Source organism: Mycobacterium lehmannii, from assembly GCF_001499925.1.
GTDB lineage: Bacteria > Actinomycetota > Actinomycetes > Mycobacteriales > Mycobacteriaceae > Mycobacterium > Mycobacterium lehmannii.
The window spans coordinates 228,567-285,903 of record NZ_LQIR01000034.1 but is presented as its reverse complement, the minus strand read 5'-3'; the positions used below and the strand labels follow the sequence as shown (position 1 = coordinate 285,903).

At 67.5% G+C, this 57,337-nt stretch carries 53 protein-coding genes, 2 tRNA genes and 1 pseudogene (2 of these 56 only partly in view); 15 read left to right on the top strand and 41 right to left on the bottom strand.

Annotation, left to right across the window (positions count from 1 at the left end; all coding sequences use genetic code 11):
• The 3 genes from AU192_RS18285 to AU192_RS18275 form a co-directional block, all read right to left on the bottom strand.
• Positions 1–78, bottom strand: the beginning of a protein-coding gene (locus AU192_RS18285) for an RNA-binding protein (RefSeq protein ID WP_003881089.1). The gene continues 165 nt to the left of window position 1, outside the view; 78 of the gene's 243 nt are visible here — the first part of the coding sequence; the start codon lies at positions 76–78; the stop codon falls past the left edge of the window.
• 8 nt (positions 79–86) lie between these two features.
• A complete protein-coding gene (gene rpsP / locus AU192_RS18280; RefSeq protein ID WP_064398659.1) occupies positions 87–629 on the bottom strand; it encodes a 30S ribosomal protein S16 in 543 nt (180 codons plus the stop codon).
• A 256-nt stretch (positions 630–885) separates the two neighbouring features.
• Positions 886–1,302 (bottom strand): nuclear transport factor 2 family protein, encoded by a 417-nt coding sequence (locus AU192_RS18275; RefSeq protein WP_064398657.1) that lies wholly within the window; start codon positions 1,300–1,302, stop codon positions 886–888.
• A 32-nt stretch (positions 1,303–1,334) separates the two neighbouring features.
• Between AU192_RS18275 and AU192_RS18270 the strand changes: the two genes are divergently transcribed.
• Both AU192_RS18270 and AU192_RS18265 read left to right on the top strand, forming a co-directional pair.
• Complete coding sequence (locus tag AU192_RS18270) at positions 1,335–2,213, top strand: D-alanyl-D-alanine carboxypeptidase family protein (protein ID WP_064398655.1); 879 nt, start codon at positions 1,335–1,337, stop codon at positions 2,211–2,213.
• Positions 2,214–2,286: 73 nt separating this feature from the next.
• Positions 2,287–3,120: a D-alanyl-D-alanine carboxypeptidase family protein gene (locus tag AU192_RS18265; RefSeq protein WP_064398653.1), complete on the top strand. Its 834-nt coding sequence runs from the start codon at positions 2,287–2,289 to the stop codon at positions 3,118–3,120.
• Positions 3,121–3,293: 173 nt separating this feature from the next.
• On the opposite strand, the gene AU192_RS18260 is transcribed toward AU192_RS18265, so the two are convergent.
• The 20 genes from AU192_RS18260 to AU192_RS18165 all read right to left on the bottom strand — a co-directional run bounded on the left by AU192_RS18260 (position 3,294) and on the right by AU192_RS18165 (position 27,267).
• A complete protein-coding gene (locus AU192_RS18260) occupies positions 3,294–4,376 on the bottom strand; it encodes a metal-dependent hydrolase family protein (RefSeq protein WP_064398651.1) in 1,083 nt (360 codons plus the stop codon).
• 1 nt (position 4,377) lies between these two features.
• A complete protein-coding gene (ffh, locus tag AU192_RS18255) occupies positions 4,378–5,946 on the bottom strand; it encodes a signal recognition particle protein (RefSeq protein ID WP_064398649.1) in 1,569 nt (522 codons plus the stop codon).
• 69 nt (positions 5,947–6,015) lie between these two features.
• Positions 6,016–8,514, bottom strand: coding sequence for a [protein-PII] uridylyltransferase (locus AU192_RS18250; protein WP_423202711.1), 2,499 nt, complete (start codon positions 8,512–8,514; stop codon positions 6,016–6,018).
• A gap of 74 nt (positions 8,515–8,588) precedes the next feature.
• Complete coding sequence (locus tag AU192_RS18245) at positions 8,589–8,927, bottom strand: P-II family nitrogen regulator (protein ID WP_018600748.1); 339 nt, start codon at positions 8,925–8,927, stop codon at positions 8,589–8,591.
• Between the two features lie 33 nt (positions 8,928–8,960).
• Positions 8,961–10,325: an ammonium transporter gene (locus tag AU192_RS18240; protein ID WP_064398645.1), complete on the bottom strand. Its 1,365-nt coding sequence runs from the start codon at positions 10,323–10,325 to the stop codon at positions 8,961–8,963.
• A gap of 181 nt (positions 10,326–10,506) precedes the next feature.
• Positions 10,507–11,850: a signal recognition particle-docking protein FtsY gene (gene ftsY / locus AU192_RS18235; RefSeq protein WP_165593320.1), complete on the bottom strand. Its 1,344-nt coding sequence runs from the start codon at positions 11,848–11,850 to the stop codon at positions 10,507–10,509.
• 128 nt (positions 11,851–11,978) lie between these two features.
• Entirely contained in the window at positions 11,979–15,566 is a 3,588-nt protein-coding gene (smc, locus tag AU192_RS18230; protein ID WP_165593319.1) for a chromosome segregation protein SMC, read from the bottom strand.
• Positions 15,567–15,592: 26 nt separating this feature from the next.
• On the bottom strand, positions 15,593–15,877 hold the full coding sequence (locus AU192_RS18225; RefSeq protein WP_064398870.1) for an acylphosphatase: 285 nt from the start codon (positions 15,875–15,877) through the stop codon (positions 15,593–15,595).
• Complete coding sequence (locus AU192_RS18220) at positions 15,861–16,277, bottom strand: OsmC family protein (protein ID WP_064398640.1); 417 nt, start codon at positions 16,275–16,277, stop codon at positions 15,861–15,863. The genes AU192_RS18225 and AU192_RS18220 overlap by 17 nt, the downstream gene beginning before the upstream one ends.
• Before the next feature lie 57 nt (positions 16,278–16,334).
• Positions 16,335–17,207, bottom strand: a complete 873-nt coding sequence (gene mutM / locus AU192_RS18215; protein WP_064398638.1) for a bifunctional DNA-formamidopyrimidine glycosylase/DNA-(apurinic or apyrimidinic site) lyase — start codon at positions 17,205–17,207, stop codon at positions 16,335–16,337.
• Entirely contained in the window at positions 17,200–17,898 is a 699-nt protein-coding gene (rnc, locus tag AU192_RS18210) for a ribonuclease III (protein ID WP_064398636.1), read from the bottom strand. Before rnc ends, mutM begins: the two co-directional genes overlap by 8 nt.
• A complete protein-coding gene (locus AU192_RS18205; RefSeq protein ID WP_064398633.1) occupies positions 17,891–18,493 on the bottom strand; it encodes a YceD family protein in 603 nt (200 codons plus the stop codon). Before AU192_RS18205 ends, rnc begins: the two co-directional genes overlap by 8 nt.
• A gap of 43 nt (positions 18,494–18,536) precedes the next feature.
• On the bottom strand, positions 18,537–19,274 hold the full coding sequence (sepIVA, locus tag AU192_RS18200) for a cell division protein SepIVA (RefSeq protein ID WP_064398631.1): 738 nt from the start codon (positions 19,272–19,274) through the stop codon (positions 18,537–18,539).
• Between the two features lie 326 nt (positions 19,275–19,600).
• Positions 19,601–20,167, bottom strand: coding sequence for a hemerythrin domain-containing protein (locus tag AU192_RS18195; protein WP_064398628.1), 567 nt, complete (start codon positions 20,165–20,167; stop codon positions 19,601–19,603).
• Positions 20,168–20,249: 82 nt separating this feature from the next.
• Entirely contained in the window at positions 20,250–20,729 is a 480-nt protein-coding gene (gene coaD / locus AU192_RS18190) for a pantetheine-phosphate adenylyltransferase (protein WP_064398624.1), read from the bottom strand.
• A gap of 11 nt (positions 20,730–20,740) precedes the next feature.
• A complete protein-coding gene (rsmD, locus tag AU192_RS18185) occupies positions 20,741–21,319 on the bottom strand; it encodes a 16S rRNA (guanine(966)-N(2))-methyltransferase RsmD (protein ID WP_064398622.1) in 579 nt (192 codons plus the stop codon).
• Complete coding sequence (locus tag AU192_RS18180) at positions 21,316–24,702, bottom strand: pyruvate carboxylase (RefSeq protein WP_064398620.1); 3,387 nt, start codon at positions 24,700–24,702, stop codon at positions 21,316–21,318. Before AU192_RS18180 ends, rsmD begins: the two co-directional genes overlap by 4 nt.
• Before the next feature lie 35 nt (positions 24,703–24,737).
• Positions 24,738–25,370, bottom strand: coding sequence for a vitamin K epoxide reductase family protein (locus AU192_RS18175; protein ID WP_064398619.1), 633 nt, complete (start codon positions 25,368–25,370; stop codon positions 24,738–24,740).
• The gene (locus AU192_RS18170; protein ID WP_064398617.1) at positions 25,367–26,143 is read right to left on the bottom strand and encodes a DsbA family protein; all 777 of its coding nucleotides are present in this window, start codon (positions 26,141–26,143) and stop codon (positions 25,367–25,369) included. The genes AU192_RS18175 and AU192_RS18170 overlap by 4 nt, the downstream gene beginning before the upstream one ends.
• 35 nt (positions 26,144–26,178) lie before the next feature.
• The gene (locus tag AU192_RS18165; protein WP_064398613.1) at positions 26,179–27,267 is read right to left on the bottom strand and encodes an alpha/beta hydrolase; all 1,089 of its coding nucleotides are present in this window, start codon (positions 27,265–27,267) and stop codon (positions 26,179–26,181) included.
• On the opposite strand from AU192_RS18165, the gene AU192_RS18160 reads away from it, so the two are divergent.
• Together AU192_RS18160 and AU192_RS18155 are read left to right on the top strand one after the other, a co-directional pair.
• Positions 27,266–28,096: an aldo/keto reductase gene (locus AU192_RS18160; RefSeq protein ID WP_064398611.1), complete on the top strand. Its 831-nt coding sequence runs from the start codon at positions 27,266–27,268 to the stop codon at positions 28,094–28,096. The two genes, AU192_RS18165 and AU192_RS18160, sit on opposite strands and share 2 nt — an antisense overlap.
• A gap of 5 nt (positions 28,097–28,101) precedes the next feature.
• Positions 28,102–28,953: an aldo/keto reductase gene (locus AU192_RS18155; RefSeq protein ID WP_064398610.1), complete on the top strand. Its 852-nt coding sequence runs from the start codon at positions 28,102–28,104 to the stop codon at positions 28,951–28,953.
• 13 nt (positions 28,954–28,966) lie between these two features.
• Here AU192_RS18155 and AU192_RS18150 read toward each other — a convergent pair whose 3' ends face one another.
• The 3 genes from AU192_RS18150 to AU192_RS18140 are packed head-to-tail and all read right to left on the bottom strand — an operon-like array spanning position 28,967 to position 33,524.
• Positions 28,967–29,674 (bottom strand): HNH endonuclease family protein, encoded by a 708-nt coding sequence (locus AU192_RS18150; RefSeq protein WP_064398608.1) that lies wholly within the window; start codon positions 29,672–29,674, stop codon positions 28,967–28,969.
• A complete protein-coding gene (gene recG / locus AU192_RS18145) occupies positions 29,671–31,881 on the bottom strand; it encodes an ATP-dependent DNA helicase RecG (protein ID WP_064398606.1) in 2,211 nt (736 codons plus the stop codon). The genes AU192_RS18150 and recG overlap by 4 nt, the downstream gene beginning before the upstream one ends.
• Before the next feature lie 2 nt (positions 31,882–31,883).
• Positions 31,884–33,524: a DAK2 domain-containing protein gene (locus AU192_RS18140; protein ID WP_064398604.1), complete on the bottom strand. Its 1,641-nt coding sequence runs from the start codon at positions 33,522–33,524 to the stop codon at positions 31,884–31,886.
• 247 nt (positions 33,525–33,771) lie between these two features.
• On the opposite strand from AU192_RS18140, the gene rpmB reads away from it, so the two are divergent.
• Positions 33,772–33,963 carry a 50S ribosomal protein L28 gene (gene rpmB, locus AU192_RS18135; RefSeq protein ID WP_064398602.1) on the top strand — a complete coding sequence of 64 codons (192 nt, stop codon included), beginning with the start codon at positions 33,772–33,774 and terminating at the stop codon, positions 33,961–33,963.
• A 43-nt stretch (positions 33,964–34,006) separates the two neighbouring features.
• On the top strand, positions 34,007–34,333 hold the full coding sequence (locus AU192_RS25585; protein ID WP_133147104.1) for a hypothetical protein: 327 nt from the start codon (positions 34,007–34,009) through the stop codon (positions 34,331–34,333).
• Between the two features lie 2 nt (positions 34,334–34,335).
• Here the strand turns inward: AU192_RS25585 and AU192_RS18125 are convergent, their stop codons facing one another.
• The 3 genes from AU192_RS18125 to AU192_RS18115 are packed head-to-tail and all read right to left on the bottom strand — an operon-like array spanning position 34,336 to position 36,275.
• Positions 34,336–35,019 (bottom strand): uracil-DNA glycosylase, encoded by a 684-nt coding sequence (locus AU192_RS18125; RefSeq protein ID WP_064398599.1) that lies wholly within the window; start codon positions 35,017–35,019, stop codon positions 34,336–34,338.
• On the bottom strand, positions 35,016–35,306 hold the full coding sequence (locus tag AU192_RS18120) for a DUF1330 domain-containing protein (protein WP_064398597.1): 291 nt from the start codon (positions 35,304–35,306) through the stop codon (positions 35,016–35,018). Before AU192_RS18120 ends, AU192_RS18125 begins: the two co-directional genes overlap by 4 nt.
• A 15-nt stretch (positions 35,307–35,321) precedes the next feature.
• Positions 35,322–36,275: a thiamine-phosphate kinase gene (locus tag AU192_RS18115; protein ID WP_064398596.1), complete on the bottom strand. Its 954-nt coding sequence runs from the start codon at positions 36,273–36,275 to the stop codon at positions 35,322–35,324.
• A 119-nt stretch (positions 36,276–36,394) separates the two neighbouring features.
• Here AU192_RS18115 and AU192_RS18110 point away from each other — a divergent pair, with 119 nt between their 5' ends.
• Both AU192_RS18110 and AU192_RS18105 read left to right on the top strand, forming a co-directional pair.
• Positions 36,395–36,637 carry an Lrp/AsnC family transcriptional regulator gene (locus tag AU192_RS18110; RefSeq protein WP_064398868.1) on the top strand — a complete coding sequence of 81 codons (243 nt, stop codon included), beginning with the start codon at positions 36,395–36,397 and terminating at the stop codon, positions 36,635–36,637.
• Positions 36,638–36,646: 9 nt separating this feature from the next.
• Entirely contained in the window at positions 36,647–37,213 is a 567-nt protein-coding gene (locus AU192_RS18105; protein ID WP_064398594.1) for a DUF3515 domain-containing protein, read from the top strand.
• 29 nt (positions 37,214–37,242) lie between these two features.
• Here the strand turns inward: AU192_RS18105 and AU192_RS18100 are convergent, their stop codons facing one another.
• From AU192_RS18100 to AU192_RS18090, 3 genes and pseudogenes are all read right to left on the bottom strand, one after another.
• Complete coding sequence (locus AU192_RS18100; RefSeq protein ID WP_064398592.1) at positions 37,243–38,397, bottom strand: D-alanine--D-alanine ligase family protein; 1,155 nt, start codon at positions 38,395–38,397, stop codon at positions 37,243–37,245.
• Between the two features lie 62 nt (positions 38,398–38,459).
• Positions 38,460–39,564 (bottom strand): annotated as a pseudogene (locus AU192_RS18095) (cystathionine gamma-lyase).
• Between the two features lie 3 nt (positions 39,565–39,567).
• A complete protein-coding gene (locus AU192_RS18090) occupies positions 39,568–40,548 on the bottom strand; it encodes an NAD(P)H-dependent glycerol-3-phosphate dehydrogenase (protein ID WP_120275701.1) in 981 nt (326 codons plus the stop codon).
• A gap of 62 nt (positions 40,549–40,610) precedes the next feature.
• Between AU192_RS18090 and cofC the strand changes: the two genes are divergently transcribed.
• From cofC to mutT1, 3 genes are all read left to right on the top strand, one after another.
• Positions 40,611–41,255: a 2-phospho-L-lactate guanylyltransferase gene (cofC, locus tag AU192_RS18085; protein WP_064398867.1), complete on the top strand. Its 645-nt coding sequence runs from the start codon at positions 40,611–40,613 to the stop codon at positions 41,253–41,255.
• A gap of 54 nt (positions 41,256–41,309) precedes the next feature.
• A complete protein-coding gene (locus AU192_RS18080; protein ID WP_064398588.1) occupies positions 41,310–43,499 on the top strand; it encodes an RNA degradosome polyphosphate kinase in 2,190 nt (729 codons plus the stop codon).
• Positions 43,500–43,577: 78 nt separating this feature from the next.
• Complete coding sequence (mutT1, locus tag AU192_RS18075) at positions 43,578–44,501, top strand: 8-oxo-(d)GTP phosphatase MutT1 (RefSeq protein WP_064398586.1); 924 nt, start codon at positions 43,578–43,580, stop codon at positions 44,499–44,501.
• 126 nt (positions 44,502–44,627) lie between these two features.
• Here mutT1 and AU192_RS18070 read toward each other — a convergent pair whose 3' ends face one another.
• The 3 genes from AU192_RS18070 to leuC form a co-directional block, all read right to left on the bottom strand.
• Positions 44,628–45,260 (bottom strand): HU family DNA-binding protein, encoded by a 633-nt coding sequence (locus AU192_RS18070; protein ID WP_064398584.1) that lies wholly within the window; start codon positions 45,258–45,260, stop codon positions 44,628–44,630.
• Positions 45,261–45,449: 189 nt separating this feature from the next.
• Complete coding sequence (leuD, locus tag AU192_RS18065) at positions 45,450–46,046, bottom strand: 3-isopropylmalate dehydratase small subunit (protein ID WP_064398581.1); 597 nt, start codon at positions 46,044–46,046, stop codon at positions 45,450–45,452.
• 14 nt (positions 46,047–46,060) lie between these two features.
• Positions 46,061–47,521, bottom strand: coding sequence for a 3-isopropylmalate dehydratase large subunit (gene leuC / locus AU192_RS18060; protein ID WP_064398580.1), 1,461 nt, complete (start codon positions 47,519–47,521; stop codon positions 46,061–46,063).
• Between the two features lie 38 nt (positions 47,522–47,559).
• On the opposite strand from leuC, the gene AU192_RS18055 reads away from it, so the two are divergent.
• A complete protein-coding gene (locus tag AU192_RS18055; protein ID WP_064398577.1) occupies positions 47,560–48,261 on the top strand; it encodes an IclR family transcriptional regulator in 702 nt (233 codons plus the stop codon).
• A 32-nt stretch (positions 48,262–48,293) separates the two neighbouring features.
• Here AU192_RS18055 and AU192_RS18050 read toward each other — a convergent pair.
• From AU192_RS18050 to AU192_RS18035, 4 genes are all read right to left on the bottom strand, one after another.
• A tRNA-Glu gene (locus AU192_RS18050) sits at positions 48,294–48,366 on the bottom strand.
• Positions 48,367–48,428: 62 nt separating this feature from the next.
• A tRNA-Gln gene (locus AU192_RS18045) sits at positions 48,429–48,503 on the bottom strand.
• Positions 48,504–48,621: 118 nt separating this feature from the next.
• Positions 48,622–50,097 (bottom strand): glutamate--tRNA ligase, encoded by a 1,476-nt coding sequence (gltX, locus tag AU192_RS18040; RefSeq protein ID WP_064398576.1) that lies wholly within the window; start codon positions 50,095–50,097, stop codon positions 48,622–48,624.
• Positions 50,097–50,906, bottom strand: a complete 810-nt coding sequence (locus tag AU192_RS18035) for a fumarylacetoacetate hydrolase family protein (protein WP_064398573.1) — start codon at positions 50,904–50,906, stop codon at positions 50,097–50,099. The genes gltX and AU192_RS18035 overlap by 1 nt, the downstream gene beginning before the upstream one ends.
• A 116-nt stretch (positions 50,907–51,022) precedes the next feature.
• On the opposite strand from AU192_RS18035, the gene AU192_RS18030 reads away from it, so the two are divergent.
• Positions 51,023–52,228: an MFS transporter gene (locus AU192_RS18030; protein ID WP_064398571.1), complete on the top strand. Its 1,206-nt coding sequence runs from the start codon at positions 51,023–51,025 to the stop codon at positions 52,226–52,228.
• 218 nt (positions 52,229–52,446) lie between these two features.
• On the opposite strand, the gene AU192_RS18025 is transcribed toward AU192_RS18030, so the two are convergent.
• Positions 52,447–53,457 carry a 3-isopropylmalate dehydrogenase gene (locus AU192_RS18025; protein ID WP_064398569.1) on the bottom strand — a complete coding sequence of 337 codons (1,011 nt, stop codon included), beginning with the start codon at positions 53,455–53,457 and terminating at the stop codon, positions 52,447–52,449.
• An 8-nt stretch (positions 53,458–53,465) separates the two neighbouring features.
• Positions 53,466–55,052 (bottom strand): phosphoglycerate dehydrogenase, encoded by a 1,587-nt coding sequence (serA, locus tag AU192_RS18020; RefSeq protein WP_064398567.1) that lies wholly within the window; start codon positions 55,050–55,052, stop codon positions 53,466–53,468.
• Between the two features lie 78 nt (positions 55,053–55,130).
• On the opposite strand from serA, the gene AU192_RS18015 reads away from it, so the two are divergent.
• Entirely contained in the window at positions 55,131–56,561 is a 1,431-nt protein-coding gene (locus AU192_RS18015; protein ID WP_064398565.1) for a phytoene desaturase family protein, read from the top strand.
• Positions 56,562–56,755: 194 nt separating this feature from the next.
• On the top strand, positions 56,756–57,337 hold the 5' portion of the coding sequence (locus tag AU192_RS18010) for a polyprenyl synthetase family protein (RefSeq protein ID WP_064398865.1). 483 nt of this gene lie beyond the right edge of the window; only the first 582 of its 1,065 coding nucleotides appear in the window; its start codon is at positions 56,756–56,758; the stop codon falls past the right edge of the window.

Genomic DNA, 57,337 nt, shown 5'->3' with positions numbered 1-57,337 from the left:
GTCGACGCGGACGTCGTCGGGGTTGTCGACGATTCCGCGTACCAGGTGTTCGACCGCGTCGACGACGACAGAACTCACGGTCTGACTCAGCTTTCGGTGGCGCCGGCGACGGTGGCGTCCTCGCCTTCAGCCGAAGGCTCGGACTGGTCCTTGGCGGGCGCCGGATCGGCCTGGGCCTCGGCCTCGACCGCCTTCTGGTCCGACTCGTCTGAGGCCTTGTCGGCTGCCTTTTTGGCTGCGGGTGCCTTCTTCTTCTTGGGCTGCGTGGCCTCGGTACTCGGACCGCCCTCGGCCTCCGCGAGCGCCGCGTTGAACAGATCCAGCTTGCTGGGCTTGGGCTCCTTGACCTTCAGCGTGCCTTCCGCACCGGGCAGACCCTTGTACTTCTGCCAGTCACCGGTGATCTTCAGCAGCGCGAGCACCGGTTCGGTCGGCTGCGCGCCGACGCTGAGCCAGTACTGGGCCCGCTCCGAGTTGATCTCGATGAGGCTGGGGTCTTCCTTCGGGTGGTAGCGGCCGATCACCTCGATGGAGCGACCCTGACGGCGGGTCCGCGCGTCGGCGACGGTGATGCGGTACTGGGGGTTGCGGATCTTGCCGAGCCGCGCGAGCTTGATCTTTACAGCCATGGTGGGACGTCTTCTCCTGTGATTGCCACGCTGGCAATTCAGCGATCGAGGCGGGTTGCCTCGGCCCGGTTTTGCCTTGCATGTGTGACCGCCGCAGGAGCGCCCGGCGAGATCGCTCGAAACGGGTCCCGCGGCAGACAGCCGCCCATTGTGCCAGAACAGCCGCGACCGGTAAAAATCCGCGCCGCCACCGCGTTGACGGGTTGATCCCACGCACCAGGTGAGGGCGATCAGCCCGTTAAGGGCGTTTACGCGCTCAGACGAGTTTGTCGAAGCACTTCTCCTCGACCCGCTTGCTCATGCGCCAGCCGTCGGCGGTGCGCACGAACTCGTCGACGTACCAGATTCCCACGAAGTAGATCTGACCCTCGCCGCCCATCACCATCGGGTTGAAGCAGATCGCACGCGATGAGCCGGTGTCGCCGGTGATGCGGATATCGACGTTGCCCAGCATGTGGTAGTACGCCGGGAAGTTCGGCAGCACGTCCTTGAGCCACGTCTTGACCTCAGGAAAGCGGCCGTCGATGCCGCCGGTGACGCGGTAGTCGATGTAGGCGTCCTGGGTGAAAACCCGGTCGAGGTCGTCGAATCGCTTCTGGTCGATGGCCGTCGAGTAGTCGATCAACAGCTGCTGTATTTCGAAGCGGTCGGAAATCTCCTCGAGGCTCAACATGCGTCGATTGAACACGACTAGGCTGCCTGCCCATGCGGAAGCTCTTGATCTGCTTGACCACTGTGTTGTGCCTGGTGGCCTTCGGGACCTCCGTCGCGACCGCGGCGCCCGTCGGCGTGAGCCAACCGTCGGGTTCGGTACCGATACCCGAGGGCCCGGCCCGGGCATGGGTGCTCGCCGATATGGACACCGGTGCGGTGCTGGCCGGGCGTGACGAGTACGGCCAGTACGCGCCGGCCAGCACGATCAAGGTGCTGCTGGCGCTGACGGTGCTCGACGAACTGCCACTCGATGCCACCGTGGTCGCCAACGAGGCCGACACCCGCGTGGAGTGCAACTGTGCGGGCGTGACGCCCGGCATGGTCTACACAACACGGCAACTGCTTGAGGCGATTCTGCTGGTCTCAGGCAACGACGCGGCCAACACACTGGCCACCATGCTCGGTGGTTATGACGTCGCCGTGACGAAGATGAACGCCAAGGCCGCCCTGCTCGGTGCCCACGGCACCAACGCGGCGTCGCCGTCGGGGCTCGACGGCCCCGGCATCGACATGTGGTCGTCGCCGCACGATCTGGCGGTCATCTTCCGCGCCGCGATGGCGAACCCGGTGTTCGCCTCGATCACTGCTCAGCCGACGGCCGTATTCCCGACCAAGGACGGTGACAAGGTCCTGGTCAACCAGGACGTACTGCTCGAGCGCTATCCGGGCATGCTCGGAGGGAAGACGGGGTTCACCGACCGCGCCCAGAAGACCTTCGTCGGCGCTGCGCAACGCAACGGTCGCCGGTTGGTCGTCGCATTGATGTATGGCATGGACAAGCCCGGTCAGCCGACCTACTGGGATCAGGCCTCCAGCCTGTTCGACTGGGGTTTCGCGCTGAGTCCGGGCGCCACTATCGGCGCGCTGTGATCGCCGGATGAGTTGCTGAATCGCAACACATCCGAGACCGGGACGGGGAACCCCGCCGATACGCTCGGCGACCATGCGAAGCATGTTGGCTGCGTTGGCCATTGCGCTGACACTGGCCATCGGCGTCGCCGCGCCCGCATCATCCCAGCCGGGAGGCGAACCGTCGGGCGCCGTCGCGCTGCCCGACGGGCCGGCGCAGGCCTGGGTGCTCGCTGACGTCGACTCCGGCCGAATCCTGGCCTCGCGCAATCCCTATGAGCCGCATGCGCCCGCAAGCACCATCAAGGCGCTGCTTGCGATGGTGGTACTCGACCACCTTCCGCTCAACGCGGTGATCGCGGCCAGGCCGGCGGCCGCCGACGTCGAATGCTCTTGCGCCGGAGTCAAAGCCGGGCGCGCCTACACGGTGCGCCAACTGCTCGACGGGCTGATGTTGGTTTCGGGTAACGAGGCCGCCAACGTTCTCGCCGACGGCCTCGGTGGTTACCGCGTCGCGGTGGCGAAGATGAACGCCAAGGCGCAGTCGCTGGGCGCGCCCAGCACGCGTGCATCATCGCCGTCAGGGCTGGACGGTCCGGGCATGGAGTCGTTCACCACCGCCAGCGACCTCGCGCAGATCTATCGCCATGCGCTGCGGTATCCGGTGTTCGCCGCGATCGTGCGCCAGCCGTCGTCGTTGTTCCCGACCGACAACGGGCCTAAGACGATCACCAACCAGAACCAGCTGCTCAAGCGGTATCCGGGCACGCTCGTCGGCAAGACCGGCTACACCAACCTTGCTCGTAACACCTTCGCCGCCGCCGCCCAACGCGGCAACCGCCGGTTGGTGGTCGCGCAGTTGTACGGCACCGGCGACCTCTACGGTCAGGCGATCAAACTGTTCGACTGGGGCTTCGCCCAGCCCTGAACCCCACGCGAGCGACGACCGTGTTCGCGCACGACACGCCGCGATTCTTGAGCGCTACACGGACTTTCGTGGGCCACGAGCGTCCGCAAATGTACCGATTACCCCGGTGTGTCGTGTACAGACACGGTCGCCCGCGGGGACGGTGCCGCTCGCTGGGACGGTCGCTCGCGGGCTCACGGGAAGGTGCGGCCGCGCAGGATCACCAGATCCGGGCGGTTGACGACGGCCGCGCCCTTGCGCGGATCGTCGGCGTAACACACCAGGTCGGCGGGCGCGCCGTGCTCCATGCCGGGCCTGCCGAGCCACTCGCGGGCGGACCAGCACGCCGCGCCCAATGCTTCGGTCGGCGTCATCCCGATACCGGTGAGCGCGTCGATCTCGTCGGCGATGCGGCCGTGGGCGACCATGCTGCCTGCGTCGGTGCCCGCATAGATCGGCACCCCGGCCTCCCTGGCGGCGGCGATGCGCGGATAGCACTTCTCGTGCAGGTCCCGCATGTGCTTCGCGTACGACGGGTATTTCGCGGCACCGTCGGCGATACCGGGGAAGTTCGCGACGTTGATCAGCGTCGGCACCAGCGCGGTGCCGTACTCGACCATCAGGTCGACGGTGTCGTCGGTCAGGCCCGTCCCGTGCTCGATGCAGTCGATCCCCGCCTTGATCAACCCCGGCAGCGCGTCCTCGCTGAACACGTGCGCGGTGACGCGCGCGCCGTTGGCGTGCGCGGCATCGATCGCGGCCTTGAGCACGTCGTCGGACCACAACGGCGCCAGGTCGCCCACCTCGCGGTCGATCCAGTCGCCAACGAGCTTGACCCATCCGTCACCGAACCGCGCCTGTTCGGCCACCGCCGCGGGCAGCGCGGATTCGTCGTCCAATTCGATGGCGAACCCGCGCTGATAACGCTTGGGCCTGGCGAGGTGGCGGCCCGCCCGAATGATCTCCGGCAGATCGTCGTGGTCGGCGAGGCTGCGGGTGTCGATCGGCGAACCCGCGTCGCGCAGCAGCAGCGCACCGACATCGCGTTCGACCTCCGCCTGCGCAATGCAGTCGTCGAGATTGTCGAGCGGGCCGTGATCGCCGAGACCCACATGGCAGTGGGCGTCGACGAGACCCGGCAGAATCCACCCGCCGTCGAACACCGTCTCCGCGCCGCTGACCGGTTCGGCGCTGAGCACACCCCCGTCGATCCACCACTCCACCGGTTGCTCATCGGGCAGTCCGGCGCCGCGGACATGAAGAACGGGGCGCTTCACGCTACTTCTGGCCCGGAAACTTCAGCTTGGACAGATCGATGTCGGCCAGTCCGGGCGGGAGCTCGTCGAGACCCTTGGGCATATCGGACAGGTCCGGGAAGCCGGCGGGCATGCCCGGCATCGCGGCGCCCAGGGGGTTGCGCACCTTGGGCGGAGTCGGGCCCCTGCCTGACTTCTTGTTCTTTCCGCTCTTCTTCTTGTTCTTCGTGTTCTTACGAGAGTTCTTGCGGCCGAACGGCATTCCCATCTGGCCTGCCATCTGCGACATCATCTTGCGGGCCTCGAAGAATCGCTCGACGAGCTGATTGACCTCGCCGACCGTCACACCCGACCCGTTGGCGATGCGCAGCCGGCGCGACCCATTGATGATCTTCGGATCGGCGCGCTCCTCGGGCGTCATACCGCGGATGATCGCCTGCAGCCGGTCGAGCTGCTTGTCGTCGACGGAGGCCAGCGCGTCCTTCATCTGACCCGCGCCGGGCAGCATGCCGAGCAGGTTGCCGATCGGGCCCATCTTGCGGATCGCCAGCATCTGCTCGAGAAAGTCCTCCAGCGTCAGTTCGCCACTGCCGATCTTGGCCGCGGCCTCTTCGGCCTTCTGGGCGTCGAAGACCTGCTCGGCCTGCTCGATCAGCGACAGCACATCGCCCATACCGAGGATGCGGCTGGCCATCCGGTCGGGATGGAAGACGTCGAAGTCCTCGAGCTTCTCACCGCTGGAGGCGAACAGGATCGGCACGCCGGTGATCTCCCGGACCGAGAGCGCAGCACCGCCGCGTGCGTCACCGTCGAGCTTGGTCAACACCACGCCGGTGAAGCCGACGCCCTCGCGGAACGCCTCGGCGGTGGTCACCGCGTCCTGGCCGATCATCGCGTCCAGCACGAAGATCACTTCGTCCGGATCGACGGCCTGCCTGATGGCGGCGGCCTGGCTCATCAGCTCATCATCGATGCCGAGGCGGCCCGCGGTGTCGACGATGACCACGTCGAAGTGTTTGGCCTTGGCCTCGGCCAGGCCCGCGGCCGCTACCGCGACCGGATCACCGGGCGCCGCATCTGCCGAGCCGTCCGCCGACACACCGGGGTGGGGTGCGAACACCGCGACGTCGGCGCGCTGGCCGACGATCTGCAGCTGGTTCACCGCACCGGGGCGCTGCAGGTCGCACGCCACCAAAAGCGGTGTATGCCCTTGAACGCGAAGCCATCTCGCCAGCTTGCCGGCCAGGGTGGTCTTGCCGGAACCCTGTAGGCCGGCCAGCATGATCACCGTCGGCGGCGTCTTGGCGAATGCCAGCGGGCGGGTCTCACCGCCGAGGATGCCGATCAGTTCCTCGTTGACGATCTTGACGACCTGCTGGGCCGGGTTGAGCGCGCCGGACACCTCGGCGCCCCGGGCGCGCTCCTTGATGCGGTTGACGAAGGCGCGCACGACGGGCAGCGACACGTCGGCTTCCAGCAACGCCAGCCGGATCTCGCGGGTGGTCGCGTCGATATCGGCGTCGGTCAGCCGCCCTTTGCCGCGCAGGCCCTGCAGGGCCCCGGTCAACCGGTCGGACAGGGATTCAAACACGACGTCCAGCCTAATGGGAGCCGACAGCGGCGCGCCCGAGCAGGGCGTGCGCGGCGCGAACGGCCGTGATCAGCTCGCTTCGGACACCGGTTTGGGGGCCGGCGGGGCAGGCAGCACCGCGTACAGGTCGCGTTCGATCTCGTCGCGCACGTCCTCATCAGCGGTGATGCCGAACAGGTCGACCACCGAGGAGCCCATCGTCGTCACCTTCGCCCACGCGATGTCGATGCCGTCGCGCTCGAACACGGCGGTCAGCCGGGCCAGCAGGCCCGCGCGGTCGGTGCTGCGGATCTGCACGACCAGTTCGCCCGACCGGGCGCCCTGGGACCACAGGATGCGTGGTGGGGCGGTGACGTGGTTGATGGGGACGGCGGCAGGGACCTCCCCCGCGCGCGACGTGCCGTGCTGCGCCGCCTCACGTTCGCGGCGATCCAGTGCCTCTTGCACGTCGAGTTCACCGTCGAGCGCGAGGATGAACTGCTGGCGCAGCACCTCGGCCGCCGGGGGCGAGCCGAAATGCGGGGAGACGACGAACGTGTTGATCGCCGAGCCCTCGTGACCGTTCACCGAGGCCGAATGGACGCGCAACGAGTTCAGCGCGAGCACGCCCGCCGCCTTCGACAGCAGGCCGCGCCGGTCGGGCGCGATGACCGTCACGTTGAAGATCTGCGGGCCGTCCCCCGGTGTCAGCTCCAGATGAACACCCACCTGTCCAGCGAGCGAAAGATACCGCGGATCAATGGGATCCGGTTGCGGTAGTGGTTCTCCGGCCATCACCATCCGGCAGCGGTGCACGAGATCGCCGAGGAGCGAGGCCTTCCAGTCGCCCCAGACGCCCGGTCCGGTCGCCAGCGAGTCGGCCTCCGCGAGGACGTGAAGCAACTCCAGCAGGACGGGATCGCCGTCGAGAGCGTCGACCACCGACCCAATCGTGTTGGGATCCTGGAGGTCGCGCCGTGTCGCGGTGTGCGGAAGCAGCAGATGGTGGCGGACGACCTTCGACAGGATCTCGACATCCGACGGCCACATCCCCAGCCGGGTGCCGATCTGGGTGGCCAGCTCCGCACCGATGACGCTGTGGTCGCCGCCGCGTCCCTTGCCGATGTCATGGCACAGCGCACCGAGCATCAGAAGGTCCGGACGAGCCACTCGCGTGGTGAAAGCGCTTGCCCGCGCGACGGTTTCGACAAGATGACGATCAACTGTCCAAATGTGCACCACATCGCGCGGAGGAAGGTCACGAACCGCACCCCACTCGGGAAACAGGCGCCCCCACAGGCCGGTGCGGTCCAGCGCCTCGATCGTGTCGACCGCCGACGGCCCCGCGGCCAGCATGACGAGCAGATCCTTGAGCGCCTGATGCGGCCAGGGTGTGCGGAGTTCGGGGGCCGCTGCGGCCAGCCGGGACAGCGTCGAGGCCGCCATTGGCAGCCCCGTCGTCGCCGACGCTGCGGCCACCCGCAGGATCAGGCCGGGATCGCGTTCGGGACGCGCGTCGCGCGCGAGGATGACCTCACCTGCGAACTCGATGACCCCCTCGTCGAGAGGGCGACGAGGGGGACGGCGCAATGCCGCGAATCCACGGCGGGGAAGCGCGTTACCTGCGGTGCGGATACCGGCGTCGACGTAGAAGCTGATGGTGCGCGCGGCATCGGACAGCATCCGGGCCAGATCGAAGCGGTCACCGATGTGCAGAGCCGCGCCGATCTCGTCGGCGTGTTGGGCCAACAACAGGTCGCGGCCGCGGCCGGCCACCCTGTGCAGTTCGGTCCGTACGTTGAGCAACGCCAGATGAGCCTGCCCCAACGACCCGAGCGGGGACGCCAACGTGTGGTTGGGATACCCGTCGGCCAGTTGCGCGATCGCCAGCGCGTTGAGCAGCTGCACGTCACGCAGCCCGCCACGACCACATTTGAGGTCCGGCTCGGCGCGGTGCGCGATCTCTCCGCTGCGCTGCCAGCGCGCCCGGGTGTGCTCGACGAGTTCGTCGAAGCGCGAAGCGATTCCGGTACGCCACTGCCGACGGGCTCCCCCGATCAGCAGCGCGGACAGGTCCGCGTCACCGGCGATATGACGCGCTTCCAGCATCGCCAACCCCGCCGAGATGTCCTCACCGGCCACCTTCAACGCCTCGGGTACGGTGCGCACACTGTGGTCGAGGCGAATGTTGGCGTCCCACAACGGATACCACAGCAGTTCGGCCACCTGGCCGACCACGTCGTCCGGCATGTTGTCGTGCAACAGCATCAGATCCAGGTCGGAGTGCGGCACGAACTCGCCCCGGCCCAGGCCACCGGTCGCGACGATGGCGAAGCCGCTGGTGGGCGTGATGCCGATCTCGGTGGCCTTGGTGGTCAGCCAGAACTCGTGCAGATCTTGCAATGCATGTCGCAGGGCGGCCGAATCCAGTTGGCGCGCACCGTCTGTCAACAGCTGCTTGATCGCGGCGCAGAGGTCCGTCGCCGGACGAGACGAGCCCGCCGCCGGCGCCACCCATTGAGGTGCACCGGCGGCGGTTCGCTGCTCCATGCGCTCGTCGGCAGCTGGTTCGGGATTCAACTCACTCATCTCGTCCTCTCCCCCTGTAAGACTGCGCACGGTGTGTGATCGGACGGAGACGAACTCTCAGTTCTACAAGCGGCTCAAAGGGCGTCGGCTCCCCGTTCCCCGGTGCGTACCCGGACCACGGTGTCGACGGGACTTACCCACACCTTGCCGTCGCCGATCTTTCCGGTCCGAGCGGCCTGGACGATCACATCGACCACCTTGTCGACGGCGGAGTCCTCGACGACAACCTCGACGCGAACCTTCGGCACGAAATCCACGGAGTACTCAGCGCCGCGGTAGACCTCGGTGTGCCCCTTCTGGCGGCCGTAGCCCTGAACCTCGCTGACGGTCATCCCGAGGATACCCGTCTGCTCCAGCCCGGTTTTGACATCCTCGAGTGTGAATGGCTTGACGATCGCTGTAATCAGCTTCATTTAGTGGATCCCTTCCGAGGAAATTGTTGCCGATCAGACGAGCTCGTAAGCGGTTTCAGCATGTTCGGTCGCATCAATGCCGGTGTCCTCGTCCTCCGCGGTAACGCGCCAACCCAACGGCTTAACGATAAAGGCAATGATCGCGGTCATGATGCCGGTGAAGATAACCGCCACCAAGGCGATGACGACCTGCACGACGAGCTGCTGGAATCCACCGCCGTAGAACAGGCCCGTCTCCAGCGCCAGGAAGCCGATGCCTACCGTTCCCCACAGGCCCGCTACCAGGTGCACGCCGACCACGTCGAGCGAATCGTCGTAGCCGAACTTGTACTTCAGTCCGACCGCCAGCGCCGAAAGCGCGCCCGCGATGACGCCCAGGATCAACGAGCCGATGGGCGACAGCGAACCGCAGGCCGGTGTGATGGCCACGAGGCCGGCCACGACGCCCGAGGCGGCACCGACGCTGGTTGCGTGGCCGTCGCGGAGCCGCTCCACCAGCAGCCAGCCCAGCATCGCGGCGGCGGTCGCAGCAGTGGTGTTGACCCAGACCTGGCCGGCGAGCATGTCGGCCGCGCCCTCGGACCCGACGTTGAAGCCGAACCAGCCGAACCACAGGATGGCCGCGCCCAGCATCACGAACGGAATGTTGTGCGGCCGATAGGCGACCTTGCCGAAGCCGGTCCGCTTACCGAGCAGCAGCGCAAGCACCAGTGCGGCCATGCCGGCGTTGATGTGCACGACCGTGCCGCCGGCGAAGTCGATCGGGGATACGTTCGCGGTGCCCTCCTCACTGACGCCGAAAAGCTTGGCCGCAATACCGTTCTCGGCTCCGGACAACAAGCCGCCACCCCAAACCATATGGGCCAGTGGGAAATACACCAACGTCACCCAGATCCCGCCGAACACCAGCCACGTGCCGAACTTCATGCGCTCGGCCACCGCGCCGCTGATCAGGGCGACGGTGATGACCGCGAAGGTCAGCTGGAAGCCCGCCCAGACGATCGCGGGCACCGAACCGAATCCGCCGAGAACGTACAGCGATATTCCGTCCACTTCCTTGGTCTCCAGCAGCGGGCTCAGCCCGAACAGCGAGAACGGGTTGTCGAAGATGCCCGCGATGTCGCTGTTTCCGGTGTGCGCCGACGCGAACGACATCGAGTAGCCCCACAGCACGTAGATGACGCTCACGACGCCCATGGTCCCGAACGACATCATCATCATGTTCAGAACCGACTTCTGGCGTGACAGCCCACCGTAGAAGAACGCGAGACCGGGCGTCATGAGCAGAACCAGCGCCGCGGCGGTGAGCACCCATGCGGTGTCGCCGGAGCTCAACCCGTCGGGGCCGAACGGCGCGAACGCATCATCGGGTAGGGCAAGGGGTAAGGCTGAAACCACTTTGTGTGAACCTCCTTGGGAAGTGCGCCGATCGGATCGGCCTCCCGAAGAGACTCTTTTGTCCGCGTTTCACCGGTGATTCTGTTCCGTTTCCACGAAGTGAACGGACACGCCAGAAGCGTTACGCTCGTGTTTCCACGCCGGTTCCGCCGCGACGCGCGGCTCTGCCTGGCGCATCGGACTATCCGAGAAGCGCGTCGACGAATGCGCCGGGCTCGAACGGGGCGAGATCGTCGGCCCCCTCGCCGAGTCCGACGAGCTTGACCGGAACGCCCAATTCCTGCTGGACACGAAAGACGATTCCGCCCTTGGCCGTGCCGTCGAGCTTCGTCAGCACCACGCCGGTGATGTCGACGACCTCGGCGAAGACCCTGGCTTGCGGCAGACCGTTCTGGCCGATCGTGGCATCGAGCACCAGAAGGACCTCGTCGACCTCGGCGCGCTTGCTGACCACCCGCTTGACCTTGCCGAGTTCATCCATCAGCCCGGTCTTGGTGTGCAGGCGCCCGGCGGTGTCGATGACGATGACGTCGGCGCCCTCCTTGATGCCCTCGTCGACGGCGTCAAAGGCCACCGAGGCGGGGTCGGCGCCCTCCGGGCCGCGCACCACTTGCGCCCCCACGCGCGACGCCCACGACTGCAACTGATCGGCCGCGGCGGCGCGGAAGGTGTCGGCCGCACCGAGCACGACGCGGCGACCGTCGGCGACCAGGACGCGGGCCAGCTTGCCGACGGTGGTCGTCTTACCGGTTCCGTTCACCCCGACGACCAGCAGCACCGAAGGCTTATCCGCATGCGGCAGCGCCCTGATCGAGCGGTCGAGGTCGGGCTGCAGCGCCTCGATGAGGACCTCGCGCAGCACGGCGCGGGCGTCGGCCTCGTTGCGGACCCGGCTGCTGGCCATTCGGGCGCGCAGCGCGGCGACCACCGACTCCGTCACGACGGGCCCGAGGTCGGCGATCAGCAGCGTGTCCTCGACTTCCTCCCACGACTCGTCGTCCAGGTCACCACCGCCGAGCAGCCCCAACATGCTGCGTCCGAGAGTGTTCTGTGACTTGGCGAGCCTGCCGCGCAGCCGCTCGAGCCGTCCTTCGGTCGGTGCGATCTCGTCGAGGAGCGGTGCGTCCTGCTCGACGACGGGGGCCGGCTCGTCGAGGGCGGGCGCCGGTTCGGCAGGTTCAGGCGCGGGCGCCGGCTCGGCGGGCGCGGGTGCGGGGCGCTCATGAACCGGCGGCTCGGGTAGCTGCACGTCGGCGATCGGGCGCTTCGGCGCGTCCCTCGGAATGGTGGCGTCGTCACCGACGGCGGGCAGGCCGGTGGTGTCGATCCGTTCGGGGGGCGCGGTCGGCGCGGATTGCGAGAACGTGATCCCTGAGGAGGCGGTATAGCCCCCGGAACGGTCGATCGGCGTGGCCGCCTCCGTCGACGACAACCGGATGCGCCGCCGTCGATACCGCACCAGCCCGACGACGAGCGCGGCGACCAACAAAACGGCGGTGACCGCGATCGCGATCCACAACCACATCGAGCCAACATCAGTCACGGCGCCATTGTCTCAAGCTGAGTCGCGCCGACGCCCCCCGCGCCCCCTCGGGCCTCGATCTGTGCACCGCTTGTTGCGCTCAGCGCGCCAGACGGTGCACAAACCGCGGCTCAGTTGGCCGCGCCGACCAGTTCCTGCCCGCGCATGCGCTGGCTGATGACCGCGGTGATGCCGTCGTCGCGCATGGTGACGCCGTACAGGGCGTCGGCGACCTCCATCGTCGGCTTCTGGTGGGTGATCACGATCAGCTGGGAGCGCTCGCGCAGCTGCTCGAACAAACTGATCAGTCGGCGCAGGTTCACATCGTCGAGCGCCGCCTCGACCTCGTCCATCACATAGAACGGCGACGGCCTCGCGCGGAAGATCGCGACGAGCATCGCGACCGCGGTCAGCGATTTCTCACCGCCGGACAGCAGCGACAAACGCTTGATCTTCTTGCCGGGCGGGCGCGCCTCGACCTCGATGCCGGTGGTCAGCATGTCGTTGGGGTTCGTCAGCAGCAGCCTGCCTTCGCCGCCGGGGAACAGCGTCGAAAACACCTGGGTGAATTCGCGTTCCACGTCGGCGTACGCCTCGGTGAACACCTGAAGGATGCGTGCGTCCACGTCCTCGATCACGTCGAGGAGGTCCTTGCGGGCACCCTTGACGTCCTCCAGTTGGGTGGACAGGAAGTTGTACCGCTCCTCGAGCGCGGCGAACTCCTCGAGCGCCAGCGGGTTGACCCGGCCCAGTTCGTTGAGCTCTCGCTCAGCCTTCTTGGCGCGCCGTTCCTGCGTCGCGCGGTCGAACGGCATCGGTGCGGGCGCGGTGACCTGCTCGCCACGCTCGCGCGCCTGCTCGAACTCGGCCATCTCCAATTCCGTTGGTGGTAGCGGCACGTCCGGCCCGTATTCGCCGATCAGGTCGGCGGTTGCCATGCCGAACTGCTCGAGCACCTGCTCCTCGAGCTGCTCGATCCGCAGCGCGGCCTGCGCCTTGGCGACCTCGTCCTTGTGCAGCGCCTCGGTGAGGCCGTTGACCTTGGCGGTGAGCTCGTTGACCTCGTCGCGCGTCGCTGCCAGCGTGGCGGCGCGGTGCTGTCGTTCGGCGGCGACCTCGTCGCGGGCGCGTGAGGCCACCGCCACGACGGCGCTGAGCCGTTGCGCGACAACGCGACCCGATTCCGCGACCGCGCCCGCCACGGCCGCCGCATGTCGACGAGCTTCGCGGGCACGCATCGCGCGCAGCCTTGCCTCGCGTTCGGCCGCGGCGGCCCGACGCAGCGAATCAGCCTTTCCGCGAACGGCATTGGCGCGCTCTTCGGCGGTGCGCACCGTCAACCGGGCCTCCACCTCGGCGGTGCGGGCCGCCTCTGCCGCTGCCGTCGTCTCTTGCCGGTTGACGGGCTCGGCTTCGAACGTCGGCTCCTGCTGTGCGTTGTGCAGCCTCTGCTCGAGCTCGGTGAGTTCGTCGACGGTGCGGGACCGATTGGTTTCCAGCTCATTTCGCTGCTGGATCAGCCGCTGCCATTCGTCGTCGGCCGAACGGGCGTCCTGACCGAGCCGACCCAACTGCTCGTAGATCGCCGAGATCGCCGCGTCGGATTCGTTGAGCGCGGCCAGCGCCTGCTCGGCGGCATCCTGACGGCTGGCCTGTTCGGCGAGCGCACCGGACAGCGCCGCCGACAGCTCGTCGACCTGCTTTTCGGCCTCGGCGAGCTCGGCGCGGGCCTTGTCGACCTCCGATGCGATCTCGAGCGTGCTGGGTTTGCGATCGGATCCGCCGCTGACCCAGCCCGGACCCACGAGATCGCCGTCGGTGGTGACCGCCCGCAGCGTCGGATGCGCCGCGACCGCGTCCAGTGCAGCGGCCAGGTCCGAGACCACCACGACGTCGGCGAGCATGGCCCGGACCGCGCCCTGCAGACGCTGTGGCGCCTCGACCAGATCAACCGCGCGCACCGCGCCGTCGGGCAACGACTGTGCCTGCGGCACCTCACGATTCGGCCAGTCGCTCAGCACGATCGCCGCCCGGCCGCCGTCGGACTCCTTGAGCGCCGCGACCGCTGCACGAGCGGCGCCCGGGCTCTCGGCGGCCACCGCGTCGGCCGCGGCACCCAGCACGGTCGCGACGGCCACCTCGTAGCCGTTGCGCACCTTCAACAGGTTGGCGACCGAGCCGAGAAGCCCTGCCCCACCACGGTTCTTCTGTAGCCAGGCCGCGCCGTCCTTGCGATCGAGACCCACCGAGAGGGCCTCGATACGCGCGCGCAGCGAGGCCACCTGACGTTCGGCGCCACGTTCGGCGGCCTGCAGTTCGGCGACGCGTTCATCGGCGAGCCGCAGCGCGGCGACCGTACGGTCGTGGTGATCGTCGAGACCGACCTCACCGGCGTCGAGTTCGCCGACGCGACTCTGCACGGTCTCGAACTCGGCCTGGGTCTGTTGCGCGCGGGTGGCGGCCTCGTCGATGGTGCCGGTCAGGCGGGCGACGGTCTCGTCGATCGATTCCACGCGAGTGCGCATGGTGTCGACCTGACCGGCCAGCCGCGCCAGACCCTCGCGTCGGTCGGCCTCGGCGCGGGCGGCGGCCATGTGTGCACGCTCGGCCTCGGCGGCGATGCGCTCGCGTTCGGCGAGTTCGGCGCGGGCCGCCTCGAGCTTGCCGCGCGACTCGGTCAGCTCGCCGAGCAGCCGGCGCTCCTGTTCGGCGACCTCGTCGGCCTGGGCTTCCAGGGTGTCGGGATCCGGACCCGTCGACGCCTCGGGCTCGGTGTCGAGATGCTGTGCGCGCTCGCTCGCGATGCGCACCGTCGCGCTGACGCGTTCGGCGAGAGCGGACAGCGCGAACCACCTCTGCTGCGCCGCGTCCGCGCGTTCGCTGAGGCTGACCACCGCCGCCTCGTGCGCGGCCAGCTCGGCGGTCTTGGCCTCGAGCCGCGTGGCGATCTCGTCGTGTTCGCGCCGCAGCGTGGTCTCGGCCTGGTTGGTGTTGTCGAACTCGGCGCGGCGGGTGACGAGGTCGTCGGCGGCCAGCCGCAACCGAGCGTCGCGCAGATCGGCCTGGATGGTTTGTGCGCGCCGGGCCATCTCGGCTTGACGCCCGAGCGGTTTGAGCTGACGGCGCAGTTCGGTGGTCAGGTCGGTCAGCCGGTTCAGGTTTGCCGACATCGCGTCGAGCTTGCGGACCGCTTTTTCCTTGCGCTTGCGGTGCTTGAGGACGCCGGCGGCCTCCTCGATGAACGCGCGCCGGTCCTCGGGGCGCGACTCGAGGATCTCGGAGAGCTTGCCCTGACCGACGATGACGTGCATCTCGCGCCCGATGCCGGAGTCGGACAGCAGTTCCTGCACGTCCATCAACCGGCAACTGCTGCCGTTGATCTCGTACTCGCTGCCGCCGTCGCGGAACATCCGCCGGGTGATCGACACCTCGGAGTACTCGATCGGCAGCGAGTTGTCGGAGTTGTCGATGGTCACCGTCACCTCGGCGCGGCCCAGCGGCGGGCGCGACGACGTGCCGGCGAAGATGACGTCCTCCATCTTGCCGCCGCGCAACGTCTTGGCCCCCTGCTCACCCATCACCCAGGTGAGCGCGTCGACGACATTGGACTTACCCGAACCGTTGGGCCCGACCACGCACGTGATGCCTGGCTCGAAGCGCAGAGTCGTCGGCGAAGCAAACGACTTGAAGCCCTTCAGGGTCAGACTCTTGAGGTGCACGACGTGCCACACTACCGCCGCAGCGGCTATCGCTCGGTGAACCCTTGTAGCGAGTCGCGAGGTTCTGTGAAGTCGGCGACGACATTGTCGACCCGCCCCGGCGTTTCTCCGCTTTGCAGCAGGTCAAGTAGCCGCTGACAGGACTCGCGTGGCCCCTGGGCGACCACCTGAACCCGGCCGTCGGGCTTGTTGGCCGCGAATCCGGTCAGCCCCAGTTCCAGTGCTCGGGCGCGCGTCCACCACCGGAAGCCGACACCCTGAACGTGCCCGTGCACCCAAGCTGTCAGGCGTACCTCAGCTAACTCCCGCATCATCTACCTCAAACGTCACTTTGGCCCCAGCCTTGAGGGTGCGGCCGACGGTGCAGACCTGGTCGATGGCGCGCTCGACGACCGTGAGCACCCGCGCCCGCTCCTGCTCGGAGAGCCCGGACAGGTCGAGTTCCATTCGCTCGTCGAGCAGCGGATAGCGCTCCTGCTCGCGGTCGGCCGCCCCGGAGACGCGGATCGTGGTGCGGTACTGCTCGCCGAGGCGCCGCTGCAGGGGCACGTCGCTGGCCATCCCGCTGCAGGCGGCGAGCGCGATCTTCATCAGCTCGCCAGGCGTGAAGACGCCGTCGATGTCCTCGTTGCCGACGAGCACCTCCGCGCCGCGGGAGTTGCGTCCGGTGTAGCGCCGCGCTCCCGTCCGCTCAACCCAAAGTTCGGTCATGGCCCCATCTTCGCCCAGACCGACGAATTGGCGGAAAACCGCGCGCGCAATCGACCATTACGTCGCTCTCGGCGCGGTTCGCCGCACCCGTGGCCTGGGCTGGCAACGCGGACAGTAGAACGACGAGCGGTTCATGAACTTCTCCCGCCGCATGATGGCCCCACAGCGTCGGCAGGGCTCACCTTCGCGCCCATAGGCGTCCAGCGAGCGGTCGAAGTAACCCGACTCGCCGTTGACGTTGACATACAGCGAGTCGAACGACGTCCCGCCTTGGGCGAGCGCCTCCTCCATCACCTCGGCGGCCGCGTCGAGCAGTTCGCCCAGCTTCGGCCTGCTCAGAGACGACGCCAACCGGGCGCCGTTGACCTTGGCCCGCCACAGCGCCTCGTCGGCGTAGATGTTGCCGATGCCCGAGACGACGGTCTGGTCGAGCAGCTGACGTTTGATCTCGGAGTGCTTGCCACGCAACACTTTCACCACGCCGTCGCGGTTGAAGTGCGGATCGAGCGGGTCACGCGCGAGGTGCGCGACGGGAAACGGGACGTCGGTCCCGTCCACGGTGACCATGTCGGTGAGCATCCAGCCGCCGAACGTGCGCTGGTCGACGAAGCTCAGCGCGGTGCCGTCATCCAGCAGCGCCGCGATGCGCAAGTGGTTCTCGCTCGGAGGCGCGCCCAGCAACATCTGCCCGCTCATGCCGAGATGCACGACCAGCGCGGAGCCGTCGTCCAGCGTCAGCCACAGGTACTTACCTCGCCGCCCGGTCCCGGTGATCGTGCTGTCGAGCAGGCGCGCGGTCAGATCCGCGGGTCCCGCCTCGTGGCGCCGTACCGCGCGCGGATGATGTACGCGCACAGCCCTGATGGTCCTGTCGACGACGTGCGCGTCCAGTCCGCGGCGGACGACCTCGACCTCGGGAAGCTCAGGCATCTACCTCGGCGGTCAGCGCGTTCCACGCCGCCGCCGCCGCCTTGAGTTCGGCCTCCTTCTTGGTGCGCCCGACGCCCCTGCCGTATTCGGTGTCGGTCACCATGACCGTCGCGGTGAACTCTTTGTCGTGGTCCGGACCCGTTGAGGTGACGAGATAGGTGGGCGCGCCAAGACCGCGCGACGCGGTCAGCTCCTGCAGACTGCTCTTCCAGTCCAGCCCGGCGCCCAACGTGGGCGCGGTGTCCAGCAGGTCGGCGAACAGCCGCAGGATCACCTCGCGCACGACCGCGTTGCCGTGCTCCAAATAAATTGCACCCAACAGGGATTCGACGCCGTCGGCCAAGATGCTGGCCTTGTCGGCGCCGCCGGAGTTCAGCTCGCCCTTGCCGAGCAGCAAGTAGGCACCGAGCCCGCCATCGGACAGCTGACGACCGACGTCGGCGAGCGCCTGCGTGTTGACGATGCTGGCGCGCAGCTTGGCCAGATCGCCCTCGGACCGGTCGGGGTGCCGGTGGTAGAGCTCCTCGGTGATGGTCAGCCCGAGCACGGCGTCGCCGAGGAACTCCAATCGCTCGTTGGTCGGCAGGCCGCCGTTCTCGTAGGAGTAGCTGCGATGGGTGAGCGCCATGGTGAGCAGTTCGTCGGGCAGATCGACACCCAGCGCCGCCAGCAGCGCGGCGCGCTCACTCACGCGTGTCCTCAGTGGGATCGTCGGCTCCGCCGACAGTGTCGAACATGCCGGCCAGCTTCGCCCAGCGCGGGTCGATCCGCTCGTGGCGGTGACCGGGTTCGGCGGTGGCCAAGGCCACGCCGCAGTCCGGGCACAGGCCCGCGCAGTCCGGACCGCACAGCGGCGCGAAGGGCAGCACCAGCCCGACGGCGTCGATGATCGGCTGCTCCAGGTCGACGGTGTCATCCACCACGCGACCGACCTCGTCGGCTTCGGTCGTCTCGTCGGTGGCGCTGTCGGGATAGGCGAACAGTTCGGTGAGGTAGATCTCGACGTCGCCGGTGACCGGCGTCAGGCATCGCGCGCAGTCGCCCGTCGTGGGCGCGGACACCGTCCCGGAGATCAGGACTCCCTCCGACACCGACTCGACACGCAGGTCGAGCTCCAGGGGTGCGCCTTTGTCGATGGCGATCAGGTCGAGGCCGATGCGCGACGGGCTGGGCACCGTTTCGGAGACAGACATCATCGACCCGGGTCGCCTACCGAGCCGGGAGATGTTGATCACGAGCGGCGATTGTGACGCGCGATGCGCCGCCGCTTTGGCATGCGTCGCCATAAGTACCGAGTTTACGGCGAGGATTCTTGGCGGCCCTCGGCGCTCAGCGCGCGGCGTAGTCGTGCGTGCCCGCGGCGGTGCGAAGTTGGTGACGACCTCGACCGACGGAGCGCAGCGTGCCGTTGAGGAAGTCCTCGAACTCCGCGAGCTTGCTGTCGACGTAGATGTCGCACTCGCCGCGCAACCGGTCGGCCTCGGCGTGCGCGGAATCGATCAACCGGGTCGCCTCGGCGGTCGCGGTCGCGACGATCTCGGTCTGTGACACCAGCCGCTGCTGCTCCTTGATGCCCTCTTGCACAGCCTTCTCGTAGGCCAGGTTGCCGCTCTCGATGAGCCGGTCGGCTTCGGTCTTGGCCCGCCCGGTGCTGGCCTCGTACTCGCGCTTGGCGGTGGCGGCGACACGGGTGGCCTCCTCGCGGGCCTCGCCGACCATCCGCTCGCTGTGCTGGCGAGCCTCGGCCACCATCCGATCGGCCTGGGCCTTCGCGTCGGCGAGCAGCCGGTCCGCTTCCGCGCGGGCGTGGTTCAGGACGGAATCCGCCTCGGCGGTGGCCGTGGACACCATCGAGTCGGAGTGGTCCTTGGCCTCGCGCAGCATCCCGTCGCGGGCATCGAGGACGTCCTGGGCATCGTCGAGCTCACCGGGAATCGCGTCCTTGATGTCGTCGATCAGTTCGAGGACATCGCCGCGGGGCACGACGCAGCCTGCCGTCATCGGCACGCCGCGGGCTTCTTCCACAATCGCGCTCAGTTCGTCGAGCGCCTCAAAGACTCGGTACACGGCAACACCCTCCAGGCGTAGTTGACAGTTACTAGTGTGCCTGGTGTTACCCCTGTGACTCAGCTTCCCGCCCGGTGTGTCGCCCCGGACGTCGGAAATTCATGGATTGCTGAGTCTCTCCACTCCCCAGGCCGCAACTCCCGGCTGAATTGCTGCCCGCATTATGTCAACCGCCCGAGACCGAGGCCAAAACCCGCCCGGGCGGCATCCTCCAGTGGCGCCCGTGGGCGGGCGTGGGTCTTCCTCGAATCTGAACTTCTTCGCGCGAAATCGGCGATTTCTCGAACACAAGTTCAGATTCGGCGACCACGACGGCCGAGATTCCCCTACTTCACCGCCGCGCCGATGAGGTCGCGGGCGCGGTCGAGCATCGAAGCGAACGGTCCGAGCGCGAAATTGGCCTTGGCCGACTCGACACCCGCATGCGGATGGGTCGGGGCGATCGCCTCGGCAGCCTGCACGGCGCCCGCCATCCGCTTGAGGTCATCGCCGTCGAGGTTCTTCTGCAGGTGGCTGAACTCCTCGCGCTCCTCGAGTTGGGCGTGCTCGACGACGTCCTCACGGAACTTCTTCAGTTCGTCGATGAACTCCTGCGACCCGATGTCCATCTTCTCGAGCCGCGACAGGAACTCCTTGGCCTCATGCTCTTCCTTGAGGCGTGCGTCGACGATGGCCTCACCGTCGGCGACGTCCTTGCGGGCGCGCGGGTGGACCACCATCTCCTCGGCAGTCTCATGCACGGCCAGCAGCTGACGCAGATCGGCAAACGCCTTCTCGCGCGCCTCGGTTTCCGACGCGCCCAGCACTTCTTCGAACAGGTCCTTGATCAGGTTGTGTTGGTCGGTAAGAAATTTCACGACGTCGTCGGTGTTCTGGACAAACGTTTCAGCCATGGCAGAAACCTCCTGCATTTCGGTAGTGGTGTGGGCGCGAATGGGCTGTGCGCCTCCACCTGATTACCCCTGCTGGAGCGGACTAACCCTGGCTCAGCTTGGCCTGCAGGCGGGTGTTCACCGCGGCGGGAAGCAGTTCGGAGACGTCGCCACCCATCGACGCGACCTCCTTGGCCAACGACGACGACACGAACGAGTACCGCGGTATCGCGGCCACGAAGAACGTGTCGACGCCGGCGATGTGCTTGTTCATCTGCGCCATCTGCAGTTCGTATTCGAAGTCGGCACCACCGCGCAGACCCTTGACGATCGCCGTCACGCCGCGCTGCCGGGCGAAGTCGACCACCAGGCCCTGACCCGATTCGACGCGCAGGTTCGGCAGGTGCTCGGTGGACTCCTCGATCATCGCGATGCGCTCGTCGAGCGTGAACATGCCCTTTTTGTTGGGGTTGACCAGAACAGCGACGATCACCTCGTCGAACTGCGCGGCCGCGCGCTCGAAGACGTCGACGTGCCCGAGATGGACCGGGTCGAAGGATCCGGGGCATACCGCGCCGCTCATGAGCGAAGACGCTAGCAGGGCCGCTCTTGTGCTTCGGCAAGCTCCAAGCGGGTGTCGCCGTAGGTACGCGACGGCCATACCTGCCAGCCCGGCGGCCACGTGAGCGGCGGTCCGCTCGCCGCGCGTTCCACCACGACGACGGTTCCCGGTCCGGCCCAACCCCGTTCGGTGAGCAGCGCCAGCGTCGATTCGACTTCTCCGGCAGTGATGTCGTACGGCGGATCGGCGAGGACGAGGTCGACGGGTCGCGGGCTGCCGGCGGCCAGAACCTCGGCGACGGCGCCGCGCCGCACGCTCGCCCCGGTGACGCCGAGTGCGGCGATGTTGTCGGCGATGATTCCTGCGGCGCGCCGGTCGGTCTCGACGAACGTCGCCTCCACGGCACCGCGCGAGAGCGCCTCGAGCCCGAGCGCACCCGACCCGGCGTACAGGTCGAGCACCGCGATCCCGCCGAAGTCGATGCGCGCGGCCAGCACGTTGAACATCGCTTCCCGTACCCGGTCGGTGGTGGGACGGGTCCCTCCCCCAGACCTATTCTGGGGCACGGTGATTCGTCGACCGCCCAGCGCGCCGGCGATGATGCGGGTCAGCTGACCACCACCAGCAGATCGCCGCCTTCGACCTGCGCCGTCTCCGAGACCGCGACCCGGTTCACCTTGCCTGCCTTGGGTGCGGTGATGGCCGCCTCCATCTTCATGGCCTCGATCGTGGCGATCGTCTGACCGGCCTGCACCTCGTCGTCGACGGCGACGCCGACGCTGACCACCCCGGCGAAGGGCGCGGCGATGTGGTCGGGATTGGACTTGTCGGCTTTCTCTGCGGTCGGGATGTCGCTGGCGATGTTGCGGTCACGCACCAGGACCGGACGCAATTGGCCGTTGAGGATGCACATCACGGTGCGCATGCCGCGTTCGTCGGGATCGGAGATCGCCTCGAGCCCGATCAGCAGTTCGACGCCGCGCTCCAACCGGACGCGATGCTCCTCGTCGCTGCGCAACCCGTAGAAGAACTGGTTCGCCGACAGGCTCGACGTGTCCCCGTACTGTTCGCGGTGCGCCTCGAGTTCCTTTGTCGGCCCGGGAAACAGCAGGCGGTTCAGCGCGGCTTGGCGCTTCGGGCCCGCCTGGGCGAGCACCGCTTCGTCCTCCTCGCTGAGTTCCTCCTGCGCCTTGGCCGGCGCCCGGCCGGCAAGCGCCTTCGTGCGCAGCGGTTCGGGCCATCCGCCCGGCGGGTCGCCGAGTTCGCCGCGAAAGAATCCGATCACCGAATCGGGAATGTCGAATCGCGATGGGTCCGAGGCGAACTCGTCGGCGCTGATGCCCGCCCCCAGCAGCGCGAGCGCAAGGTCACCCACCACCTTCGACGACGGAGTCACCTTCACCAGCCGGCCGAGCACCCTGTCGGCGGCGGCGTAGTTGGCCTCGATCTCCTCGAAGCGGTCGCCGAACCCGAGCGCGATGGCCTGCTGACGCAGGTTCGACAGCTGACCGCCGGGGATCTCATGGTGATACACCCGCCCCGTCGGCGCCGGTAAACCACTTTCGAACGGCGCGTACACCTTTCGCAGCGCCTCCCAGTACGGTTCGAGGTCGCACACCGCCTCCAACGACAGCCCGGTGTCGTACTCGGTGTGTGCGGCCGCGGCCACGATCGAGCTCAACGCCGGTTGGCTGGTGGTACCTGCCAGCGGCGCCGCCGCACCGTCGACCGCACTCGCACCCGCCTGCCACGCCGCCAGGTAGGTCGCCAACTGACCGCCCGGGGTGTCGTGGGTGTGCACATGCACGGGCAGATCGAACCGGGTGCGCAGCGCGCTGATCAACGTGTGCGCGGCGGGAGGGCGCAGGAGCCCGGCCATGTCCTTGATCGCCAGCACATGGGCACCCGCGTCGACGATCTGCTCGGCGAGCTTCAGGTAGTAGTCCAGCGTGTAGAGGTTCTCCGCGGGGTCGGACAGGTCCCCGGTGTAGCTCATCGCGACTTCGGCCACCGCCGTGCCGGTTTCGCGGACCGCGTCGATGGCCGGACGCATGGAATCGACATTGTTGAGCGCGTCGAAGATGCGGTAGATGTCGATGCCCGTGGCCGTGGCCTCGGCGACGAAGGCGTGGGTGACGGTCTCCGGATACGGGGTGTAACCCACGGTATTACGGCCGCGCAGCAGCATCTGCAGGCAGATGTTGGGGACCGCTTCGCGCAGCGCGGCCAGCCGCTCCCACGGATCTTCCTTCAAGAACCGGAGCGCCACATCGTAAGTCGCCCCACCCCAGCATTCGAGCGAGAGCAACTGCGGCGTCATCCGCGCGACGTAGGGCGCCACCATCGACAGCCCCGTGGTGCGTACGCGGGTGGCCAGCAGCGACTGATGGGCATCACGGAACGTCGTATCGGTGACGGCCAACGGTTGGGAGTCGCGCAGCCAGCGCGCGAACCCCTCGGGGCCGAGTTCGGTCAGCCGTTGCTTGCTGCCGTCAGGCGGCGGCGCTTCAAGATCGATGTCGGGCAGCTTGTCCTGCGGGTACACCGATGCGGTTCGCGGGCCGTGCGGCTGGTTGACCGTCACGTCGGCCAGGTAGTTGAGGATCTTGGTACCGCGGTCGGCAGGTGTTCTTGCGGTCAGCAGATACGGGCGCTCGTCGATGAACGACGTGTTGATGCGTCCGGCCCGGAAATCCGGATCGTTGACCACCGCTTGCAGGAACGGGATATTCGTCGACACCCCGCGGATGCGGAACTCGGCCAGCGCGCGGCGCGCCCGCGCCACCGCGGCGCCGAAGTCGCGTCCCCGGCACGTCAGCTTCACCAGCATCGAGTCGAAATGCGCGCTGATCTCCGCACCGAGATGGGTGCCGCCGTCCAACCGGATGCCTGCGCCCCCCGGGGTGCGATATCCGGTGATACGGCCGGTATCGGGACGAAATCCGTTGGCGGGGTCCTCGGTGGTGATCCGGCACTGCAGCGCGAAACCGCGCGGAGCCGGCAGCGCCTCCTGGCTCAAGCCGAGGCTGTCGAGGGTCTCGCCGTCGGCGATGCGCAACTGGCTGGACACCAGATCCACATCGGTGATCTCCTCGGTGACGGTGTGCTCGACTTGGATGCGCGGATTGCACTCGATGAACACGTAATGCCCGCGCTCGTCGAGCAGGAACTCGACGGTGCCGGCGAACGTGTATCCGATCTGCCGGGCGAACGCGACCGCATCGTCGCAAATCCGTTGCCGCAGTTCGTCGGACAGATTCGGGGCGGGTGCGAGCTCGATGACCTTCTGGTGCCTGCGCTGCACGCTGCAGTCCCGTTCGAACAGGTGCATCACGTTGCCGTGGGTGTCGGCCAGGATCTGCACCTCGATATGGCGGGGATTGAGCACGGCCTGTTCGAGATACAGCGTCGGGTCGCCGAATGCCGATTCGGCCTCGCGCGACGCGGCATCGATCGCGTCGGCCAGCGCGTCGATGTCGGTGACCCGCCGCATGCCCCGGCCGCCGCCACCGGAGACGGCTTTGACGAACAACGGGAACTCCAGGCGCTCCGCGGCGGCCATCAACTCCTCGGCCGACGCCGACGGGGCCGACGAGTTGAGCACCGGCAGGCCCGCCGAGCGGGCCGCCTCGATCGCCCGCGACTTGTTCCCCGTCAGCTCGAGCACCTCGGCGCTGGGCCCGACGAACGTGATGCCGGCCTCCGCGCAGGCCGCCGCCAGCGCCGGATTCTCCGACAGGAAGCCGTATCCCGGATAAACCGCGTCGGCTCCGGCATGCTTGGCGACCCGGATGATCTCCTCGACCGACAGGTACGCGCGCACGGGATGGCCGGTCTCGCCGATCTGGTAGGACTCGTCGGCCTTCAGCCGGTGAATGCTGTTGCGATCCTCATGGGGATACACCGCGACGGTGTCGATCCCCATCTCGTAGGCGGCCCGGAAAGCACGGATCGCGATTTCGCCACGATTGGCGACCAGCACTTTAGAGATCATGGGCGATCACGCACGTACTTTATCCTCCGGGCGGATCAGACCAACGTGGACCAGTAGCTCCAGAAGCGCACGAGGATCAGCAGGAACAGGCCGGTGAACCACAACGTGACCAGAGACCATCGCCAGGTGTGCAGCACCCGCGTGACGGTGCTCCCGTGTTGGGGCTGCAGAGCGACGGCCGCAACGACCACCAACAGCGGGATGGTGACCGCCCACACCACCATGCAGTACGGGCACAGCGCGCCGATGCGGTAGAGGCTCTGATAGATGAGCCAGTGCACGAACGCAGCGCCCAGCAGCGTGCCCGTGGCCAGACCGGCCCAGTACCAGCGCGGCAACGCGACCCTCGCGAGCGCGAGCACACCGGTCACCACCACGATCGTGAACGAGATGATGCCGATCAAGGAGTTCGGGAATCCGAACGCGGACGCCTGCGGCGTGATCATCACCGAACCGCAGGACAGGACTGGATTGAAGCTGCACGACGGGGTGTACTCCGGATCGATCAGCAGCTCGACCTTCTCGACGGTCAGCGCGACCGCGGCGGCCAGCCCCAACACACCCGCGATGAGGATCCACACCGCGCTCGGACGACCCACCGACAGACCCGTCGGCTCATGAGCCGCGGGTTCGGACGGCTGGACGGCACCGGGAGCGGCGAGCGTCACGGCCTCGCCGGCTGGGTCGGATCGGCGTTGGGCGGCGGTGCACCGGCGTCCAGTGCGGGCACCTCGCCGACGATCTTCTCGATCTCGGCGATCAGCGCGTCGGGCGTCGACGGCGAATAATCCTCACCGTTGATCCGGATGGTCGGCGTCGAGTTGACCCCGCTCGCTTTGGCCAAACCCTTGACCATGTCGTTGTAGCGTCCACCGTTGATGCAGGCCGGCACCTCACCGGTCACGCCCGCTTGGCGGGCGATCTCGATCAGCCGGGCATTGTCGGGGAAGGGGCCCACACCCTCGGGCGGCTGTTGCGCGAACAAGGCGGCGTGGAAACGCCGGAAGGCTTCGGTGTCCGCGTCGGCCACGCAGTAGCCGGCGTTGGCGGCGCGGGTCGAGTAACCCTGGCCCGCCCGGTCGAGGATGGACACCATGTTGTAGTCCACGGCCGCAGCACCGCTGTCGATCAGTCGGTTGATCGTCGGGCCGAACTGCTTCTCGAAGTTCCCGCACGCCGGGCACAGGAAGTCCTCGTAGAGCGACACCACCGCTTTGGGCTCGGACGTGCCCTCCTGGGTGATCACGTTGCTCGACGCCACGCGGACCGCCCTGGTCTCGCCCTCACCGGGTTTGTCCTCTTTGGTCATCACGATGTAGAGCACCAACGCGACGGCGAAGATCACGACGATGGCGGTCAGGCCGATCTGCACAGCCCGGTTCCGCTTGCGGTCGGCCGCCTTCAGGTCGTAGCTCGGGGTCTTCTTGCGTTTCGTGGCCACGCAGGTAAGAGTACCGGCGCGATTTCGCCGCCCCGTCAGCCGCGGGCCAGATGCGCCCGCAGGGCCGAGATCACCTCGGCCATCGCGGTGGCGCTGTCACCGCCGAACGGGAAGAAGTTCGCAAAGCCGTGGATCAACGATCCGAACTCCCGGTGGTCGACGCGGACGCCGGCGGCCCGCATGGCCTCGGCGTACTGCCTGCCTTCATCGCGCAGCGGGTCGAAACCGGCGGTGACGATCAGCGCCGGCGCCAGGCCGGACAGATCGTCGGCCAGCAGCGGCGAGACCCGTGGGTCACCGGGATCGACTCCGCCGCTGAGGTATTTCTCGCGGAACCAGTCGATGTCGTCGCGGGTGAGGAAGTAGCCCTCGGAGAACAGCGCCTGCGACCTGGTCGTGTCGCGGTAGTTGACGACCGGATAGAGCAGGAACTGCAGGGCCGGCTGCGGCCCCTCGCCGCGGGCGCGGTGCGCGACGAGTGTGGCCTGGTTGCCGCCGGCGCTGTCACCACCCACGGCGACGCGCTCGGGGTCGGCGCCCAGTTCGGCGGCGTGCTCGCACGCCCACCGGAACGCGGCGTGGGCGTCGTCGGTGCCCGCGGGCGCGGGGTGCTCGGGGGCCAGGCGGTAGTCGACCGACAGCACGTGCATCTGTCCGCGGTGGCAGATCTCGCGGCACAGGTCGTCGTGGGAGTCGATGCTGCCGATGACCTGTCCACCGCCGTGGAAGAAGACCAGTAGGGCTCCCTCATCGTCGACGGGCCGGTAATGGCGTGCGCGGATGTCTCCGGCGGGTCCTGGGATCGAGAGATCGGTCACCGACGCGACGGGGATGTTCTGCTTGAAACCCGCGGCCAGCATTTCGAGTTGTCCGCGGGCTGCGGCTACGCCGTCAGCGTTGACCAGACCGTCGATGCCCGTGAGCTTTTGTCCGGCGAGCATCAACTGCAGCGTCGTGTCCAGCGTGTTGCCGTCGATGCTGACGGTGCGGCGTCCGAGCATGAGACGCTTGACGGCCCCGGGAATCCTCGGCAACGCGCGAAGGGTGACGCCCGCCGCGGTGTTGATCAGCGTCTCCTTACGGTTCGGCCGCCACCGGTCATGAGCTGGCAGACTTTGGGTCATGGCATCTCCCTCGATCACGTTGAACGACGGTAATTCGATTCCGCAGGTTGGACTCGGAGTTTGGCAGACCCCTCCGGAGGACACCGAACGCGCGGTCGCGACCGCGCTCGAAGCGGGTTACCGCCACATCGACACCGCCGCCGCGTACCAGAACGAACGCGAGGTCGGCCGAGCGCTTGAGAAATCGGGGCTGCCGCGCGATCAGGTCTTCGTCACCACCAAGCTGTGGAATTCCGAGCAAGGTTACGACAGCACGCTGAGTGCCTTCGACAAGAGCATGGGCAGGCTGGGGCTCGACTACCTCGATCTCTACCTCATCCACTGGCCGTTGCCGGCCAAGGGCGCGTTCGTCGACACCTTCAAGGCCTTCGCCCACCTGCGCGAGCAAGGCCGCATCCGGTCGATCGGGGTGAGCAACTTCGAGCCCGAACACCTGCGGGAACTCGTCGACGCCACCGGGATCGTGCCCGCGGTCAATCAGATCGAACTGCATCCGCTGCTGCAGCAGGAGGAGCTGCGCGAGGTGCATGCCCAGATGGGCATCGCGACCGAGGCCTGGAGTCCGCTCGGTCAGGGTTCACTGCTGTCGAACGACACCGTGGTCTCGGTCGCCGAAGCGCACGGCAAGACGCCGGCCCAGGTGTTGATTAGGTGGCATATGCAGCTCGGCAATATAGTCATCCCGAAGTCGGTGACCCCCGAGAGAATCGTGAGCAACTTCGACGTGTTCGATTTCGAGTTGAGCGAGCAGGACATGGCGTCCGTCTCGACGCTCGGCGACGGCACTCGGTTGGGCCCCGATCCGCGAACATTCGAATTCACGGGGTAGGTGAAATGACCGAATCGTCGGGCAATGCGGCTGCGGCTCCGACCGTCACGCTCAACGACGACCACACGATGCCGGTGTTCGGTCTCGGCGTCGGCGAGCTGTCGGAGTCCGAGACCGAGCAGGCGGTGCTGGCGGCGCTGTCCGCCGGGTACCGGCTGATCGACACCGCCGCGGCCTACGGCAACGAGGAAGCGGTCGGTCGGGCCATCAAGTCGTCCGGGGTGCCGCGCGACGAGATCTTCGTCACCACCAAGCTCGCCACCCCCGACCTGGGCTTCCAGTCGTCGCAGGACGCGCTCAAGGCCAGCCTCGGCAGGCTCGGGCTCGACTACGTCGACCTCTACCTGATCCACTGGCCCGCCGGCGAGCAGGGCAAGTACGTCGACAGCTGGGGCGGGTTGATGAAGCGCAAGGAGGTCGGCGACACCAAGTCGATCGGCGTCGCCAACTTCCACGCCGAGCACCTGTCGGACGTCATCGACCTGTCGTTCTTCACCCCGGCGGTCAACCAGATCGAGCTGCACCCGCTGCTCAACCAGGCGGAGTTGCGTGAGGTCAACGCCGGCTACGGCATCGTCACCCAGGCGTACGGACCGCTGGGCGTCGGGCAGCTGCTCGAGAACGAGGCGGTCACGTCGGTGGCACAGGCGCACGGCAAGACGCCCGCGCAGGTGTTGATCCGGTGGAGCATTCAGTTGGGCAACGCGGTCATCGCCCGGTCGTCGAAGGCGGAGCGGGTCACCTCGAACCTCGAGGTGTTCGACTTCGAGCTCACCGACGACGAAATGGGCTCGCTCAACGGGCTCGACGAGGGCAAGCGGTTCCGCCCGGACCCGGAAACCTACACCGGCACGTAGGCCTTAGAGGAACTCAACCCGTCGGGCAGGTGGCGGCGGCCTCGCGCAACGCGGTGGCCGACGGCGCGTCGATCGGCAGCCGGTATCCGCGCAGCACCGCGATGAACTGCATCGAGTACTGGCAGTGAAACGCCGCATTCGAAGGCATCCACGTCGCTGGCTCCTGGTCACCCTTTTCCTGGTTGGCGTTTCCGGCCACCGCGATGAGATTCGCCGGATCGTTGGCGAACCGGACGCGCAGGTCTTCCGGCCAGTTGCGCGCCCCGAGATCCCACGCCAGCGCCAACGGGACGATGTGGTCGATCTGCACCGCAGCGCCGGTCTTCTCGCCGCGGGTGAAGGCGACGACCGCGTTGGTGTACGGGTCGTGCAGCGTGCCCGTCGCGACGGCGTCGGGGCAGCGCCTGATCGACACGAACGTTTTGTCGTCGAGGTCGCGATTGAGGATGTCGTTGCGGGTGTCGCAGCCGTTGCGTCCGCCAGGGGCCGAGTTGTCGTCGGTCCAGCTGTCTCCGAAAGCCGCTCTGCGGTAGTCGTATCCGCGGACCCGCAGCGGTATGACGGGAATGCCCGCGAGCACGTCGACACCGGGCGCCACGGTCGGGATGTCGGCGCGCGCGATGAACTGTGCCCGGTCCCCCGCCGAGTTGACCGCCTGCGCGGCGACGATGACCGCGAGTACGACGATCGCGGTCAGCCACAGCAGATATCTGCGCTTCATGCCTTGTCCAGGAACTCGACGCGGTCGGTTTCGACGAACGGGGCCGCCAGCGCCGCCATACCCGGGTTGTCCGGATCGTTCTCGTACAGCCGCGCGCAGAAGTCGCGGGCCGTCAGGATGATGTCGAGGTGCTCCTGCAGCGACAGGAACCGGAGCGTGATCGCGCGCCCGGATTGGCTGAACCCCAACACATCTCCCTCCTGCCGCTCGTAGAGGTCGAGGTCGGCGAGCTTGAACCCGTCCAACGTCGATGCGACGGCGGTCAGCCGGGCGCCGGCCTTGGACCCCTGCGGGAGCTTGGTGACGAGCAGGCATAGGCTCGGATGCTGTCCGCGCCCGATGCGCCCGCGCAACTGGTGCAGCTGGCTGATGCCGAACCGGTCGGCGTCCATCACCACCATCACCGTCGCATTCGGCACGTCGACGCCGACTTCGATGACCGTCGTGCACACCAGCACGTCGATCTCGCCGGCGCGGAACGCGGCCATCACGGCGTCCTTCTCGTCGGAGGGCAACCTGCCGTGCATGAGCCCGAGCCGCAGCCCGGCCAGCGGGCCTCGGCTCAGCCGCGCGAACAACTCGACCACCGTGATCGGCGGCGGACCGCCCTCCTTGTCCTTGGCCGACTTGTCGTTCTCGTCGATCCGCGAGGCCACCACGTACGCCTGCCTGCCCTGGCTCACCTCTTCGGTGATGCGCTGCCACACACGGTCCAGCCAGCGTGGGTGCTCGCTGAGAAAGACGGTGTTTGTGGTGATCGGTTGTCTGCCACGCGGCAGCTCGCGCAGTGTCGAGGTCTCCAGGTCACCGTAATGAGTCAGCGCGACGGTACGCGGTATCGGCGTGGCCGTCATCACCAACAGATGAGGCGTGATACCCGCAGGGGCCTTGCTGCGCAACCGATCCCGTTGCTCCACGCCGAACCGGTGCTGCTCGTCGACGACCACCATGCCGAGGCGGTGGAACTCGACGGCGTCCTGCAAAAGGGCGTGGGTGCCGATGACGATGCCCGCCGCACCGCCGGCGACCTCGTCGCGTACCGCGCGTTTCTGTTGCGCTGTCATCGATCCGGTCAACAGCGCGATGCGGGTGGCACCGTCCATGCCACCGAGTTGACCCGCCAGGGCCAACGGGCCGAGAACGGCGCCGATTGAGCGGGCATGTTGTGCGGCAAGGACTTCCGTGGGTGCGAGCAGCGCGCACTGATAGCCGGCGTCGACCATCTGCAACATCGCCAGCACCGAGACGATCGTCTTGCCCGAACCGACCTCACCCTGCAGCATGCGGTTCATCGGTCGGGTGCTCTCCAGCTCGCCCGAGACGACGTCGAGCACTTCCTTCTGGCCGTCGGTCAATTCGAACGGCAACTGTTCGCACATGGCGGCGACGAGCCCGTCGTCGCGACGCTGCGCGACCGGACCCGACTCACTCAGGTCACCGTGGCGTCGGTTGACCAACGCCCATTGCAGGCCGATGGCCTCGTCGTACGTCAGCCGCCCGACCGCGGCGTCGCGTTCGGCCGATCTCTGTGCGGTGTGGATCGCGCGTAGCGCCTGGTCTTCGGTGATCAGACCGTGTTGTCGCAGAAAGGCTTTCGGTAGCGGTTCGGTGATCGGGTCCAGCACGTCGAGCACCTGACGCACGCAGGCGTAGATCTCCCAGGTCTGCACCTTCTTGTTGGCCGGGTAGATCGGAAAGAAGTCGCGTTCGAAGGCGGCCAGCAGGTCCTCGCCGGTGGCCCCCGAGGCCTCGGCGATCGCCTTGAGCGACTTGGATCCTCGCACGCCGCCGGTCTCGTGCAACACCAGGAACGCCGGATGGGTCAGCTGCATGACGCCGTTGAAGTAGCCGACCTCCCCCGACAGCATCACCTTTGCACCCTCGACCAACTGCTTCTTGAGGTACTTGACGTTGAAGAACGTCGCGGTCACCTTCGGCTTCCGGTGCCCGAGGGTGACGACGAGATATTCGCGCTGGGGCTGCCGGTTCGTCCGCCTCAGCTCGGCTTTGGTGATGACGTCGACGAACGTGACGTGAACGCCCTCCTCGAGTTCCTCACCCTCGCCGACCGTCGTCATCTCGTCGCTGTACTTGCGGGGATAGTGACGCAGCAGATCGTTGACCGTGTGGATGCCGAAGTGCTCGGCGAGCGGGTCCGCGGCCTTCTTGCCGAGCACAAAGTCGAGACGGTCGGACAGGGTCGCCACGGCTATTCCACCCCGATCAGCAAGGCGTCGCCGCGGTGGCCGGTGTGGTAGGTCACCAGTTCGACGCCGGGATGCCGGTCGTGCACGTGCTCGGAGAGCGCGCCGGCGACACCCTCGTCGACCCCGGCGCCGGTGAGGACCGTGACGAGTTCACCGCCGGCGGCCAGCAACAGGTCGATCAGCCCCGCTCCCGCCGCGGCCAGATCGTCGCCGACGATCAGCACTTCGTCGCCGGAGATGCCGAGACCGTCGCCCGGCTTGCACATCCCCGCCCAGGTGAGGGCTTCCTCGGTAGCGATCCGCACCGACCCGTGCCGCGCGCCCGCGGCAGCCCTGGCCATGGTGTAGCCGTCGTCGACGGCCTGGCGGGCGTCGTCGTGGACCGCCAGCGCCGCCAGCCCTTGAACCATGGACGCCGTGGGTACCGGCACCACGTCGAGGCCCCAGCCCATCGCGGCTGTGCACCCGGCGACCAGTTCCTCGGCCGCGACATATCCGTTCGGCAGGATCATCGCCTGGCCCGCGTCGGCGTTGACCAGTGCGTGCAGCAGTCGTTTGGCGCTGACCGGCGCGTCGCCCTCGAGCCGCAGCACGTGGGCGCCCTCGGCCGCGAACAACTCTTCGGCCCCCGTCCCGTCGACGACGGCGAGCACCGTCCGTCCGTGCGACCACGCCCTCACCGGGCGGGCATCGGGGGTGCCGCTGAGAGCGGTGATCTGGATGCGGCTTGTGGTGCCCACCGCGAGTCCGGCCTCGACGGCGGCACCGGCGTCGTCGGCGTGCACATGCACCGAGTAATGGCCGCTGCCGTCCGACGGGGCGGCGATGGCCACCGAGTCGCCCAGCCCGTCGAGGTCGTTGCGCAGTTTCTCCACCCCTGCCGGATCGCAGCCGCTGAGCAGGTACATCACCTCGAACTGCGGAGCCGCGACGACGCGGTTGGCACCGTTGTCGGTATGCGGTGGCGGCGCCGGAATGTACTCCGTCCTGCGCGGAGCACTGCCGGTCAGCGTGGTGCTCATCGCGTCCAGCAGTACCAGCAGGCCGCGCCCTCCGGCGTCGACCACGCCGGCGCGGGCCAGCACGTCGAGTTGGCCGGTGGTCTTCTCCAGCGACTGCGCTGCCGCGTCTGCGGCCCCGCACACGACCTCGGGCAGCTCGGCGCCATCGGTCGAGGCCTGCTCGGCGGCCTCGGCCGCGGCCTGGAGCACTGTGACGATGGTGCCCGGCACGGCCTCGCCCATCGCCCGGATCACCAACACCACGGCGTGGTGCAGCGCCGCGGCGAACAGCGGCCCGTCCACCCGGTCGAGACCACGGTGCAGATCGGCCGACGCTTCTGCGGTTACCTCGGCCAGCGCGCGCAGTATCTGGGACAGGATCACGCCCGAGTTGCCCCGCGCCCCGTGGACGGCGCCGCGTGCCAGCGCCGCCGCGACTTCGGCGACGTCGAAGGCGCCGGCCAGCGCATCGGCTTGCGCCCACGCCGAACGCATGGTGAACAGCATGTTCGTGCCGGTGTCGGCGTCGGCGACCGGGAACACGTTGAGTCGGTTGATCTCGTCGGCATGGGTGATGAGGTCACCGACCGCGGTGTGCGACCACTTCTGCAGCATGGGGGCATCGAGCAGTCGAGCCGACATGCCTAACCTCCGCAGAAATGTGACGCTCCACGCACCCCGCCGTGCGGTCAGCCTAGCGATTGGACCTGACAGCCTCGGCACAACGTTCTCGCCGGTCGGTAGGCTGGGCCAGGCTCGCGCGCAGCGCGGGGCGGTGTTTTTGGCGTTCGCCGCGGCTGCCGGTATCCTGGTCAGGTTGTCGGGTCGAGCCGCGCCGGTCGCGGTGCCGCGACCCGGACCCCACGTACTGATCTGAGGAGTTCTGCATATGGCTGCCGTGTGCGATATCTGCGGGAAGGGACCCGGCTTCGGCAAGTCGGTCTCGCACTCCCATCGCCGGACCAGCCGTCGCTGGGATCCCAACATCCAGACCGTGCGCGCCGCCCGCCCCGGCGGCAACAAGCAGCGCATGAACGTGTGCACGTCGTGCATCAAGGCCGGAAAGGTCTCGCGCGGCTGACACGCCGCGATTGCCGCTACAAGAGACCGGGTAGCCGTGCTGCATGACCTCTCGTGCAGCTACAAGATCCACCCTGACCGCGCTGGCGTCCGGATGTGCGCTGGCCTTGTTGACCGCGTGCGGCGGCGGTGATTCCGCCGGCGACGAGACCACCACCACTACTACGTCGACGACATCGCCGACCACGTCGGTGGAAGTGACGGTGGAGACGAGCGCGCCGGAGACCACCCCGGCGTCGCCGGAATCGCCGGCCACCACCACCGAAGGGAACGGCACCGTCGAGGTTCCGGTGCCCGATGTCCCGTCACCGCCGGCGATTCCGTCTCCTCCGCCGATTCCCTCGCCGCCGCCGATTCCGGGAGTCGGATAACCCTAGGGCAGCCGCCAGTCGATCGGCTCGGCGCCCATCTTCTCGAGCAGTTCGTTCGCGCGGCTGAACGGTCGCGAGCCGAAGAAGCCCCGCGACGCCGACAGCGGCGACGGGTGCGGAGACTCGATCGCCACGCAGTCGGCGCCGTCCAGCATCGGTTTCAGCGTCGACGCGTCGCGACCCCATAGCACCGCGACCAACGGCTGCCGGCGCGCGACCAGCGCGCGAATCGCGCACTCGGTCACCGCTTCCCAGCCCTTACCGCGGTGCGACGCAGGTGTGCCCGGTCGAACGGTGAGCACCCTGTTGAGCAGCATCACCCCGCGTTCGGCCCATGGCGTCAGGTCGCCGGTGGACGGGGCGGGGTGGCCGAGGTCGCTTCCATACTCCTTGAAGATGTTCTCCAGGCTGCGCGGCAGCGGCCGCACCTCGGGCGCCACCGAGAAACTGAGGCCGACGGCGTGACCGGGCGTCGGGTATGGGTCCTGTCCGACGATCAGTACCCGCACCCTGTCCATCGGAAAGGTGAACGCGCGCAACACGTTCTGACCCGCGGGCAGATATCCGTTTCCGGTGGCCAGTTCGGCGCGGAGAAACTCGCCCATCTGCGCGACCTGACCCGCGACCGGTTCCAGAGCCGTGGCCCAGCCCTGCTCGACGAGCTCGTGCAGCGGCCGCGCCGTCATGCCAAGCCCTCGATCAGCAACACCACCGAATCAGCGCCGGCCCGGCGGTCCTTCGAGATCTCCTGATACTCGGTCGAGTTCGCCCAGTCCCAAAACGAAGGCTCATCGGGAAACGACATCAACACGACCTTCTCGCGGTCCGACTCGCCCTCCAGAATCTGCGGAGAGTCATCAGCCGCGAGCAGCGTCCCCGAATACCGGTCGAAGACCTCCATGAAACGGGCTTGGTAGCGGTCATAGGCCGCACGGTCCGTGAACCTCAGCTGGGCGATGGCGTACACGGTCACGAGTCGACACCCTAACTAGTCGAACGACTGCCACCCGGCATTCCCCTGCCAGGCCGCGCCGTCGACCGACACTCGCTCCGGGCCCTCCTGCACGCAACCGATCTCCCTCCACCCGGACGGTGGCGCTCCCGGGAACGTCGCGACCAGCGCATGGTCCTCGCCACCGCCGAGGATCCACGCCCACGCGTCGGCGCCGACCGCTTCGGCCGCGCCGGCGAGCACGTCGCGGTCCGCGGTCAATGCCGCAGTGGACAGGTCGATGCCCACGCCGGACGCCTCGGCGATGTGGCCTAGGTCGGCCAGCAGTCCGTCGGACACGTCGGTCATCGCGGTCGCGCCGTTTTCGGCGGCGATGCGGCCCTGTCCATAAGGGGGCCGCGGCGCGACATGGCAGCTACGCAATTCGTCGAATCGTCGAATATCATTGCGCCACAATTCGAATCCGGCGGCTGAGCAACCGATGTCACCGGCGATGGCCACCACGTCGCCGGGTCGTGCCCCGCCGCGGCGCACCGGCTCGCGGCCGTCGAGATCACCGAGCGCCGTCACCGAGATCACCCACCGCGGCGCGCTGACGAGGTCACCGCCGACGATGCCCGCGCCCATCGACTCGGCCTCGCGCCACATGCCGTCGGCAAGCTGCAGCGCCTGGGCGGCCGGCGTATCCGAGGGCGCCCCGAATGCGACGACGAAGGCGGTCGCGCGTGCGCCCATCGCCTCGATGTCGGCGGCGTTCTGCGCGATCGCCTTGCGCCCCACGTCATGCGGGGTCGACCAGTCCAACCGAAAGTGACGCTCGGCCACCAGCATGTCGGTGCTCACGACCGTCTTACCGTCGGGCGCGAACAGCACCGCGGCGTCGTCACCGGGCCCCAGCGCGACGGCGTCCGGTTGGCGGCGCCCGGCCACCAAGCGGCGGATCACCGCGAACTCGCCCACTTGCGCCAGGGTTTCGGCGTCGTACGCCATGTCACCTCCCGTCGCGGCCGCACCTTGTCCATTCCGTGCCGGCCTGAACACCGGCCGCACCTGCGGTACGTTAAGCGCCTGCGGCGTGGAGTCTATGCAGCGATGTGGAGGAACAGCGGGTGGTGGAGGCTTTCATGCTGATTCAGACCGAGGTGGGCCGCGCCGAGGTCGTCGCCAAACAACTCGCCGCGCTTCCCGGGGTGGTGTCCGCCGAGTACGTGACGGGACCGTACGACGTGGTTGTGCGCGTGGGCGCCGACACCTTGGCCGATCTGAAAGCCACCGTGGTTCCCAATGTTCAGCAGGTGACCGGTATCACCCGCACGCTGACCTGTCCGATCGCCAACGGGGCGCCTCTCTAGAGTTGGACGGTGGCTTCACAGACCGGTGACGGGCCGCCGCGGGCGCTGCTGATCGCCGCGCTGGTAGTGGCGGTGGCGGCGGTCGTGGCGGTTCTGGTGATCGCCGCGCTGCGCCAGAACCCCGAGGAGCAACAGGCGGTGCCGTTGGTGCCGGTGCCCGCCCCGCAGGCCACGAGCGCCGAATGCGCCGACCTGATCGCCCGACTGCCGGACAAGCTCGGCGATCACGCCCGCGCACCGTTGGCCGATCCCGCGCCCGCCGGTGCGGCAGCGTGGCGGGCCGCAGGTCAGGGCGAACCGATCGTGCTGCGCTGCGGGGTGGAACGGCCAACGGAATTCGTCGTCGGTGCGCCGGTGCAGGTGGTGGACGACGTGCAGTGGTTCCGGGTGGGTGAGGCCGGCGTCGATGACGCGGGCGCCGAACAGGCGCGCAGCACGTGGTACGCCGTCGACCGCGGCGTGTACGTCGCCCTGACCCTGCCGCAGGGCACCGGCCCGACGCCGATTCAGCTGCTGTCCACGGTCATCGCCGATTCGCTTCCGGCCAAGCCCGTCGCTCCCGCGCCGGTGCGTTGATGCTGCGCTGGGGCCGCAGGTAGCGCCCGTCAGCGCAGACCGGTGCCGCGTTTGAGTGCGGTTTCGACCATCGTGGCCAGCAGGGTCGGGTAGTCGACGCCGCTGGCCGCCCACATCTGCGGGTACATCGAGATGGTGGTGAACCCCGGCATGGTGTTGAGCTCGTTGATCACGGGCCCGTCATCGGTGAGGAAGAAGTCGACGCGGGCCAGCCCCTGACAGTCGATCGCGTTGAAGGCCTGAATCGAGAGCCGTCGCACCGCCTCGGCAACGTCGTCGTCGACTTTGGCGGGGACGTCGAGTTCGGCGGCGTCCTCGAGGTATTTCGTCGCGAAGTCGTAGAAGCCGTCCTCGCGGCCGCGTACGCCTGCGACCCGGATCTCGCCGAGCGCGCTGGCCTCGATCCGGCCGTCGGGGAATTCGAGCACGCCGCACTCGAGTTCGCGCCCGGGCACCGCGGCTTCGACGATCACCTTCGGATCGTGGCGGCGGGCCTGTTCGATCGCCGACGGCAGCTGATCCCACGCCGTGACCCGGCTGACGCCGATCGACGACCCCCCGCGCGCCGGCTTCACGAAGACGGGCAGGCCGAGCCGCTCGCGAGCCTCGAAAGCCAAGGTGTCCTGGCGGGGCCGCAGCACTTCGTGATCGCCGATCGGCAGCCCCGCGGCGCCCAGCAGCTTCTTGGTGAACTCCTTGTCCATGCCCACCGCACTGGCCAGGACACCCGCTCCGACATAGGGCACCCCCGCCAACTCGAGCAGCCCCTGAATCGTGCCGTCTTCGCCGTACGGACCGTGCAGAACCGGGAAGACCACGTCGACCGCCGCCAGCATCTCCCCCGCCCCCTGACCCAGCGACAGCAGTTGGCCGCCGCGGCCCGGATCGGCGGCCAGGGCCAATTCGGTACCCGACGCGGCGGTCACCTCCGGAAGTCGGCCGTCGGTGATCGCAAGGCTGTCCGGCTGCGCGTCGGTCAACATCCAGGCCCCTTCCGGGGTGATGCCGACGGCGACGACTTCGAACCGCTGCGGATCGAGGTTGCGCAGGATGCTGCCTGCGGATACGCAGGAGATCGCGTGCTCGGAGCTGCGTCCGCCGTAGACGACGGCAACCCGGACGCGTCCGGTGCTCCTGTCCGATGTCGCCGGCCGGGCGGCTCCGGACTCATGGCGGGCAGTCACAACCTAGAGAGGCTACCGCCCGCTTCGGCGGCCGGTCGTCCGGCGATGCCCCGGTGGCGGTGTCAGCCCAGCGCCTGCTCGATGTCGGCGATCAGGTCGTCGGTGTCCTCGATCCCCAGCGAGATGCGCGCGAACCCGTCGCTGACGTCGTCGCCCCAGCGGGCGCGGCGATCCACCGACGTGTGGATTCCGCCGAAACTGGTCGATGCGATCAGCAGCACGCTGCGCTCGACGAGGCTGTGCACAGCCTCAGCGTCGGCCAACTCCACGGCGATCAGGCCGCCGAACCGTTTCATCTGCGCGCACGCAATGCGGTGCGACGGATCATCGGGCAGACCGGGATAGCGCACGGCGCGGACGGCGGGGTGGGCGTGCAGCGCCACCGCGAGCGCCGCCGCGTTGTGGCACTGCCGTTCGAAGCGCAGGCCGGCGGTGCCCAAGCTGCGCATCAGCAGCCACGCTTCGAAGGCGCCGAGGATGGCACCGGAGTGGAGTCGTTCGCGCTCCACCTCGGCCATCAGGTCGGTGTGCGCGCTCGCGACATAACCGGCGAGCAGATCGCTGTGGCCAGACAACGCCTTGGTCGCACTCGCGACGACCACGTCGGCGCCCAGCGAAAGCGGTTGCTGACCGAAGGGGGTGGCGGTGGTGTTGTCGACGACGAGCGTGGCGCCTCGGCTACGGCACTGCAGCGCGAGCCGGTGCAGATCCACCACATCCAGGCCCGGATTGGCCGGGCTCTCGGCCAGCACGACGTCCGCGTCCGCCGATGCCGCACACATCTCTTTCGGTGGCGGCCTGGACCACCATAACCCCTTGCTCGGCAAGGTATTCGGACGCGTACCGGCGGACCTGATAGTAGCCGTCGGCGGGCACGACAAGCTTATGTCCCGGCTTGGCGAGCACCCGCAGGACGGACGTGATCGCGGCCATCCCCGATCCGAAGGCCAGCGCGGACGGGGCGCCCTCCAGTTGCGCGAGCGCCGACTCGAGGTGGCGCCAGGTCGGATTCGAGCTCCGCCCATAGGAGTCCGGCACGTCCGACGGATCGGACGACAGGTGGAAGGTGGACGCCGGAACCGGTGACGGCGCCACGGCCTTCCCCGGAACAGCTTCTGAGGCAACGGATTTGACGCTGCGAGTGGAGTCGCCGTACTGACCGTCCACCGGTCACTCCGGTTTCGTGCTGCGTCCGAGCAACAGGACGACGGCCTCGTCGACCGACAGACCCCTGTGGCAGACCCGGAATACGGCGTCGGTCAGCGGCATCTCGACGTCGTAGCTCTCGGCCAGCGCCAGCACCGATTGGCACGACGCGACACCTTCGGCGACGTGGCCACCGGTGGCGAGCATCGCCGATTCCATTGTGCCGCCCTGGCCCAGGCGCAGCCCGAACGTGCGGTTACGCGACTGCCCGGATGTGCACGTCGCGACGAGGTCACCGACCCCGGCCAAGCCCGCGAGGGTCGCGGGCTTGGCGCCCAACGCGATTCCCAACCGCATGATCTCGGCCAGCCCACGGGTGATGATCGCCGCGGCGGTGTTCTCCCCCAGCCCGACCCCGGCCGCCATACCGGACGCGAGCGCGATGACGTTCTTGCACGCACCACCGACTTCGGCGCCGATGACATCGGCATTGGTGTAAGGCCGGAAGTACGCCGTCGAAAGCGCCCGTTGCAATGCGACGGCCCTTCCGGAGTCACTGCAGGCGACCACGGTGGCCGCCGGTTGCTCATCGGCGATCTCGCTGGCGAGGTTCGGACCGGAGACCACCGCCACGCGTGCCGGGTCGGCACCGGTCACCTGGATGATCACCTGGCTCATGCGCATGAGCGTGTCGAGTTCGATGCCCTTGGCCAGGCTCACCAACGTCACTTCGTCGTCGATCAGCCCCGACCACCGTTCGAGATTGGCCCGAAGCGTCTGTGCGGGCACCGCGAACAGCACCGTGCATGCGTCGTTCAGCGCCTCGGCCGCATCGCTGGTCGCCCTGATGGTCTTGGGCAGTTCGATGTCACCGAGATATCCGGAGTTGCGACGGGTGTCGTTGATCTCGTCGGCGACTTCTTGGTGACGTGCCCACAGCGTCACCTCGTTGCCCGCATCGGCAAGGACCTTCGCCAGTGCACTCCCCCACGCACCGGCCCCCATCACCGCCGCCTCGACCACGCCTTCAGCGTAACCCCCACCGGACTGCTGGCAGGATGACGCACATGAGCGGGTCACCGGATGCCGAGATCGCATTGGTGATCGCCGTAAAGCGCCTGGCCGCGGCCAAGACCCGGTTGGCCCCCGTCTTTTCCGCAACCACCCGCGAGAAGGTCGTACTGGCGATGCTGATCGATACGATCACCGCCGCGTCGGCGGTTTCGGCCATCGGCTCGGTCACGGTGGTCACACCGGACGAAGTCGCCGCCGAGGCCGCGGGTCAACTCGGCGCGCGGGTGCTCACCGACCCGACCCCCGACAACCACCCCGACCCGCTGAACAACGCGATCGCCGCCGCCGAAGCCGAAGTCCGTCATGAGACACCGAACGTCGCTGTGTTGCAAGGTGATCTGCCCGCATTGCAGGCCCATGAGCTGACCGCGGCCGTCGCAGCGTCCCGAAAACACCCCCGCAGCTTCGTCGGCGACCGCCACGGCACCGGTACGTCGGCGTTGTTCGCGTTCGGGGTCGCCTTGAACCCGCAATTCGGCGCCGACTCCGCTCAACGCCACCGGCGTTCCGGCGCGCTCGAGCTCACCGGTGCGTGGCCGGGACTGCGCTGCGACATCGACACACCCGACGACCTGCTGGTGGCGCGTGGGCTCGGCGTCGGCGCGGCGACGACGGCGGCCATCACCGATCCGAGATGAACCGTTCAACTGCGCGCTGGCACGAAGACCGTTGGATAGGGGATCATCGCAGGCATGACGAAAGCCGGGATCGAGGTTCGCGACAGCGACGGCGAACCGCCGTCGCCGAGCATCCGAACGTTGCCGTCGGACTCCGGTAACTCGGCGCCGGAAGCCCCTCCCGCGGCGACCGCCCCCACCGTCGAGAACGCGCTGCCCGAAGACCGCTACCTGAACCGCGAGCTCAGTTGGCTCGACTTCAACTCCCGGGTACTGGCATTGGCCGCCGATACCTCGCTGCCGCTGCTGGAACGGGCGAAGTTCCTTGCGATCTTCGCCTCGAATCTCGATGAGTTCTACATGGTCCGCGTCGCCGGACTGAAACGCCGCGACGAAATGGGGCTGTCGGTGCGCTCCGCCGACGGGCTCTCACCACGTGAACAGTTGCGTCGGATCAACGAGCGAACCCAGCACCTCGCCGACCGGCACGCGCACGTATTCCTCGATTCGGTGCGCCCCGCGCTGGCCGACGAAGGCATCGTGATCGTCACGTGGGCCGAACTCGACGAGGCCGAACGCGCACGGTTGTCCACGTACTTCCACGAGCAGGTATTCCCGGTGCTGACGCCGCTCGCCGTCGATCCGGCCCACCCGTTCCCTTTCGTGAGTGGCCTGAGCCTGAACTTGGCGATCACCGTCAAACATCCCGACGACGGTGGGCAGCACTTCGCCCGAGTCAAAGTGCCCGACAACGTAGAACGGTTCGTCGAACTGGCCGCCCGCGAAAGCGATGCCAGCATCGTTCGCTTCCTGCCGATGGAGGAACTGATCGCGGCGTTCCTTCATGTCCTGTTCCCCGGGCTGGAGATCGTCGAGCACCACGCGTTCCGCATCACGCGCAACGCCGATTTTGAGGTCGAGGAGGACCGCGACGAGGACCTGCTGCAGGCCCTCGAACGGGAACTTGCGCGGCGCCGATTCGGTTCCCCGGTCCGGTTGGAAGTCTCCGACGACATGACCGAGAGCATGCTCGAGTTGCTGTTGCGCGAACTCGACGTCGCGCCGGGAGATGTCATCGAGGTGCCCGGGTTGCTCGATTTGTCCTCGCTGTGGCAGATCTACGGCCTCGATCGCCCTGCACTCAAAGACCGGCCGTTCGTGCCTGCCACCCCACCGGCGTTCGGCGAGCGCGAGACTCCCAAGAGCATCTTCTCGACGCTGCGCGACGGCGACGTGCTGGTGCACCACCCGTACGACTCCTTCTCCACCACCGTGCAGCGGTTCATCGAACAGGCCGCGGCAGACCCCAACGTGTTGGCGATCAAGCAGACCCTGTACCGCACCTCCGGCGACTCGCCAATCGTCAACGCGCTCATCGACGCTGCGGCTGCGGGTAAGCAGGTCGTCGCGCTCGTCGAGATCAAGGCCCGGTTCGACGAGCAGGCCAACATCAAGTGGGCACGTGCGCTCGAGCGTGCGGGCGTGCACGTCGTGTACGGGCTCATCGGACTCAAGACTCACTGCAAGACGTGTCTGGTGGTGCGCAGGGAGGGCTCGCTGATCCGGCGCTACTGCCACATCGGCACCGGCAACTACAACCCCAAAACCGCGCGGCTGTATGAGGACATCGGGCTGCTGACGGCCGCGCCCGACATCGGCGCGGATCTCACCGATCTGTTCAACTCGCTGACGGGCTACTCGCGCAAGGACTCCTACCGCAACCTTCTCGTCGCCCCTCAGGGGGTCCGCCGGGGCATCATCGAGCGCATCGAACGGGAGATCGTCGCCACCCGCGACGGTGCCGAGGGGCGGATCAGGCTGAAAGCCAACGCGTTGGTGGACGAGCAGGTCATCGATGCGCTGTACCGCGCGTCGCAGGCCGGTGTGCGGGTCGAGGTGGTGGTCCGGGGTATCTGCGCGCTACGACCCCATGCCCCTGGATATTCGGACAACATCGCCGTCCGCTCGATCCTCGGCCGGTTCCTCGAACACTCGCGGATCATTCACTTCCGCGCGATCGACGAGTTCTGGATCGGCAGCGCCGACATGATGCACCGCAATCTGGACCGGCGTGTCGAAGTGATGGCCGAAGTCAAGGATCCGCGGCTCAAGGCGCAACTGCACGACATCTTCGAATCGGCGATGGATCCCTCGACCCGGTGTTGGGAGTTGGGCGTCGACGGTAAGTGGACGGCGTCACCGCAGGAGGGCCACACGGTCCGCGACCACCAGGTCTCGTTGATGGAACGCCACCGGCAACCATGACGGGCCTCCTCAACGTCAGGGACTTTCAGCACTGTCGTCGTGGGCCGCGGGTGCCCAGAATGATCTGCAGGAGTTGAGGTGCCGAAGCGGACATCCGAGACCGGCTCCGATGCGGAGACGATCCTGGCCGCCGGGGCGGTGCTGTGGCGGCCCAACGGAAATCCCGATGCGCCGGAAGTCGCGCTGATTCACCGCCCTCGGTACGACGACTGGTCGCTGCCCAAGGGCAAGGTGGACCCCGGCGAGACCGAGCCGGTGACCGCCGTCCGCGAGGTATGCGAAGAAACCGGGTACACCGCATATTTGGGCCGGCGACTCAGTTCGGTCAGCTATCCCGTCGAGGGCGGTAAGAAGAAGGTGCGCTACTGGGCGGCGCGCATGGTCCGCGGGGAGTTCCGCCCGAATGACGAGGTCGACGAGCTCAAATGGCTACCCGTCCCGGCGGCGATCAAACAGCTCGATTATCCGCACGACCGAAAGGTGCTGCGCCGCTTCGCGAAGTATCCGGCCGACACCAAGACCGTGCTGATCGTCCGGCACGCCACCGCGGGCAGCAAGTCCCGGTTCAAGGGCGACGACCGCAAACGGCCCTTGGACAAGAACGGTCGCGCGCAGGCGGAGTCACTGGTCGCGATGCTGCTCGCCTTCGGTGCCGACCGACTGTTCGCGGCGGACCGAGTGCGCTGTGTATCGACATTGGAACCACTGGCACAAAAACTCGGGACATCGATCCGAAGTGACGGGCTGCTGACCGAGGAGGCTTACGCGGAGAACCGCAAGGCCGCCCGGCAGCGCTTCCTCGAGATCGCCGACACCGCTGGCACCCCGGTGATCTGCACTCAGGGCAAGGTCATTCCGGACCTCATCGAATGGTGGTGCGAGCGCGACGGCGTGCGGCCCGACAAGTCGCGCAATCGCAAGGGCAGCACCTGGGTGATGTCGCTTCACAACGGTCGGTTGATTGCGGCGGACCACATGGGCAGCCCGCTGGCCGTGAAATGACGCCCACACGTTGAATGCAAATTCCGGCGGACTCCCGCTCGGAAAGATTGAGCCGTAGATGTTTTGGTGGGCGTGAAACGCGAACACGCCGTGGGTCGCGCAGACCCACGGCGTGTCCGGTTGAAATTACTTGCGCCCGCGCTTGGCCGGTGCCTTCTTGGCGGCCGACTTCTTGGCTGCCGACTTCTTGGCCGGTGCCTTCTTGGCGGCCGACTTCTTGGCCGGTGCCTTCTTGGCCGCCGACTTCTTGGCCGGCGACTTCTTGGCGGCGGTCTTCTTGGCTGCCGTCCGCTTCGTCGCGGCCTTCTTGGCCGGTGACTTCTTGGCGGCGGTCTTCTTGGCTGCCGTCCGCTTCGTCGCGGCCTTCTTGGCCGGTGACTTCTTGGCGGCACTCTTCTTGGCCGGCGACTTCTTGGCCGCCTTGCGGGCACTCCCCGCCGTAACGCCTCTCTTCACTGCTGGTCCTTCCGCCGGGAGGCGCTGCGCCCCAGAGACAACGGCTTTGAACTGAGCGCCGGGCCGGAATGCCGGCACAGAGGTGGGCTTCACCCGGACGGTCTCGCCGGTGCGCGGATTACGCGCGACGCGTGCTGCGCGGCGGCGCTGTTCGAAAACGCCGAAGCCGGTAATGGTGACGCTGTCACCCTTGTGCACCGCACGCACGATGGTGTCAACGACATTCTCCACCGCTGCGGTGGCCGACCGACGGTCCGAGCCCATTTTCTCCGTGAGTACGTCGATGAGCTCTGCTTTGTTCATGCATAACCTCCGGAAACCAGTGGTCCTCTTTGGACCGACTAGAGGACACGGTAAACCCATTCCCCATTGATTTCCAAGAGCCACGCGCAGTTTCAGGCGAAGCCAGCGAACTTTCTTGCCCCCCTTGACCTCCAGAGGGGGCCCGGAGAACCGGGTCCACTGACGGTGATTTCGGCTTACCGGGCGCCGTTATCTGGCCGGCAGAGTCCGCGGTTTCCAGTCCGGCCTGCGCGATTCATAAGCCGCGATATCATCGCATTTGCGCAGCGTAAGACCTATATCGTCGAGTCCGGAGAGCAATCGCCAAGCCGTATAGTCGTCAATTCTGAACGGCACCATGACCGTTCCTGCGGCGATGGTTCGATCTTGAAGATTCACAGTGATTTCCAGGCCTGGCTGCTGCTCGATGAGCTTCCATAAAATTTCCACATCATCTTGCGGAATTTCGGCCGCGAGAAGCCCGGCCTTGCCCGCATTGCCCCGAAAGATGTCGGCGAAGCGGGACGAGATGACGACCCGGAAGCCGTAATCCATAAGCGCCCAGACGGCATGTTCGCGTGACGAACCGGTGCCGAAATCTGGGCCGGCGACCAATACCGAACCTTTGTCGAACGGGGGCAGGTTCAATACGAACGACGGGTCGTTACGCCAGGCGGCGAACAAACCGTCCTCGAAACCCGTTCGTGTAACTCGCTTCAGGTAGACCGCCGGGATGATCTGATCGGTGTCGACATTCGACCGACGCAGGGGGACGCCGATGCCGGTGTGGGTATCGAAAGGCTGCACGGGTTCTGCTCCTATCAGTCGGTCAGGTCTGCGGGCGAGGACAACGTGCCACGCACCGCGGTGGCCGCCGCGACCGCGGGAGACACCAGATGTGTGCGGCCGCCCTTGCCTTGCCTGCCCTCGAAATTCCGGTTGGAGGTCGACGCACAACGTTGACCCGGTGACAGCTGGTCAGGATTCATGCCCAGACACATCGAGCAGCCCGCCTGACGCCACTCCGCTCCCGCAGCGGCGAAGATCTCTCCGAGCCCTTCGGATTCGGCCTGCATCCGCACGCGCATGGACCCGGGCACGATCAGCATGCGCACCCCGTCAGCGACCTTGCGTCCACGCAGCACGTCGGCGGTCACCCGCAGATCCTCGATGCGGCCGTTGGTGCACGAACCGACGAAGACGGTGTCGACCGTGATGTCACGCATCGCGGTACCGGGCCGAAGGTCCATGTAGGCCAACGCCTTTTCGGCTGCTTGGCGCTGACCCTCGTCGAACATCAATTCCGGGTCGGGCACCGAATCGGACAGCGGCACCCCCTGGCCCGGGTTGGTGCCCCACGTGACGAACGGGCTCAGGGTCGAGGCGTCGATGTAGACCTCGGTGTCGAATTCGGCACCCTCGTCGGTGCGAAGGTTGCGCCATGCGGCGACTGCGTCGTCCCACTGCTGGCCCTGTGGGGCGTGCGGACGCCCGCGCAGAAATTCGAACGTCGTGTCGTCAGGTGCCACCATGCCGGCCCGCGCACCCGCCTCGATGCTCATGTTGCAGATCGTCATCCGGCCCTCCATCGACAGCGATTCGATGGCGCTGCCGCGGTATTCGATGACGTGACCTTGTCCTCCGCCGGTGCCGATCTTGGCGATCACCGCGAGAATGATGTCTTTGGCGCTCACTCCGTCGGGAAGTTCACCGTCGACGTTGACCGCCATGGTCTTGAACGGGCGCAAGGGAAGAGTCTGTGTGGCGAGTACGTGCTCGACTTCCGACGTACCGATTCCCATCGCCAGCGCGCCGAACGCACCGTGCGTGGAGGTATGGCTGTCGCCACAGACCACGGTCATCCCGGGCTGCGTCAATCCGAGCTGCGGTCCGATGATGTGCACGATGCCCTGCTCGGCATCACCCATCGGATGAAGCCGGATACCGAACTCTTCGCAGTTGCGCCGAAGGGTCTCCACTTGTGTGCGCGACACGGGGTCGGCGATCGGCTTGTCGATGTCGACCGTCGGCACGTTGTGGTCCTCGGTGGCGATGGTCAGATCCGGTCTGCGTACCGGACGCCCCGCCAACCGCAGCCCGTCGAATGCTTGCGGGCTTGTCACTTCGTGGACGAGATGGAGGTCGATGTAGATCAGGTCGGGTTCGCGCGCAGCGCCCTCGCCGCCACCTTCGACAACGACGTGGTCGGCCCACACCTTTTCGGCCAACGTGCGCGGTGTGTCACCGCGGCCGCGGGCGGCACTGGGAACATCGGTGGACATCTTGACTATCTCACAATCTGGGACGTTAGTATCTCCTTGTGAGACAGGATAGCGGCATCGGCGTATTGGACAAAGCCGTGGGTGTGCTGCACGCGGTCGCCGATTCGCCCTGCGGGCTGGCCGAACTGTGCGAGCGCACGGGCTTGCCGCGTGCCACAGCGCATCGCCTTGCCGCGGGTTTGGAAACCCACCGCTTGCTGGCACGCAACGGCGACGGCCGCTGGCGGCTCGGTCCCGGCCTGACCGAGTTGGCCGGACAGGTCAACGATCCGCTCGTGGCCGCAGGAGCGGTCGTGCTGCCCCGGTTGCGCGAGATCACCGGCGAGAGCGTGCAGCTCTACCGCCGCGAAGGCACCTCGCGGATCTGCATCGCGGCGCTGGAACCGCCTGCCGGGCTGCGGGATACCGTGCCGGTCGGCAGCACGCTCCCGATGACGGCGGGCTCGGGCGCCAAGGTCCTGCTGGCGTATGCCGACGCGGCCACCCAGCAGGCCGTCCTCCCGAACGCCAAGTTCACCGATCGCACTCTGGCCGAGGTACGCAAGCGCGGCTGGGCGCAGAGCGCCGCCGAACGCGAGCCGGGTGTGGCCAGTGTCTCGGCTCCGGTGCGTGACGGACGCGGCGTGGTCATCGCCGCGGTATCGGTGTCCGGGCCGATCGACCGGATGGGCCGGCGGCCGGGTGCACGGTGGGCGGCCGATCTGTTGGCCGCTGCCGACGCCCTGACCCGGCGCCTGTGAGATGTGATGCAGTTCGCAGACCGCGAAATCTGTACCCCCGATGGGATTCGAACCCACGCTACCGCCGTGAGAGGGCGGCGTCCTAGGCCGCTAGACGACGGGGGCTAGAACTGGTTTCCGGATCGCCAGCATATCTCAGCGAGATTTGTCGGCCTAATCACGGTGGTTGGCTGGGGTACCAGGACTCGAACCTAGAATGGCTGAACCAGAATCAGCTGTGTTGCCAATTACACCATACCCCATCGGCAGTCCGTAACCGCAGGTCACGGGCTTATTTTGGCCCCCTTGCGTGGCGGGCGGAACCCATCGCGCGCGGTGTCGGACCGACGTGCAGACTACCAAAGATTTTCAACGCGCTTTTCACGCCTCGGCTTCCGCGGCGGCTCGTTCGCGGCCGGCCCGTAGCCGGTCCAAGCTGCGTTCGCGCCCCAGCAGGTCAAGCGATTCGAATAGTGGCGGGCTGACCGAAGCACCCGTGGCGGCGACGCGGATCGGGCCGAACGCCTTGCGCGGCTTCAGTCCGAGGCCGTCGAGCAGCACCTCCTTGAGGGCCGCCTCGATCGCCGGAGTGGTCCAGTCGCCGACGTTCTCCAGTGCGCCCAGTGCGGCGTCGAGCACCGCGACCGCCTCGGGCTTCAACTCCTTGGCCGCCGACTTCTCGTCGAGCGTGAACTCCGCGTCGTTTAGGAACCGCAACAGGTCCCACGCGTCGCCGAGCACCACGATGCGGGTCTGCACGAGCGCGGCGGCTTCGGCGAACCGGTCGTCGTCGAGGCCGGTGTCGTGACCGTGCTCGGCGAAGTACGCGCTCAGACGGGCGCTGAACTCCTCTTCGCTCAGCATCCGGATGTGTTCTGCGTTCAGCGCGTCGGCCTTCTTCTGGTCGAACCGCGCCGGATTTGAGTTGACGTCGGCGACATCGAAGGCGGCCACCATCTCGTCGAGGCTGAAAACGTCCCGGTCCTCGGCGATTCCCCACCCCAGCAGGGCCAGATAGTTCAGCAGGCCTTCCGGGATGAAACCGCGCTCGCGATGCAGAAACAGATTCGACTGGGGATCACGCTTGGACAGCTTCTTGTTGCCGTCCCCCAGAACGCTTGGCAGATGCGCGAACTCGGGAATCCGGTCGGCCACACCGATCCGCATCAGCGCCTGGTAGAGCGCGATCTGGCGCGGAGTCGACGACAGCAGGTCCTCACCGCGCAGCACGTGGCTGATCTTCATCAGCGCGTCGTCGACCGGATTCACCAACGTGTACAACGGCTCCCCGTTGCCGCGGGTTAACGCGAAATCGGGTACCGATCCGGCCGGAAACGTCGTTTCACCGCGCACGAGATCGCGCCACCCGATGTCCTCGTCGGGCATCTTCAACCGCACTACGGCGCGCCGGCCCTGGGCGCGGAACTCCGCCTTCTGCTCCTCGCTCAGGTCGCGGTCGTAATTGTCGTAGCCCAGCTTCGGATTGCGCCCCGCGGCCAGATGACGCGCTTCGACTTCTTCGGGCGTGGAGAACGACTCGTAGGCGTCACCGGCCTGTAGGAGCCGGTCGATCACGTCGCGGTAGAGATCGAGCCGCTGCGACTGGCGGTACGGCCCGTAGGGACCACCGACTTCGGGGCCTTCGTCCCAGTCGAGTCCGAGCCAGCGCAACGCGTCGAGTATCGCGCGGTAGCTCTCCTCGGAATCGCGCGCCGAGTCGGTGTCCTCGATGCGGAACACGAAGGTGCCGCCGCTATGGCGGGCGTACGCCCAGTTGAACAGCGCGGTGCGGATCAGGCCGACGTGCGGCGTACCCGTGGGTGACGGACAGAACCGCACCCGGACATCACTTGTCATCACTTCCCTTTGCGCACAACCGGATTCGTCAACGTTCCGATACCTTCGACGGTGATGCTCACGGTGTCGGAGTCCTCGATCGGGCCGACACCCTCCGGTGTCCCGGTCAGGATCAGATCGCCCGGCAGCAAGGTCATCACCCGGGAGATCCATTCCACGATCGCGCCGACGTCGTGGATCATCATCGACGTCCTACTGTTCTGCTTGACGACGCCATTGACCTCTGTGCGGATCTCCAGGTCCGCGGGATCGACGTCGGTGACGATCCACGGCCCAACGGGGCAGAACGTGTCATGGCCTTTCGCGCGGGTCCATTGACCATCCTTCTGCTGCTGATCGCGGGCCGAAACATCGTTGGCGATCGTGTATCCCAGGATGTTCTCCGCGGCGCGCGCGGCCGACACGTCCTTGCACGGTCTGCCGATGACCGCCGCCAACTCACCTTCGAAGTGCACGGGATCGGCGTCGGCGGGCAACTGAATCGGCACGTTCGGTCCAACGATCGCCGTGTTGGGTTTCATGAAGATGATCGGGTCGTCGAAAGTGGGGGGTTCCGAACCGTCCCCGGCGCGTGCGGCCATCTCGGCGATGTGGGCGGCGTAGTTCTTGCCCACGCACACCACCTTGGTCGCAAGGATCGGGGCGAGCAGGCGCACGTCGGCCAGCGGCCATTGCCTGCCCGTGAACTGCGGCTTACCGAACGGGTGCTCGGCGATCTCCCTCGCGATCGCCTGGGCGGGATCGTCGAGTGGACCCTCGACGCTGACGAAGGCGACACCATCGGGGCTGGCGATTCGGCCAAGACGCATGGCGTTCAGCCTAGTAGCCGGCCAAGAAGCGGCGGCCGACCGCTCCCACGACAGCTTTGTCTCGGTATCTGAGATACTGATTCAGCATGGTGAGATCGGTATGCCACGATGGACCGATGTCCGCCGAGTCGCTCACCACTGCACGGCGATGGTCGTTGCTGTGTATCGCGCTGGCGGCCACGACGAGCGCCAACGTGTTCATCAACGGTGTGGCGTTTCTCATCCCCACACTGCACAGCGAGCGGGGCCTTGACCTCGCGGCGGCGGGCCTGCTTTCCGCGATGCCGGGTTTCGGGTTGGTGATCACGCTGATCGCGTGGGGCTATGTCGTCGACCGCTACGGCGAGCGCATTGTGCTGACGGTCGGGTCGGTGCTGATATCGGCGGCGGCGTTCGCCGCCGCCTTCTCCCAATCTCTGGTCGCCGTCGGCGCTTTCCTCTTTCTCGGCGGTATGGCGGCCGCGAGCAGCAATTCGGCCAGCGGACGGTTGGTGGTCGGCTGGTTTCCGGTCGAACGACGCGGCCTGGCCATGGGGATCCGGCAGACGGCCACCCCGTTGGGCGTCGGGTTGGGCGCGCTGGTGATCCCGCTTCTGGCCGAAAGTCACGGCGTGACCGGCGCGTTGCTGTTTCCCGCGGCGGTCTGCGCGGTGTCGGCGCTGGTGTGCCTGGTCGCGGTGATCGACCCGCCACGGCCGCCGCGTTCCGAGGCGCCAAGCGAACATCTCACGAACCCCTATCGGGGATCGTCGTTGCTGTGGCGGATCCATGCCGTCTCGGTGTTGCTCGTCGTGCCGCAGGCGCTGGTGTGGACTTTCACGCTGGTGTGGTTGATGTCGGAGCGCGGCTGGTCGGCAGGCTCGGCGGGCCTCATCGTCATGGCGGCCCAACTGCTAGGCGCCGCCGGACGTGTCGCGGCGGGGTACTGGTCGGACCGGTTGGGTCAGCGGCTTCGTCCGATCCGTGCGATCGCTGCTGCCGCGGCGCTGTCCATGGGCGCCCTGGCGCTGTCGGACTGGCTGAGCTCTCCGGTCGCGGTGGCAGCGATGGTGGTCGCCTCGGTGATCACGGTGTCCGACAACGGTTTGGCGTTCACCGCGATCGCCGAGATCGCCGGGCCGTTCTGGAGCGGCCGCGCCCTGGGCACCCAGAACACGGCCCAGCATCTGGCATCGGCCGTCGCGGCCCCCACGTTCGGGGCGCTGATCGGGGTTGCCGGTTATCCGGCGGCGTTCGCCGTCTGCGCACTGTTCCCGCTGGCGGCGATACCGATCGTGCCCGCCGATTCCTCGGGTTCGCCGGACCCTGCGCGGGAACTGTGATTCAGCGATGGGAGTTTCGCGCGGGGCTGTTCACACTGATGTCATCAGTCTCTGCCGAACCAGTGCTGCCGTTGCCCACCTACGAGCGAATAAGTCGCTGGGAGCGAATTATTCGCTCAGAGGTGGGCTGTAAGAGAGGCAGTTCCCGGGGCTATCTGAGCTCGGGTATCTGAGCGCCCGAGGGTCAGGCGGCCGCGACCGCCATGAGTGACGCCGAGCTATAGAAATCCCGCGATCCGGTCGCCGATCGCGGTAGTGGACAGCTTCTCGTCACCGCGCGTGGCCAGATGCTGCTCGACGGCCTTGTCGACGCGCGCGGCAGCGTCGGCTTCGTTGACGTGTGCCAGCAGCAGTGCGACCGACATGATCGCGGCGGTCGGGTCCGCGATTCCCTGGCCCGCGATGTCGGGGGCGCTGCCGTGCACGGGTTCGAACATCGACGGGTTGGTGCGGGTGGCGTCGATGTTGCCGCTCGCCGCAAGGCCGATCCCGCCACACACCGCGGCTGCGAGATCGGTGACGATATCGCCGAACAGGTTGTCGGTGACGATCACATCGAAACGGCCGGGGTCGGTGACGAGGTGGATGGTCGCCGCGTCCACATGCTGGTAGGCGATCTCGACGTCACCGAAGTCGGCGGCGACCTCCTGAACGGTGCGCCACCACAACGCGCCCGCGAAGGTCAGGACGTTGTTCTTGTGCACAAGGGTCAGGTGCTTACGACGCTGCTGGGCACGGACGAATGCGTCCGTCACGACGCGACGCACACCGAAAGCGGTGTTGATGCTGACCTCGGTGGCGATCTCGTGCGGCGTGCCCACACGGATCGCACCGCCGGTTCCGGTGTAGGGACCCTCGGTGCCTTCGCGCACGACGACGAAGTCGATGTCGGGGTTGCCTTCCAAGGGGCTGTTCACGCCGGGGTACAACCGGCCGGGCCGAAGGTTGATGTGGTGGTCGAGTTCGAACCGGATCCGTAGCAGCAGACCGCGTTCGAGCACGCCGCTGGGTACCGACGGGTCCCCGATCGCGCCGAGCAGGATCGCGTCGTGCCCGCGCAGTTCGTCGAGCACGGAGTCGGGCAGCACCTCACCGGTGGCGTGGTAGCGGCGCGCGCCCAGGTCGTAAGGCGTCTTGTGCACGCCGGGAAGCACCGCGTCGAGAACCTTGACGGCCTCCCCGACCACCTCCGGACCGATCCCGTCGCCGGCGATGATCGCCAGCTTCATCGCCGAAGTCACGACAGATCAACCACTTCCAGCATCATCGCGCCGACCTCTTCGGCGATGGTGGACCGGACATCGGAGGGAACGTCGCGATCGATGCGCAGCAGGATGGTCGCGCCGGGACCTTCGGCGTCCTCGCTCAACTGGGCGGCGTGAATGTTGATGCCCGCCGACCCGAGGATGGTGCCGATCTTGCCGAGCGTGCCCGGCTGGTCGACGTAGTTGACGATCAGGTAGACGCCCTCGGCGCGCAGGTCGAAGTTGCGCCCGTTGATCTGGACGATCTTCTCGACCAGCTGCGTACCGGTCAATGTGCCTGCGACGTTGGCGGTCGCCCCGTCGGCGTAGACGGCCCGCACGTCCACCACGCTGCGGTGGTTGGGACTCTCGCTCGCGGTGCTGATCTCGGCCTGCACCCCCCGCTCGGCGGCGAGCGCCGGGGCATTGACGAACGTGACGGGGTCTTCGATGATCGCCGAGAACAGTCCGCGCAATGCCGAAAGGCGAAGCACTTCAACGTCTTCGGCGGCGAGCTCACCCTTGACCTGCACCGCCAGCGACACCGGAAGCTCGTCGCACAACACTCCGACCAACAGGCCGAGCTTGCGGACGAGGTCCAGCCACGGCGCGACCTCCTCGCCGACGACTCCCCCGCCGACGTTGACCGCGTCGGGAACGAACTCCCCGGCCAGGGCAAGCTTCACGCTGGCCGCGACGTCGGTACCCGCCCGGTCCTGCGCCTCGGCGGTGGACGCGCCCAGATGCGGGGTCACCACCACCTGCGGCAGGTCAAACAGCGGACTCTCGGTCGTTGGCTCGGTGGCGAACACGTCGATGCCGGCCGCGCGCACATGCCCTGAGCGCACCGCTTCGGCCAGCGCGTCCTCGTCGATCAGGCCGCCGCGGGCGGCGTTGACGATGATCACGCCGGGCTTCGTCTTGGCAAGCGCCTCCTTGCCGATCAATCCCGCGGTCTCCGGTGTCTTCGGCAGGTGCACGGAGATGAAGTCCGCGCGCTCCAACAGCTCGTCGAGGCTGAGCAGCTCGATGCCGAGCTGTGCGGCGCGGGCCGCCGAGACATACGGGTCGTAGGCGACGACGTGGGTGCCGAACGCGGCCAGGCGCTGGGCCACCAGCTGGCCGATGCGGCCAAGGCCGACAACGCCGACGGTCTTGCCGTAGATCTCGGTACCCGAGAACGACGAGCGCTTCCAGGTGTGCGCGCGCAGCGACGCATCGGCGGCCGGGATCTCGCGCGCCGCGGACAGCAGCAGGGCCATGGCGTGCTCGGCCGCGCTGTGAATATTCGAGGTCGGCGCGTTGACGACCAGCACGCCCCGGGCGGTGGCGGCGTCCACGTCGACGTTGTCGAGGCCGACTCCGGCACGGGCGACGATCTTGAGCTTGGGCGCGGCGGCGAGCACCTCGGCGTCGACGGTCGTCGCGGAGCGCACCAGAAGCGCGTCGGCATCGGCAACCGCGGCCAGCAGCTTCGGCCGGTCCGGACCGTCGACCCAACGGACTTCCACCTGGTCACCGAGGGCGGCGACCGTCGATTCGGCCAATTTGTCGGCGATCAATACAACGGGCAGACTCACGCGGTCAGCCTAATGGGCTTGAATGTTGGGGTGGTGGGTGGGAGAACCGCAAGTGTGGTGGGTGGGAGAACCGCAGGCGTGGATGTCACCGTCGTCGGCAGCGGACCCAACGGTTTGGCGGCGGCCGTCGTCTGTGCCAGGGCCGGGTTGTCGGTGCAGGTGCTCGAGGCGCAGCCGACGCTCGGGGGCGGCGCCCGCACACTCGCCGACCCGGAGTTTCCCGGCGTCTCCCACGACATCTGTTCGGCCGTTCACCCGCTCGCGCTGGCGTCGCCGTTCCTGGCCGAATTCGACCTGCCCGCCCGTGGCGTGAGCTTGCGGGTGCCCGAGGTCTCCTACGCCAATCCACTTCCCGGGGCGCGCGCCGCGATCGGTTACCACGACCTCGACCGGACCGCTGCGGAACTCGAGCACGGGAAGTCATGGCGCAGATTCTTCGGCCCCATGGTCGAACGCGACGACGCCGTACTCGATCTGCTGCTCGGCGACAAACGCTCGGTGCCGAGCAATCCGATCGCCGCCGTCCAGGTGGCGAGCCGGCTGCTCGAACAGGGCACGCCCGCATGGGGCGCACTCAAGGGTGACGATGCGCGTGCATTGTTCAGCGGCGTTGCCGCGCATGTGATCTCTCAAATGCCGTCGTTGGTGTCGGCAGGTGGGGGCCTCATGTTGGCCACGCTCGCACACACCGTCGGCTGGCCCATCCCCGTCGGCGGAAGCCAGGCCATCGTCGATGCGCTGATCTCCGATCTCCGTGCTCACGGTGGCGTGATCACGGCCGGCCAAGAGGTCACCGAACCACCCGAGGGTGTCGCACTCTTCGACACCGCACCCACCGCGCTGGCCCGCATCTACGGCGACAAGCTGCCCCGCCGCTACGCAAAAGCGTTGCAGCGATATCGATTCGGCCCCGGCGTGGCCAAGGTCGACTTCGTGCTCTCCGAGGATGTGCCGTTCACCGACGAGCGCTTACGACAGGCGCCCACGCTGCACATGGGCGGCACCCGCGAACAGATGGCACACGCCGAACGCGAGATCGCCTCAGGGCGGCACCCAGAGTGGCCGATGGTGCTCGCCGCGCAACCACACCTGGAGGATCCCGGCCGCATCGACCCCCAGGGCCGCCGGCCGTTGTGGAGCTACGCGCACGTCCCGAACGGATCGACCGTCGACCAGGCCGAGCGGGTCACCGACATCTTCGAGCGCTTCGCGCCCGGCTTCCGCGACATCGTGGTGGCCGTGCGAACCGTTTCCGCCGCACGCCTGGCCGACCACAACGCCAACCTGGTCGGCGGCGACATCGGCGTCGGCGGTAACACCCTCATTCACGCGCTGACGGGCCCGACCCCTCGACTCAACCCCTGGACCACACCCATCCCCAAGGCGTACCTGTGCTCGTCGGCCACGCCGCCCGGGGGCGGGGTGCACGGCATGGCCGGTTATTTCGCCGCACGAACGGTACTGCGGCGCGAGTTCGGCATCAAGACGGTGCCTGCGCTGTCTCCCTGAGCCCGGAACTCGGTACGTATCGATGCAAATTCGATGCGTAGGTGCGGCGAGAAGGGGTACCCCGGTTGAGTTCGACCGATTCGGGTACCTGTCATCGCATCGAGTGAAGGGAACGCTGCTTGAGCGGGATCAACGGAAACACGCAGACCCCGCTCCTGTCGGTGTCAGACCTCACCGCTCCCCCCAAAGGGCTGATGACCACCGCATTTCCGGTATGGCGCGACGCCATACGCAGTGAGGTGCTTCGGTCACTCAACGAATTCGTCAAGACACGCTGCGCCGACGACCTCAAATCGGCCGGAGTCGATATCGCCGCCGACGTCCTGCAGGCTTTCGTCGACGGTGGAAAGTGCGTCCGCTCGACCTTCGTCTACCTCGGCTGGTTGTCTAATGCCGACGACGATCCCGGTGCGCTGCGGGCGGCGGCGAGCTTCGAGTTGCTGCATGCGTTCGCCCTGCTGCAGGACGACGTGATGGACGGCTCCGCGCTGCGCCGCGGGCGGCCCTCTGCTCATGTCAGGTTCGCGCAGTGGCACCGCGAGCGGGCGATGTCGGGTTCACCCGAACGTTTCGGCGAGGCCGCGGCCGTCCTTCTCGGTGATCTATGCCTGGTGTGGGCCCAACAGATGCTGCGGGAAAGCGGCGTCGGGGAGGCTGCGCTGGCGCGCGGCTGGCAGAGATACGACGCGATGCGCACCGAGCTCGCCGTAGGCCAGTTCGCCGACCTGGTCAACGACGCCGCCGAATTCCCCGAGTGGGAACGGGTTCTCGACGTG

Excerpts from the sequence above, each read along its gene's own strand:
- AU192_RS18205 (WP_064398633.1), bottom strand. The coding sequence starts at position 18,493 with ATGGCGACGCATGCCAAAGCGGCGGCGCATCGCGCGTCACAATCGCCG.
- AU192_RS18275 (WP_064398657.1), bottom strand. The coding sequence starts at position 1,302 with ATGTTGAGCCTCGAGGAGATTTCCGACCGCTTCGAAATACAGCAGCTG.
- AU192_RS18090 (WP_120275701.1), bottom strand. The coding sequence starts at position 40,548 with ATGGGGGCCGGTGCGTGGGGGAGTGCACTGGCGAAGGTCCTTGCCGAT.
- AU192_RS18220 (WP_064398640.1), bottom strand. The coding sequence starts at position 16,277 with ATGACCGAACTTTGGGTTGAGCGGACGGGAGCGCGGCGCTACACCGGA.
- AU192_RS18150 (WP_064398608.1), bottom strand. The coding sequence starts at position 29,674 with ATGAAGCGCAGATATCTGCTGTGGCTGACCGCGATCGTCGTACTCGCG.
- cofC (WP_064398867.1), top strand. The coding sequence starts at position 40,611 with ATGAGCGGGTCACCGGATGCCGAGATCGCATTGGTGATCGCCGTAAAG.
- AU192_RS18115 (WP_064398596.1), bottom strand. The coding sequence starts at position 36,275 with ATGGCGTACGACGCCGAAACCCTGGCGCAAGTGGGCGAGTTCGCGGTG.
- AU192_RS18140 (WP_064398604.1), bottom strand. The coding sequence starts at position 33,524 with ATGTCGGCTCGACTGCTCGATGCCCCCATGCTGCAGAAGTGGTCGCAC.
- AU192_RS25585 (WP_133147104.1), top strand. The coding sequence starts at position 34,007 with ATGACCTCTCGTGCAGCTACAAGATCCACCCTGACCGCGCTGGCGTCC.
- rpmB (WP_064398602.1), top strand. The coding sequence starts at position 33,772 with ATGGCTGCCGTGTGCGATATCTGCGGGAAGGGACCCGGCTTCGGCAAG.
- AU192_RS18250 (WP_423202711.1), bottom strand. The coding sequence starts at position 8,514 with ATGAGTGAGTTGAATCCCGAACCAGCTGCCGACGAGCGCATGGAGCAG.
- AU192_RS18070 (WP_064398584.1), bottom strand. The coding sequence starts at position 45,260 with ATGAACAAAGCAGAGCTCATCGACGTACTCACGGAGAAAATGGGCTCG.
- AU192_RS18030 (WP_064398571.1), top strand. The coding sequence starts at position 51,023 with ATGTCCGCCGAGTCGCTCACCACTGCACGGCGATGGTCGTTGCTGTGT.
- gltX (WP_064398576.1), bottom strand. The coding sequence starts at position 50,097 with ATGACAAGTGATGTCCGGGTGCGGTTCTGTCCGTCACCCACGGGTACG.
- ftsY (WP_165593320.1), bottom strand. The coding sequence starts at position 11,850 with ATGTGGTTGTGGATCGCGATCGCGGTCACCGCCGTTTTGTTGGTCGCC.
- AU192_RS18125 (WP_064398599.1), bottom strand. The coding sequence starts at position 35,019 with ATGACGGCGCGGCCGCTGCACGAGCTCGTCGAGCAGGGCTGGGCCACG.
- AU192_RS18025 (WP_064398569.1), bottom strand. The coding sequence starts at position 53,457 with ATGAAGCTGGCGATCATCGCCGGCGACGGGATCGGTCCGGAGGTGGTC.
- AU192_RS18245 (WP_018600748.1), bottom strand. The coding sequence starts at position 8,927 with ATGAAGCTGATTACAGCGATCGTCAAGCCATTCACACTCGAGGATGTC.
- AU192_RS18155 (WP_064398610.1), top strand. The coding sequence starts at position 28,102 with ATGACCGAATCGTCGGGCAATGCGGCTGCGGCTCCGACCGTCACGCTC.
- AU192_RS18160 (WP_064398611.1), top strand. The coding sequence starts at position 27,266 with ATGGCATCTCCCTCGATCACGTTGAACGACGGTAATTCGATTCCGCAG.
- AU192_RS18195 (WP_064398628.1), bottom strand. The coding sequence starts at position 20,167 with ATGGCTGAAACGTTTGTCCAGAACACCGACGACGTCGTGAAATTTCTT.
- AU192_RS18080 (WP_064398588.1), top strand. The coding sequence starts at position 41,310 with ATGACGAAAGCCGGGATCGAGGTTCGCGACAGCGACGGCGAACCGCCG.
- leuC (WP_064398580.1), bottom strand. The coding sequence starts at position 47,521 with ATGTCCACCGATGTTCCCAGTGCCGCCCGCGGCCGCGGTGACACACCG.
- AU192_RS18270 (WP_064398655.1), top strand. The coding sequence starts at position 1,335 with ATGCGGAAGCTCTTGATCTGCTTGACCACTGTGTTGTGCCTGGTGGCC.
- AU192_RS18180 (WP_064398620.1), bottom strand. The coding sequence starts at position 24,702 with ATGATCTCTAAAGTGCTGGTCGCCAATCGTGGCGAAATCGCGATCCGT.
- AU192_RS18035 (WP_064398573.1), bottom strand. The coding sequence starts at position 50,906 with ATGCGTCTTGGCCGAATCGCCAGCCCCGATGGTGTCGCCTTCGTCAGC.
- coaD (WP_064398624.1), bottom strand. The coding sequence starts at position 20,729 with ATGAGCGGCGCGGTATGCCCCGGATCCTTCGACCCGGTCCATCTCGGG.
- mutM (WP_064398638.1), bottom strand. The coding sequence starts at position 17,207 with ATGCCTGAGCTTCCCGAGGTCGAGGTCGTCCGCCGCGGACTGGACGCG.
- AU192_RS18265 (WP_064398653.1), top strand. The coding sequence starts at position 2,287 with ATGCGAAGCATGTTGGCTGCGTTGGCCATTGCGCTGACACTGGCCATC.
- rpsP (WP_064398659.1), bottom strand. The coding sequence starts at position 629 with ATGGCTGTAAAGATCAAGCTCGCGCGGCTCGGCAAGATCCGCAACCCC.
- AU192_RS18165 (WP_064398613.1), bottom strand. The coding sequence starts at position 27,267 with ATGACCCAAAGTCTGCCAGCTCATGACCGGTGGCGGCCGAACCGTAAG.
- AU192_RS18225 (WP_064398870.1), bottom strand. The coding sequence starts at position 15,877 with ATGCGGGAGTTAGCTGAGGTACGCCTGACAGCTTGGGTGCACGGGCAC.